Annotated in this window: 53 protein-coding genes and 8 pseudogenes (1 of these 61 cut by a window edge); 24 read left to right on the top strand and 37 right to left on the bottom strand. The window is 69.9% G+C overall.

Going from position 1 to position 56116, the window contains the following annotated elements:
* Nucleotides 1-205 precede the first annotated feature (205 nt).
* Nucleotides 206-697: a hypothetical protein gene (locus ACRX5W_RS20665; protein ID WP_436789710.1), complete on the top strand. Its 492-nt coding sequence runs from the start codon at nt 206-208 to the stop codon at nt 695-697.
* 16 nt (nt 698-713) lie between these two features.
* Here the strand turns inward: ACRX5W_RS20665 and ACRX5W_RS20670 are convergent, their stop codons facing one another.
* The 7 genes from ACRX5W_RS20670 to ACRX5W_RS20700 all read right to left on the bottom strand — a co-directional run bounded on the left by ACRX5W_RS20670 (nt 714) and on the right by ACRX5W_RS20700 (nt 5687).
* Complete coding sequence (locus ACRX5W_RS20670) at nt 714-1076, bottom strand: hypothetical protein (RefSeq protein WP_436789711.1); 363 nt, start codon at nt 1074-1076, stop codon at nt 714-716.
* A gap of 22 nt (nt 1077-1098) precedes the next feature.
* Nucleotides 1099-1248 carry a hypothetical protein gene (locus ACRX5W_RS20675; protein WP_436789712.1) on the bottom strand — a complete coding sequence of 50 codons (150 nt, stop codon included), beginning with the start codon at nt 1246-1248 and terminating at the stop codon, nt 1099-1101.
* A 309-nt stretch (nt 1249-1557) separates the two neighbouring features.
* Nucleotides 1558-2325: an ABC transporter permease subunit gene (locus tag ACRX5W_RS20680; RefSeq protein WP_436789713.1), complete on the bottom strand. Its 768-nt coding sequence runs from the start codon at nt 2323-2325 to the stop codon at nt 1558-1560.
* Entirely contained in the window at nt 2322-3284 is a 963-nt protein-coding gene (locus ACRX5W_RS20685) for an ABC transporter ATP-binding protein (RefSeq protein ID WP_436789714.1), read from the bottom strand. Before ACRX5W_RS20685 ends, ACRX5W_RS20680 begins: the two co-directional genes overlap by 4 nt.
* Before the next feature lie 106 nt (nt 3285-3390).
* Nucleotides 3391-4050 (bottom strand): response regulator transcription factor, encoded by a 660-nt coding sequence (locus ACRX5W_RS20690; protein ID WP_436789825.1) that lies wholly within the window; start codon nt 4048-4050, stop codon nt 3391-3393.
* The gene (locus ACRX5W_RS20695; RefSeq protein WP_436789715.1) at nt 4050-5273 is read right to left on the bottom strand and encodes a sensor histidine kinase; all 1224 of its coding nucleotides are present in this window, start codon (nt 5271-5273) and stop codon (nt 4050-4052) included. Before ACRX5W_RS20695 ends, ACRX5W_RS20690 begins: the two co-directional genes overlap by 1 nt.
* A gap of 243 nt (nt 5274-5516) precedes the next feature.
* The gene (locus ACRX5W_RS20700; RefSeq protein WP_436789716.1) at nt 5517-5687 is read right to left on the bottom strand and encodes a hypothetical protein; all 171 of its coding nucleotides are present in this window, start codon (nt 5685-5687) and stop codon (nt 5517-5519) included.
* A gap of 204 nt (nt 5688-5891) precedes the next feature.
* On the opposite strand from ACRX5W_RS20700, the pseudogene ACRX5W_RS20705 reads away from it, so the two are divergent.
* A pseudogene (locus ACRX5W_RS20705) lies at nt 5892-5996 on the top strand (TetR/AcrR family transcriptional regulator); the annotation flags it as partial.
* Nucleotides 5997-6160: 164 nt separating this feature from the next.
* Here ACRX5W_RS20705 and ACRX5W_RS20710 read toward each other — a convergent pair.
* From ACRX5W_RS20710 to ACRX5W_RS20720, 3 genes and pseudogenes are all read right to left on the bottom strand, one after another.
* Complete coding sequence (locus ACRX5W_RS20710) at nt 6161-6904, bottom strand: DUF2637 domain-containing protein (RefSeq protein WP_436789717.1); 744 nt, start codon at nt 6902-6904, stop codon at nt 6161-6163.
* Nucleotides 6905-7237: 333 nt separating this feature from the next.
* Nucleotides 7238-7675 (bottom strand): zinc ribbon domain-containing protein, encoded by a 438-nt coding sequence (locus ACRX5W_RS20715; RefSeq protein WP_436789718.1) that lies wholly within the window; start codon nt 7673-7675, stop codon nt 7238-7240.
* A gap of 32 nt (nt 7676-7707) precedes the next feature.
* A pseudogene (locus ACRX5W_RS20720) lies at nt 7708-8994 on the bottom strand (recombinase family protein); the annotation flags it as partial.
* 309 nt (nt 8995-9303) lie between these two features.
* Here ACRX5W_RS20720 and ACRX5W_RS20725 point away from each other — a divergent pair.
* Nucleotides 9304-10395 (top strand): annotated as a pseudogene (locus ACRX5W_RS20725) (IS256 family transposase); the annotation flags it as partial.
* 51 nt (nt 10396-10446) lie between these two features.
* Here the strand turns inward: ACRX5W_RS20725 and ACRX5W_RS20730 are convergent.
* Nucleotides 10447-10911 (bottom strand): transposase, encoded by a 465-nt coding sequence (locus tag ACRX5W_RS20730; protein WP_436789719.1) that lies wholly within the window; start codon nt 10909-10911, stop codon nt 10447-10449.
* A gap of 317 nt (nt 10912-11228) precedes the next feature.
* Between ACRX5W_RS20730 and ACRX5W_RS20735 the strand changes: the two genes are divergently transcribed.
* Complete coding sequence (locus ACRX5W_RS20735) at nt 11229-11423, top strand: hypothetical protein (protein WP_436789837.1); 195 nt, start codon at nt 11229-11231, stop codon at nt 11421-11423.
* Here the strand turns inward: ACRX5W_RS20735 and ACRX5W_RS20740 are convergent.
* Together ACRX5W_RS20740 and ACRX5W_RS20745 are read right to left on the bottom strand one after the other, a co-directional pair.
* Nucleotides 11360-11500, bottom strand: a pseudogene (locus ACRX5W_RS20740) (transposase); the annotation flags it as partial. The gene ACRX5W_RS20735 and the pseudogene ACRX5W_RS20740 overlap by 64 nt on opposite strands.
* A gap of 190 nt (nt 11501-11690) precedes the next feature.
* A pseudogene (locus ACRX5W_RS20745) lies at nt 11691-11930 on the bottom strand (transposase family protein); the annotation flags it as partial.
* 240 nt (nt 11931-12170) lie between these two features.
* Here ACRX5W_RS20745 and ACRX5W_RS20750 point away from each other — a divergent pair.
* The 3 genes from ACRX5W_RS20750 to ACRX5W_RS20760 all read left to right on the top strand — a co-directional run bounded on the left by ACRX5W_RS20750 (nt 12171) and on the right by ACRX5W_RS20760 (nt 15842).
* On the top strand, nt 12171-12848 hold the full coding sequence (locus ACRX5W_RS20750) for a response regulator transcription factor (protein ID WP_436789720.1): 678 nt from the start codon (nt 12171-12173) through the stop codon (nt 12846-12848).
* A gap of 80 nt (nt 12849-12928) precedes the next feature.
* Nucleotides 12929-14149, top strand: coding sequence for a sensor histidine kinase (locus ACRX5W_RS20755; RefSeq protein WP_436789721.1), 1221 nt, complete (start codon nt 12929-12931; stop codon nt 14147-14149).
* Between the two features lie 97 nt (nt 14150-14246).
* Complete coding sequence (locus tag ACRX5W_RS20760; RefSeq protein ID WP_436789722.1) at nt 14247-15842, top strand: S41 family peptidase; 1596 nt, start codon at nt 14247-14249, stop codon at nt 15840-15842.
* Nucleotides 15843-16064: 222 nt separating this feature from the next.
* On the opposite strand, the gene ACRX5W_RS20765 is transcribed toward ACRX5W_RS20760, so the two are convergent.
* Together ACRX5W_RS20765 and ACRX5W_RS20770 are read right to left on the bottom strand one after the other, a co-directional pair.
* Nucleotides 16065-16622, bottom strand: a complete 558-nt coding sequence (locus ACRX5W_RS20765; RefSeq protein WP_436789723.1) for a YceI family protein — start codon at nt 16620-16622, stop codon at nt 16065-16067.
* Nucleotides 16623-16723: 101 nt separating this feature from the next.
* Nucleotides 16724-17164, bottom strand: a complete 441-nt coding sequence (locus ACRX5W_RS20770; protein ID WP_436789724.1) for a YybH family protein — start codon at nt 17162-17164, stop codon at nt 16724-16726.
* A 117-nt stretch (nt 17165-17281) separates the two neighbouring features.
* Between ACRX5W_RS20770 and ACRX5W_RS20775 the strand changes: the two genes are divergently transcribed.
* Nucleotides 17282-18181 carry a LysR family transcriptional regulator gene (locus ACRX5W_RS20775; RefSeq protein ID WP_436789725.1) on the top strand — a complete coding sequence of 300 codons (900 nt, stop codon included), beginning with the start codon at nt 17282-17284 and terminating at the stop codon, nt 18179-18181.
* A 15-nt stretch (nt 18182-18196) separates the two neighbouring features.
* On the opposite strand, the gene ACRX5W_RS20780 is transcribed toward ACRX5W_RS20775, so the two are convergent.
* On the bottom strand, nt 18197-18610 hold the full coding sequence (locus ACRX5W_RS20780) for a MarR family transcriptional regulator (RefSeq protein WP_436789826.1): 414 nt from the start codon (nt 18608-18610) through the stop codon (nt 18197-18199).
* A gap of 98 nt (nt 18611-18708) precedes the next feature.
* Here ACRX5W_RS20780 and ACRX5W_RS20785 point away from each other — a divergent pair, with 98 nt between their 5' ends.
* Nucleotides 18709-19101, top strand: coding sequence for a tautomerase family protein (locus ACRX5W_RS20785; RefSeq protein WP_436789726.1), 393 nt, complete (start codon nt 18709-18711; stop codon nt 19099-19101).
* A gap of 256 nt (nt 19102-19357) precedes the next feature.
* Nucleotides 19358-19612: a hypothetical protein gene (locus tag ACRX5W_RS20790; RefSeq protein ID WP_436789727.1), complete on the top strand. Its 255-nt coding sequence runs from the start codon at nt 19358-19360 to the stop codon at nt 19610-19612.
* A 545-nt stretch (nt 19613-20157) separates the two neighbouring features.
* Here ACRX5W_RS20790 and ACRX5W_RS20795 read toward each other — a convergent pair.
* Nucleotides 20158-21243 (bottom strand): FUSC family protein, encoded by a 1086-nt coding sequence (locus ACRX5W_RS20795; protein ID WP_436789728.1) that lies wholly within the window; start codon nt 21241-21243, stop codon nt 20158-20160.
* A gap of 376 nt (nt 21244-21619) precedes the next feature.
* Here ACRX5W_RS20795 and ACRX5W_RS20800 point away from each other — a divergent pair, with 376 nt between their 5' ends.
* A complete protein-coding gene (locus tag ACRX5W_RS20800; protein WP_436789827.1) occupies nt 21620-21790 on the top strand; it encodes a transposase in 171 nt (56 codons plus the stop codon).
* 11 nt (nt 21791-21801) lie between these two features.
* On the opposite strand, the gene ACRX5W_RS20805 is transcribed toward ACRX5W_RS20800, so the two are convergent.
* Nucleotides 21802-21963: a hypothetical protein gene (locus ACRX5W_RS20805; protein ID WP_436789729.1), complete on the bottom strand. Its 162-nt coding sequence runs from the start codon at nt 21961-21963 to the stop codon at nt 21802-21804.
* Between the two features lie 152 nt (nt 21964-22115).
* Between ACRX5W_RS20805 and ACRX5W_RS20810 the strand changes: the two genes are divergently transcribed.
* A complete protein-coding gene (locus ACRX5W_RS20810) occupies nt 22116-22397 on the top strand; it encodes a hypothetical protein (RefSeq protein ID WP_436789730.1) in 282 nt (93 codons plus the stop codon).
* 4 nt (nt 22398-22401) lie between these two features.
* Here the strand turns inward: ACRX5W_RS20810 and ACRX5W_RS20815 are convergent, their stop codons facing one another.
* The 4 genes from ACRX5W_RS20815 to ACRX5W_RS20830 form a co-directional block, all read right to left on the bottom strand.
* Nucleotides 22402-23340, bottom strand: coding sequence for an ABC transporter ATP-binding protein (locus ACRX5W_RS20815; protein WP_436789731.1), 939 nt, complete (start codon nt 23338-23340; stop codon nt 22402-22404).
* 29 nt (nt 23341-23369) lie between these two features.
* Nucleotides 23370-24413: a FecCD family ABC transporter permease gene (locus tag ACRX5W_RS20820; protein ID WP_436789732.1), complete on the bottom strand. Its 1044-nt coding sequence runs from the start codon at nt 24411-24413 to the stop codon at nt 23370-23372.
* A complete protein-coding gene (locus ACRX5W_RS20825; RefSeq protein WP_436789828.1) occupies nt 24410-25411 on the bottom strand; it encodes a FecCD family ABC transporter permease in 1002 nt (333 codons plus the stop codon). The genes ACRX5W_RS20820 and ACRX5W_RS20825 overlap by 4 nt, the downstream gene beginning before the upstream one ends.
* Before the next feature lie 68 nt (nt 25412-25479).
* Entirely contained in the window at nt 25480-26442 is a 963-nt protein-coding gene (locus tag ACRX5W_RS20830) for an ABC transporter substrate-binding protein (protein ID WP_436789733.1), read from the bottom strand.
* Nucleotides 26443-27283: 841 nt separating this feature from the next.
* Between ACRX5W_RS20830 and ACRX5W_RS20835 the strand changes: the two genes are divergently transcribed.
* From ACRX5W_RS20835 to ACRX5W_RS20855, 5 genes are all read left to right on the top strand, one after another.
* The gene (locus tag ACRX5W_RS20835; RefSeq protein WP_436789734.1) at nt 27284-27487 is read left to right on the top strand and encodes a cold-shock protein; all 204 of its coding nucleotides are present in this window, start codon (nt 27284-27286) and stop codon (nt 27485-27487) included.
* Nucleotides 27488-27769: 282 nt separating this feature from the next.
* Nucleotides 27770-29293 (top strand): DEAD/DEAH box helicase, encoded by a 1524-nt coding sequence (locus tag ACRX5W_RS20840; RefSeq protein WP_436789735.1) that lies wholly within the window; start codon nt 27770-27772, stop codon nt 29291-29293.
* A gap of 67 nt (nt 29294-29360) precedes the next feature.
* Nucleotides 29361-29654, top strand: a complete 294-nt coding sequence (locus ACRX5W_RS20845) for a CBS domain-containing protein (RefSeq protein ID WP_436789736.1) — start codon at nt 29361-29363, stop codon at nt 29652-29654.
* Nucleotides 29655-29803: 149 nt separating this feature from the next.
* Complete coding sequence (locus tag ACRX5W_RS20850; protein ID WP_436789737.1) at nt 29804-30109, top strand: SCO5918 family protein; 306 nt, start codon at nt 29804-29806, stop codon at nt 30107-30109.
* 173 nt (nt 30110-30282) lie between these two features.
* On the top strand, nt 30283-30654 hold the full coding sequence (locus tag ACRX5W_RS20855; RefSeq protein WP_436789738.1) for a DUF6225 family protein: 372 nt from the start codon (nt 30283-30285) through the stop codon (nt 30652-30654).
* 96 nt (nt 30655-30750) lie between these two features.
* Here ACRX5W_RS20855 and ACRX5W_RS20860 read toward each other — a convergent pair.
* From ACRX5W_RS20860 to ACRX5W_RS20870, 3 genes and pseudogenes are all read right to left on the bottom strand, one after another.
* A pseudogene (locus ACRX5W_RS20860) lies at nt 30751-30913 on the bottom strand (hydroxyurea phosphotransferase); the annotation flags it as partial.
* Nucleotides 30914-31350: 437 nt separating this feature from the next.
* Nucleotides 31351-33705, bottom strand: coding sequence for a sulfatase-like hydrolase/transferase (locus ACRX5W_RS20865; protein WP_436789739.1), 2355 nt, complete (start codon nt 33703-33705; stop codon nt 31351-31353).
* 205 nt (nt 33706-33910) lie between these two features.
* Nucleotides 33911-34162, bottom strand: coding sequence for a carboxymuconolactone decarboxylase (locus tag ACRX5W_RS20870; RefSeq protein ID WP_436789740.1), 252 nt, complete (start codon nt 34160-34162; stop codon nt 33911-33913).
* 383 nt (nt 34163-34545) lie between these two features.
* Between ACRX5W_RS20870 and ACRX5W_RS20875 the strand changes: the two genes are divergently transcribed.
* Nucleotides 34546-35649 (top strand): SEC-C metal-binding domain-containing protein, encoded by a 1104-nt coding sequence (locus ACRX5W_RS20875; protein ID WP_436789741.1) that lies wholly within the window; start codon nt 34546-34548, stop codon nt 35647-35649.
* Between the two features lie 639 nt (nt 35650-36288).
* Here ACRX5W_RS20875 and ACRX5W_RS20880 read toward each other — a convergent pair.
* The 5 genes and pseudogenes from ACRX5W_RS20880 to ACRX5W_RS20900 form a co-directional block, all read right to left on the bottom strand.
* Nucleotides 36289-37485: a damage-control phosphatase ARMT1 family protein gene (locus tag ACRX5W_RS20880; RefSeq protein WP_436789742.1), complete on the bottom strand. Its 1197-nt coding sequence runs from the start codon at nt 37483-37485 to the stop codon at nt 36289-36291.
* 503 nt (nt 37486-37988) lie between these two features.
* Nucleotides 37989-38408: an STAS domain-containing protein gene (locus tag ACRX5W_RS20885; RefSeq protein ID WP_436789743.1), complete on the bottom strand. Its 420-nt coding sequence runs from the start codon at nt 38406-38408 to the stop codon at nt 37989-37991.
* Nucleotides 38405-39514, bottom strand: coding sequence for a cobalamin B12-binding domain-containing protein (locus ACRX5W_RS20890; protein ID WP_436789744.1), 1110 nt, complete (start codon nt 39512-39514; stop codon nt 38405-38407). Before ACRX5W_RS20890 ends, ACRX5W_RS20885 begins: the two co-directional genes overlap by 4 nt.
* Nucleotides 39511-41169, bottom strand: coding sequence for a PP2C family protein-serine/threonine phosphatase (locus ACRX5W_RS20895; RefSeq protein WP_436789829.1), 1659 nt, complete (start codon nt 41167-41169; stop codon nt 39511-39513). Before ACRX5W_RS20895 ends, ACRX5W_RS20890 begins: the two co-directional genes overlap by 4 nt.
* Nucleotides 41170-41421: 252 nt before the next feature.
* Nucleotides 41422-41778, bottom strand: a pseudogene (locus tag ACRX5W_RS20900) (zinc-binding dehydrogenase); the annotation flags it as partial.
* On the opposite strand from ACRX5W_RS20900, the gene ACRX5W_RS20905 reads away from it, so the two are divergent.
* A complete protein-coding gene (locus tag ACRX5W_RS20905) occupies nt 41680-41985 on the top strand; it encodes a hypothetical protein (protein WP_436789838.1) in 306 nt (101 codons plus the stop codon). The pseudogene ACRX5W_RS20900 and the gene ACRX5W_RS20905 overlap by 99 nt on opposite strands.
* Before the next feature lie 264 nt (nt 41986-42249).
* On the opposite strand, the gene ACRX5W_RS20910 is transcribed toward ACRX5W_RS20905, so the two are convergent.
* The 5 genes from ACRX5W_RS20910 to ACRX5W_RS20930 form a co-directional block, all read right to left on the bottom strand.
* Nucleotides 42250-42759, bottom strand: coding sequence for a GNAT family N-acetyltransferase (locus ACRX5W_RS20910; RefSeq protein ID WP_436789830.1), 510 nt, complete (start codon nt 42757-42759; stop codon nt 42250-42252).
* Nucleotides 42760-42953: 194 nt separating this feature from the next.
* The gene (gene rsgA / locus ACRX5W_RS20915) at nt 42954-43526 is read right to left on the bottom strand and encodes a ribosome small subunit-dependent GTPase A (RefSeq protein WP_436789745.1); all 573 of its coding nucleotides are present in this window, start codon (nt 43524-43526) and stop codon (nt 42954-42956) included.
* Nucleotides 43487-44173, bottom strand: coding sequence for a F510_1955 family glycosylhydrolase (locus ACRX5W_RS20920; RefSeq protein ID WP_436789746.1), 687 nt, complete (start codon nt 44171-44173; stop codon nt 43487-43489). The genes rsgA and ACRX5W_RS20920 overlap by 40 nt, the downstream gene beginning before the upstream one ends.
* A 207-nt stretch (nt 44174-44380) precedes the next feature.
* Nucleotides 44381-44731 (bottom strand): hypothetical protein, encoded by a 351-nt coding sequence (locus ACRX5W_RS20925; RefSeq protein ID WP_436789747.1) that lies wholly within the window; start codon nt 44729-44731, stop codon nt 44381-44383.
* An 864-nt stretch (nt 44732-45595) separates the two neighbouring features.
* Entirely contained in the window at nt 45596-46981 is a 1386-nt protein-coding gene (locus ACRX5W_RS20930; protein ID WP_436789748.1) for an MFS transporter, read from the bottom strand.
* Nucleotides 46982-47330: 349 nt separating this feature from the next.
* Between ACRX5W_RS20930 and ACRX5W_RS20935 the strand changes: the two genes are divergently transcribed.
* From ACRX5W_RS20935 to ACRX5W_RS20950, 4 genes are all read left to right on the top strand, one after another.
* Complete coding sequence (locus ACRX5W_RS20935; protein WP_436789749.1) at nt 47331-47510, top strand: hypothetical protein; 180 nt, start codon at nt 47331-47333, stop codon at nt 47508-47510.
* Nucleotides 47511-47682: 172 nt separating this feature from the next.
* Nucleotides 47683-50085, top strand: a complete 2403-nt coding sequence (locus ACRX5W_RS20940; protein ID WP_436789750.1) for a helix-turn-helix domain-containing protein — start codon at nt 47683-47685, stop codon at nt 50083-50085.
* 275 nt (nt 50086-50360) lie between these two features.
* Nucleotides 50361-51551 carry a serine hydrolase domain-containing protein gene (locus ACRX5W_RS20945; protein ID WP_436789831.1) on the top strand — a complete coding sequence of 397 codons (1191 nt, stop codon included), beginning with the start codon at nt 50361-50363 and terminating at the stop codon, nt 51549-51551.
* 539 nt (nt 51552-52090) lie between these two features.
* Nucleotides 52091-52312: a hypothetical protein gene (locus ACRX5W_RS20950; RefSeq protein WP_436789751.1), complete on the top strand. Its 222-nt coding sequence runs from the start codon at nt 52091-52093 to the stop codon at nt 52310-52312.
* Nucleotides 52313-52436: 124 nt separating this feature from the next.
* Here ACRX5W_RS20950 and katG read toward each other — a convergent pair whose 3' ends face one another.
* The gene (katG, locus tag ACRX5W_RS20955; RefSeq protein WP_436789752.1) at nt 52437-54626 is read right to left on the bottom strand and encodes a catalase/peroxidase HPI; all 2190 of its coding nucleotides are present in this window, start codon (nt 54624-54626) and stop codon (nt 52437-52439) included.
* 94 nt (nt 54627-54720) lie between these two features.
* On the bottom strand, nt 54721-55098 hold the full coding sequence (locus ACRX5W_RS20960; RefSeq protein ID WP_436789753.1) for a hypothetical protein: 378 nt from the start codon (nt 55096-55098) through the stop codon (nt 54721-54723).
* 230 nt (nt 55099-55328) lie between these two features.
* On the opposite strand from ACRX5W_RS20960, the pseudogene ACRX5W_RS20965 reads away from it, so the two are divergent.
* A pseudogene (locus ACRX5W_RS20965) lies at nt 55329-56116 on the top strand (hypothetical protein) (its annotated part continues 1264 nt past the right edge of the window); the annotation flags it as partial.

Consider the following 56116-nt stretch of genomic DNA (forward strand, 5'->3'; position numbering starts at 1 on the left):
GGTCGGGCCGCGGAATCCGCCGCCCGACCCGAAACCGAGTGTTTTGATGCCACGAGTTCCCCGCGTCCGCCGTCAGCCGGAATTCCGTTGCAGCGCTCGGTAGCCAGGCAAGCCACAAGCGGATCCTTCCGCCACCGCCGATGCAGGTTCGGCTCAGGCGGCTTCTGTCCCAACCATCCCAGGGGCCGGCACGCAGAGCGCCGGAATGTCGTTGGTGACGGCCGCCGGCAAGCCGTCTCCGGCCGTGTCGCTCGAACTGGTTGGGGTGCCGAAGTGCTTCCTGGCAGCCGTTGCCTGCGACGCCGCCATGCGAGCCCTGTCCCCGGCCCACCACACCCTGGGGTGGCGTGTGGAGATGCCGAACGGCCTCGCGCGCGTGGTCCGCAACGGAACGGTCACGGTGACTCTCGCAGTGGCTCCGCCATTGCTGGAGACAGTTCTTCTTCTGGCCGTGCCCACTGCAGCGGACACTCCGAGGACGAATGCGATGGAAACGACGGCGTTGCGGGTGCGGGACGTGGCAACCGGCCGCACAGGCTCCGTACAGGTCGAGCACTTCCTCATGCCGGAACCGGGAACCACCTCGCCTGTGGGCAAGATGCAACGCACGGCCACCGGATGGGCCTTGCACGAGGCCCCCGCATCACCCGTACCGCTTCGGCGGCTACGCGACCTGTTCGGCCTCTTGCTCGACTGACTGCGGGCGCCCGGGCTCAGGGACGCGGCGCGATGCCGTGCAGGATGGTGACGAGTCCGTCCACGAACCCGGTGGGGACCGCAATGTCGTTGCCGGGGACTCCGTGGAACAGGCGGGGCAGCGTCACGTCGTGGCAGGCTCCGACAACAAGGCTGGCGGTCGCTTCGGGATTCACATCCGATCGGACGCGCCCAAGCTCCTGCTCGCCGCCAAGGTAGGCGGCGAACGTAATCGGGAGGCCCCCGCCGCCGAGGACTCCTCCGCTGTGGCCGGCCAACTCGTGGAACCGCGCCAGCACCTTCGGGTGGCCAAACACGCCGGCGAACACGGGGAGAACCCTGTTCAAGGTGGCCAGCCCGTACTCGATCAAGGTCCGCACATTTTCCTACGCGGTTCCGTACTCAATTGGGCGTCCCGGACGAGGTGGCCAGCACCGCCTCCACACGGGCGCGCAGGGTAACGGCGATGACCTCTTCCTTGTCCTCGAAGTCCTCGCTGGCGACGACGGACGGACGCAGTGGTCCGCCGCCTCGGACGCCGCGAGCAAGCACACGTACCACCTTCGAGTCGACCGCAGGCGAAATCGCGCTGTTCGACGGCCCGTTGGTGCGACCGTCGCCCACCGGGAAGCGGCTGGAAGAAGCCACAGGATCGGCCCGTTCGGGTACGGGCCCGTTTGCGGGCACTCTGGTGGAGAACGCGAGTGGTGGCGAACTTGCGCGGACGAACCGCCGGACGCCGCAACGGGTCGGCACCTCCCGCTTGAGAGACCGGAGTTGCCGACCGGGTGGGGTGGAGGCCCAAGTCTTCGGCGGATGGATGTCGGGAAGCCCCGGAAATGCGCATGTCCGGGCGATCGGTCACGTGTCGCGGCGCTGCAGCCGCCACGCGGCGACCGCCGCGAGCGCCGAGGTGTACGCCGCCACCAGGGCCAGGGAAGGCCAGGCGCCGAGGCTGCCCAGGGCTTCAGGGTCGGCGTCGGATGTCTGGGTCAGCTTCTCCAGCGCGGCGGTCGGCGTCGCCCCCGCGACCCACGGCTCGGCGCCGCCCAACAGGGGTGCGAGCAGCGACGGCAGCAGCATCACGCCCACCACGGCGGCCACGGCCCCGGCCGCGTGCCGCAGGAGCACACCGACGGCCAGGCCCAAGACCCCCGCGACGGCGAAGACCCCGGCGATCCCGAACAGTGCGGGGAACGCGTCTCCCTGCGGGTGCCTCCCCTCGGGAAGCACCGCGTCGCCGACGAGGTACGCCCCTGCGCACGTGGCCAGCGCGAGCGGGTAGAGCACCCCCACCACAAGCGCCGCCTTGGCCGCCAGCACCCGCCCCCGGCGCGGAACGGCGGCGAGCGTCACCCCGATGCTGCCGCTGGAGTACTCGCCGCACACCGTGAGCGCGCCGACCACTCCCGCGATCATGAGGGACACGACGCTCAGGCTCAGGCTGCCCCCGAGCACCGTGTCGTCGTCCTGAAGGCTGCCCGTGGCACCGACGAAGACCGCACCCAGGACGGTCAGCAAGCCGATGGCGGCCGTGGTCCACATCGTCGAGCGCAGGCCGGTGAACTTCGTCCACTCGTATGCCAGCGCCTCCCGGAAACCGGGGGTCATCGTCGTCATCGTCGTCATCGGACAAACTCCTTCGCGATCTCGTCGGCATCCGCTGTGTCGTCGGCCGCGCCCACGCCCCGGTACTCGACCGCGCTCCGCGTCATCCGCGTGTAGACGTCCTCCAACGAGGAGAGAAGCGGCGTGAGTTCGTGTACCGCGATGTCCTGCGCGCGGGCCGTCTCGCCGATGCGTGCGGCGTCCACGCCGTCGACCCGCCAGCCACCGCGCGCGTGCAGGCGTACCGTCGCGCCCTGCGCCTCCAAGGCGCCGCGCAGACGGCCGGCGTCGGCGTCCGAGGTGCGGACGAACGTCGCGCCGCCGGAATGCGCCTCGATGAACGCGCGCATACTGGTGTCGGCGATCAGCCTGCCGCGACCGATCACGATCAAGTGGTCGGCGGTCAGCTCCATTTCACTCATCAGGTGGCTCGACAGGAGGACCGTCCGGCCTTCCGCCGCAAGGGACTTCAGAAGATCTCGAAGCCACCTGATGCCTTCGGTGTCGAGCCCGTTGACGGGTTCGTCGAGGATCAGCACCCGGGGGTTCCCGAGCAGCGCAGCCGCCAGACCGAGCCGCTGCGCCATCCCCAGCGACAGGCTCTTCGTGCGCTTGCCGGCGACTGTGGTCAGGCCGACGTCCGCCAGCACCGCATCCACGCGGCGGCGTCCCAGCGCGTTGCTGCGGGCGAGACCGAGCAGATGCCCGCGGACGGTACGGCCGCCGTGCACGGCCTTCGCGTCCAGCAGCGAGCCGACTTCGCGCAGCGGCGCGGCCAGCTCGCGGTACGGGCGTCCGCAGACGGTCGCCTCGCCCGCGCTCGGCTCGGCGAGGCCGAGGATCATGCGCATGGTGGTCGACTTGCCCGCGCCGTTCGGCCCGAGGAATCCCGTGACCTGGCCGGGCGGGACGGTGCAGGACAGCCCGTCGACGGCGGTGCGGTCCCCGTAGCGTTTCGTGAGGTCGTGTAGTTCGATCATGTGACCGACGCTACGGACGCGCGACGGTCCGGGAATCCGCCCTCGCGAGTCGGCGACTGCTCCGTTCGTCGTAGTGGCCCTACTCCGAGCCGCCGACCGACCGCCCTCAGCTTCCCGCGCGTACCAAGCCGGTCTCGTACGCGATCACCACAAGTTGCGCGCGGTCCCTCGCGCCGAGCTTCATCATCGCCCGGCTGACGTGCGTCTTCGCCGTCAACGGGCTCATGTGCAGCGCCGCGCCGATCTCGTCGTTGGACAGCCCCCGGCCCACTGCCGCCAGCACCTCGCGCTCGCGGTCGGTCAGGGGCGCCAGCCGCTCCGCAGCCGCCGCACCCGGGGAGCCGAGCCGCGCGAACTCCTCGATCACCCGCCGTGTCACCCCGGGTGCGAGCAGGCTCTGACCGGCCGCGACCGTGCGTACGGCCGTGCGCAATTCGTCCGGCTCGATGTCCTTCAGCACGAACCCGGCCGCCCCCGCACGCAGTGCCTCGAACACATACTCGTCGACCTCGTAGGTGGTCACCACCAGCACCCGCACATCCGCCAGCCCGGGATCCGCCGCGATCCGGCGGGTCGCCGCGAGACCGTCCTCGCGCGGCATCCGGACGTCCATCAGCACCACGTCCGGCCGTGTGCTGCGGGCGAGTTCGACCGCCTGGAGGCCGTCGGCCGCCTCGGCGACGACACTCATGTCGCCGGACAGCTCCATCAGCGCCCGGAAACCGGCCCGGACCACCGCCTGGTCATCCGCGAGCAGCACTCTGATCAAGGTGTGTTCCTTTCGTCTGTCAGCGGAATCGACGCGTGGACGCGCCAGCCACCGCCCGCGATCGGCCCGGCAGCCAGCGTGCCCCCCACAGCGGCGGCCCGCTCGCGCATGCCGAGCAGCCCGTACCCGTTCGCGTCGCCGACCGCCTCGCCGGCCGACACGCCGCCCGCCGAACCGCCGTCCCCGTCGTCGGCCACCTCGACATCGAGGCGGTCCCCGACGACCGCCACCGACACCGCGACGTGGCGCGCTCCCGCGTGCTTGATCACGTTCGTCATCGCCTCTTGCACGATCCGGTACGCAGCCGACTCCGTCAGATACGGCAACTCCCCGTCCACCGCGTCCACATGACACGACACCCGCAGCCCCGGGACAGCGATCCGGCGGACCAGCTCCGGCAATTCACCCAACCGCGGAGCCGGGGCGGTATCGGCCTCCCCCGAGCCGGTGGCGTCCGCAGGCCCGCGCAACACCCCCACCGTCGCCCGCAGCTCACGGACCGCCTCCTTGCCGGACGCCCGCACCTGCCGCAGCGCGTCGCGCGCGAGGTCGGGCCGCACATCGAGCGCGTCCAACGCGACGCCGGCCTGGACCGTCATCGCGGACACGGTGTGCGCGATCACGTCGTGCAACTCCCGCGCGATCCGCACCCTCTCCTCCTGCACGCGGCGCCGCGCCTCGCGTTCGCGCTCGGCCTCGGCACGCACCGCCCGCTGTGCGTACTCCTGCGTCAACTCCCGGTGATTGCGGACCACTTCGCCCAGCAGCAAGGGAACCAGCGGCCACAACATCTCCAGGACCGGCGCGCCGCGCGGCTGCGCCACATCAAGCCCCGCGATCAGCGACACCACGCCCGACACGGTCGCCGCGATCAGGGCCGTCCACATCGTCCGCCGCCGGTACCCCCGCACGGCCACGGCGTACAACGCGACCATGACCGGCAGGTTGAGCAGCTCTCCGATGTGCCCGTACAGCGCCCACCCGGCACCCGCCGCCCCGGTCACCACCGCGACCGCGACCGGCCACCGGCTCCGCACGGTCAACGCGGCGACCGACACCGCGAACAGCAGCCACGTCACCTCGTCAGCCTGCCGGTGGCCGTCGTCGTTGACCGCCGCGTCTGCGCCGGTGAGCACCCCGACCACCGCTGTCACCAGGAGGTCCGTGACCTGCGGCGACAGCGGCCGCGCAAGGCCGCCGAAGCGGAACGAACCGGTCACGCGGATCACCCTAGGGCGGCTGCGGGGCCGGAGCGTACGACGACGGGAGTACAGGCGCGCCGGGGACGGTCCGGGGCACGTGCCCCGGGCGGCCGGTGAGGTGCCCCCGCATGCTCGCCGCACAGCCGCTGGCGGGTCGAACAACTGCTCCATCGCTGTGGTCGGGACCGAACAACCCCCACCTGGCCGAGTCGCGCGTGCAGGTGAGGAAGACCGCACCGCTGCCCAGGACGGTGTGCTCGGTCAGCCGCCACGGGCGCGGATCGAACCTCGCGCCGCGGCCGAACAGCGGAATTCCGTGCCGATGGTCAGCGGGCCAACCTTAACGACGAGCCGGTCGATCTCCGAGTACAGGGCGCCGGCCAGTTCGCCGCCCCCGATCAGCCGGATGTCCTTGCCGCCCCGCCGCTTCAATTCCCAAACTTTGGCGATCGGGTCGCCGATGACCAGTTCGAAGGCCGGTCCGGGCTCTCGGCCAACGTGCAAAAGAACACCAGGTGGCGCAGGTGCGGGAAGGCGTCAGTGGCACCGGCGTCGACCCCGACCTGGTACGAGTCCCGCCCTTCGAGAACGGTGTCGAAGCGGGTGCCCTCGGTGGTGATTGCCGGCGCCTGCCGAACCTACGCCATGCTGATGCGTGAGCTTGTGGAGCGGGTCAGCGCCTTCCGCGCCGGATACCTGGCGCTGCTTGGACTGCGCCTGGAGGCCACCCGGCGCCCGGAGCCGTCGTGGTCATCAGCGGTCCACGATGGGGCCGTCACAGCCACTTTCTGGTTGTTGATCTGCTGGACCGGCGGGAATCTTGCGACGGCTTCGGCCGGGAGCTTCGGCCCGGCCGCGCCGGTCCCTTTGGGGGCCCGAGTCGCCACTGCGGCCGTTCGTCGAGGTCACCGACCGCTGGGAGCCGTCTCTCGACTCTGGGTTTCCCTCGATACGCGTACCTCGTTCGCCAACTCAACGCCCGTTGCTGTCCGGCTCCGAGAGGGCAACTGTCCTTCCCTGAGCATCGCCACCAGTTGCCGTGATCGATAGGCGCCGACACGAAGCTCCTTGCGCAGATTCTCGGCTGAGATCGGACGCCGGTGCACCTCCCAGTGCCGCTGATCAGCAGCCTTTGCAAGCGCAAGCAGTGTGTCCTCCGGGGAGTCGGCGTCAGCTTGCAGAACCGGTTGAAGAGGCACCGCAGCCGTCCGTTGCCCGTCCTTGCGTAGATCCTTGTCGTGATGCGCTTGATGCGCAGCGGTGCCGTTGCACGTCCATCCCTCGCGGTCTGGGTGGCGATTCAGCATTTCCAAGAGACCGGGGCCCACCTCGGCCCAGCCGATGAGCAGTAGTGGTCCGACGGCGTCGAACGCTGCGCGGCCGTAGTGCTGGGTGATCAGTGGCTCGGCGACGTTCAGCGCGAGAGTCATGACGCTGGAGAACACCAGCAGCCGTCGCGCCGGCCGGATCACCGTGGCGTCGGCGCCGTCGAGTACGAGCCGCCGGATCGCGAGCAGGAGCCCCAGGATCGACAGGTCCACGGCCGGGGCGACCAGGGGTGCGACCCAGGGAAGTACGCCGAGGCGTAGGGCGAGTGCCCAGACGTTGCCGAAACCGAACAGGAAGGTGAGGCCGGCGACGGCGCCCATGATCAGGGTGACGGCGCGAACTGCGGAGGCCCGGGGATCTCGGGTGTTACCAACTCGGCGCATCGGGGCTGCGCTTGCCGTCGACATCACAGCACCGCAATCTGCTGCGCGCCTTGCGACATGGCATGTGTGTAGTGTTCAAGTCCCCCCTCGGACACACAATTGCCCCATAACGGCATGATTCAGGGCAGCATCGATCGGCACCCGCGTTTGGCCTCGGCCAAGGCGGGTGTTCGTCGTTTCCCGGGTTGGTCTCTGCGATCCTCTCCTTCGATTGGGGTTGGTCGTCGGTCGCGCTCTGACCGGCCGTCCGGTGCCGGTCGCGCTGGGGGTTCATCGACCGATGGCGATCCTCTCTTTCTTCTCGGTGCCGGCGGTCACGGTGCGATTGGTCTGGTCGTAGATCAGCTCGATGCCGTCCGTGCGGAGCCGTGCGAGCGCACCCGCGGGATCCGGTGCGGTGTCTTCGCCGGTGAGCACCAGGTGAAGCGCTGGCAGGTGGGCGAGGATCGCGTCTTCGCGGACGTACGCGTTCGGCATCCGGTTCGCGTTGCGGGGCGTGGCGCTCGTGTGGCCGTGTCGGCAGCGGTAGGCGGCGTGGCCGTTGGACCAGCAGGACTCCATGCGGCGTCGGCAGCGCCCACAGCGCAGTATCCCGGCGAGCTGATAGCGGTGCTCGGGTGCGCTCTTGCCGACGCGGATGTTCTGCGCGGCGACGAAGTCGGCCTCACTGACCAGGGCCGGGGTGCGGGTTTCTCGGAGATCACCCACTCGTCGGGGGTGTTGCGTCGTTGGACGTCGCGGTGGCCGAGGGTGGTGTTGTCGGGGTCGATGAGGTCGTGGTCGGTGCGTTGCCGGTTCCAGACCTGGCGGCCGGTGTAGCGCGGGTTGCCCAGCACAGCGCGCACCGCGGGGAGCGTCCACGCTCCGGCGGTGCGGTGCGGGTTGCGTGCGCGGTCGGCAGCGGACGGGCACGGGACCTTCATGTCGTTGAGCGCGCGGGTGATGCGGGCCATGCTGCGGCCGGCGAGGCGCTGTTGGAACATCCAGGTGACGACCGGTCCGTTCGTCGGGTCGATGTCCAAACGCTGGAGGCGGACGCCGCGGCGGCCGAGGGCGCGGTTCGGGTGCGGCCCGGCGTCGACGAGGCGGTAGCCGTACGGAGGCCGGCCTCCCAAGTAGCGGCCGTGGTCCCGGGCTTGCACGGTCATCGATGTCCGCGCTCGCATGCGGGCTCGCGCGACCTCGCGTTTGGACAGGATACCGAGCAGGACCATGAGCTCGTCGTGGGCTGTCAGGCTCGGGTCGACCTCGCCGCCGAGTTCGGGCACCCACATGGCCACGCCGTAATGGGCGAAAAGGGGCGCCATCGTCGCGAACTGCTGTCCGTAGAAGGCTCGTTCGCTTGACCCGATGACGATCGCATCAAAACTGCGGTCGGGATCCGCAAGTGCCGCAATCAATGCCGCGGCGTCCGGTCTGCGGGCCCAGGGGAGTAAGCGGCTGTGCCCGACGTCGAAGAACTCCGCGACAACGCGGCCGTGGCCCGACGTCAGCGCCTGCGCGCGCAACAGCTGCCACGCCTTCGATGTCGCCGGGTCCTGGTGGTCCTCGGTGGAGACCCGCCCGTAGAAGGCGAATCGTGTACCTGCCGAACTCGGGTGCGCCGCAGACCTGTTGTTGGACTGCGTCGCCCAGGCTGCCAGCACGGTTCCCGGTGCGGGTGCTTCCCCCGAGGCGTCCATGCCAGTTCGGGTCTCCTTCGGGTCGAAGACCGATTGCGGATCCACGTCCTCCGATCGTCGCTCCGGGCTGGTTAGGTGGCCACAGCGCGTGGAGGCAATCTCGGCAACATGGCGCCTCTCACCACGCTGAGGCAAGCGACACGTGCGCCGCCCGCGAGTCGCGGGCGCCGGGAGCGTGCGCTGTCGCGCGGTCACGGTGAGGCCGTCATACGCCTCGACGCGGCGCTTCCTTCGGGGCGGAGATCCGGCTACGAGCAAACCTGGATCAACACTTGTGTTGTGGACGCGACCGTGTTTCGCGGACCTGAAGCGCGGCATCGCCCACGAAACCCTCGCGATCGGCATGCCGACCGAAACCTTAAGGACTGGCTCATCCGCGATCCTATGAGCGAGCACGCAGAACTCCCGGTTGCGGCAACTGGGTGGTGACCCGCCTTCGCGATGCCGTCGCCGTTATCGAGTCCGCCGCGGCACGGGACGGGCTGGCGATTCGGGATAGGTGCCGGTCCACCGCGGTCCTGCCGTTGGGGTCACAGGTGCCGGATCCACCAGGCCGTACCTGTCGCCGCGGCTGTGCCGACGGCTACGGCGGCTCCCTGAGCAACGCCGTGCACCCCGGTCGAGGCCAAGCGTCGTAGCCGAATGCGCCAAGGGCTCGGGGCGACCGCGGCGGCGGGCCGGTCGGCGCGCAAGGGCGGGAACGCCCGCAACGGGTACCGCCCCAAGACCGTCCTGACCGAGGCCGGCCCGGTCACCATCGACGTCCCGCGGGACCGCGCGGGCACCTTCAGGCCGAGCATCGTGCCGAAGCACCAGCGACGCACCGACGGCCTCGACGACCTGGTGATCTCGCTGACCGCGAAGGGCCTGACGACCGGCGAGGTCGTCGCGCACCTGGCCGAGGTCTACGGGGTGACCACCTCGAAGGAGACCGTGTCCACCATCACCGACCAGGCCTTGGACGGGATGGCCGACTGGCGCACGCGTCCCCTCGACCCGGTCTACCCGGTGCTGTTCGTCGACGCGGTGAACGTGAAGATCCGCGACGGCCAGGTCGCGAACCGGCCCGTCTACGTCGTCCTCGGCGTGACCGCCGACGGCTACCGCGACATCCTCGGTTTGTGGGCCGGCCCCGGCGGCGAGGGCGCCCGCTTCTGGCAGCAGGTCCTGACCGAGATCAAGAACCGCGGCGTCGCCGACTGCCTGATCCTGGTCTGCGACGGGTTGACCGGCCTGCCCGACGCGGTCGCGAACGTCTGGCCCCGCACCGTCGTCCAGACCTGCGTGGTCCACCTCCTGCGGAACTCCTTCCGCTACGCGTCCCGCAAGGACTGGGCGGCGTTGGCGAGAGACCTCAAGCCCGTCTACACCGCGGCGAACGAAACCGCCGCGCTGGAACGGCTCGTCGAGTTCACCGATATCTGGGGCACCCGCTATCCGGCCGTCGTCAAACTCTGGGAGAACGCCTGGGCCGAGTTCACCCCGTTCCTGGCCTTCGACCCCGAGATCCGCACCGTCATCTCCACCACCAACGCCATCGAGTCGCTCAACGCGCGCTACCGCCGCGTCGTCAACGCCTCCGGCCACTTCCCCAACGAGACCGCAGCCCTCAAACGCCTCTACCTCGCGACGCTCGCGCTCGACCCCACCGGGCGCGGCCGCAAACGCTGGAACAACCGCTGGAAAGGCGCGATGAACGCCTTCGACGTGGCATTCGACGGACGCCTGTCCGCCGGACGGCGGTAGGCCAACCAGCCCACCGCCACCCGCTAGACCAAACGAAGACCCGTACACCAACTACCTGATAGACCCCTGATTCCACATAACGATCTTGTTGTTGACGCCTTCGGTGCGGCCGTTGTGCCAGGGCAGGGTCAGGGCGGCGTCGACGGCCGCGCGGTCGCGTTCGAGGCCGGTGGCGTACGAATGCAGGAAGGGCAGGTCCGCTGCCCGGACTTGGGCCATCCAGTCGGTCAGTGCCTCGCTGTTGGCGTCGTCCGGGGTCAGCGGAACGGCGAAGTCGCGCACGGAGGCGGCCAGTGCGTTCATCTCCGGGCAGGATCCGGCGAGCTGGTCGCATAACACCTGGTTCGCTTCGCGCAGGTGGGCGGGGTGGGTGAGCAGGAGGCGGGCGGCCCGGCGCGGGGAGAGGGCCGCATGGTCGGCTTCGACGCGGCCCTGGTTGATGTAGCGGACCAGGAGGTTCGCGCTGCCGGTGTAGCCCAACTCGCGGATCTCGCGTAGGAGGTGGGTGACCGGCACCGCGGGGTTCTCGGCCCGGCGCCGGCGCAGGTGGTCGCGATAGGGGTCGACCAGGCAGGCCCGGTACTGCGGTGCCTGGACCAGCGCTCTGGTTGGCTGTGGCGGGCGTAGCGCTTGACGGTGTTGAGGGCGAGGCCCAGTCGGCGGGAGCATTCGAGCAGGCCGACGCCGGCGTCGAGCAGCCGGTGGACTTGCTGCCACCGCTCGTGGGTGGTCTGCGCGCGCGTGCCGTCGCGCAGGGGCGGGTCGGCCTTGGCCCAGCAGGTGCTGTGGGAGCCGACTTCCTTGCAGACCGCCTCGGCCAGGTCGTGCCACAGGTGCCAGCGGTCCATGACGTGCACGATCGCGGGGTCGGCGTCGGTGACGGCCTGGGCGAAGCCCCCGGCCCGTCCCGGCAGACGGCCTCGATGCCGGGGTGGGTCCTCAGCCAGGCGGTGACCGTCTGCATCCTGCGGTCCGGCAGTACCTCGATCGTCTCGCCGGGCTCGGCGTCGGTCAGGACGGTGGCGTAGCGGTGGCCCTTGCGCAGGGCGAACTCGTCGACGCCCAGCACTCCGGGGATTTGCCGGGCGGGTGGCGTGTTCCGCATCAGGCAGTTCAGCACGCTCGCCCGGGACAGCCAGCACACCGAGCAGGCGGGCTCCGGCCGACCCGGCCAGTGCCACGGCGACCGCGTCCACCACCTCCTGCAGGGCCGGTGTGCGGCGCTGGTAACGCTCGGTGAGTCCCGGGACCTGCTCGGCGAAGGTGGTCTTCGCGCAGGCGGGGTTCTCGCAGTACAGGCGGCGCACCGATAAGTCGATCACGACCGCGCGACCGCCCACCGCCTCGTCCGCGACGTGCCGCACGTAACGCGAGTGCACCCAGCCGGACACCTGCCCGCACGCCGGACACGCCGACGCAGTGTCATCCCTGGTCCGCGCCGTGATCCGCAGCAGGTCCCCGCCGGCCTCCAGACGCTCGACCTGCACCGCGGCCAGCTGCGGCAGCAGGTCCTCCACGACGGCAACACACACCACCAGCCTGACACCAACCAGCCCACAAAATAGGTGAGTTGAGGCGATCAGCGCCTACGAAAATGTTGGAAGAGCCGTTGGCTGGACAGACCCAGACAGCCGTTGAGTTGACACACCCCTTCAAGATGACGCTGGCATACCCATGTGGTGCGGCCAGGAAGGCTACGCGACCTGGCCCGGTGCGCATCGACGGCCCGGCTAAGCTGCGGGACGCGGGGTCGCCGAACGGGGTGGTGACGGGCGATGCGAGTGCTTGTGGTTGAGGACGATGAGGAGATGGCGCAGGTCGTGGCGGTGGGTCTGCGGCGTGCGCAGATGGCCGTCGATCTGGCGTTCGATGGAGAGGCGGCGCTGGAAAAGGTGTTGGGGCCCGACCGCGATGCGTACGACGTCGTGGTGCTGGACCGAGACCTGCCTGGCACACACGGTGACGATGTCTGTGCGGCGCTGATCGCTGCTGGTGGCCGCAGCCGTGTGCTGATGCTGACCGCCGCGGCCACGGCGGACGACATCGTGGACGGGCTGGGCCTCGGGGCAGACGACTACCTGCCGAAGCCCTTCGACTTCCCGGTGCTTGTCGCCCGAATCACCGCGCTGGCCCGCCGCTCCCATCCGGCCGTCCCGCCCTCGGTCCGGTACGGCGACTTGGTCGTCGACACCGCCCGGCGCACCGCTGTGCGGGCCGGGCGGCCGCTGGCGCTCACCCCCAAGGAGTTCGGCGTGCTCGAACTTCTCCTGGCCGCCGGGGGCCGCGCGGTCTCCGCCGAGGAACTGCTCGAACGTGTCTGGGACGAGACGGCTGACCCCTTCACCAGCGCGGTGAAGATCACCATGAGCCGGTTGCGGGCCAAGCTCGGGGCGCCGACGGTCATCGAAACCGTGGCCGGCCGGGGGTACCGGATGCTCGGAGAAGTCGCCTGAGCGGGGTGGCAGGGCGAGTCGTTCGGCTGATCCCCCGGACGGTTCTTCGGTGGGGGCCCGGTCGCCTCACCGCCCGGATCGTGCGCCCCGGGCGGCCTCGCCGCACCGTGCGGTTGCGGCTGACCGCCCTGTACGGCGGGCTGTTCCTGGTGTGCGGTGCGGCGCTGTTGGCGGTCACGTACGCGCTGGTGGCCGGCGCTCTTGACCGTCCGCCCGCTGTGGTCAAGCGTGCGGTGACAGTGGGCGCTCCTGCGCCCGGCGACGGGGCGCCGCCGAACGCCGGGCCCGGCGACCAGGCCGCCGTGGACTCCCTTCAGCAGGAGGTCCGGCGGAGCGTGGACCACCAGAAGTCCGCCATGCTGCACACCCTGCTTGTACAGTCCGGATTCGCGTTGGGGCTGATGGCGCTGACGTCCGTGCTGCTCGGCTGGGTGGTGGCCGGTCGCATCCTGCGCCCGCTGCGGACCATCACCTCCACCGCACGGGACATCTCGGCCACCAGCCTGCAACGGCGCCTTGCCCTGGACGGACCACGGGACGAACTGCGGGAGCTGGGCGACACGTTCGACGCCTTGCTGGCCCGGCTCGAAGGTTCCTTCCAGGCACAGCGGCAGTTCGTCGCCAACGCCTCCCACGAGCTGCGTACGCCGCTGGCCCGGCAACGCGCGCTGGGCCAGGTCGCGCTGGCCGATCCGGAGCCGAGTGTCGCGTCCCTGCGTGCCGCCCACGAGCGGATACTCGCTGCGGGGGAGCAGCAGGAACGGCTCATCGAAGCGCTGCTCACCCTCGCCCGCGGTCACGCGGGCATCGACGTGCGCCACCCCGTCGACCTGGCCAGGCTCGTCGAGGAGAGCATCACCGGGTGCGGCACGGACGCGGCGGAGCGGCACGTCACGGTGCGCCCGTCGACCGGCGCGGCCGTCACCACAGGTCATCGGGCACTCGTCGAACGGTTGGTCACCAACCTGCTCGACAACGCGATCCGCTACAACACGCCTGGCGGACACGTCGACATCGGCACCGCCACCGAGAGCGGTCGTGCCGTGGTCACCGTGGCCAACACCGGCCCGGTCGTACCCGCGGACGCCCTCGAACGGATCATCCAGCCGTTCCAACGCCTCGACGCGACCCGTCCGGCCCGCAACGTGCGCACCGCCGACTCCCCGGGCCTCGGCCTGGGTCTGTCCATCGTCGCGGCGATCGCCTCCGCCCACGACGCCACGCTTACCGCCGTCGCGCGGGCCGGCGGCGGCCTGGTGGTCACCGTCAGCTTCCCCACGGCGTCGACGAAACCGCCGTGAAACCGCCCGCTCGGTAGAACATCCGTCAGCGCGGCCGACGCACCGACAGCGGTGCCGCCGCGATCGCAGGACTGACGCGAGTTCGGGAGCAGCCCACATGAGCAACGACATGCCCACCACCGACGCACCGACCGAGGCCGACGCAGGAGCAACCACGGAAGCCGACGGCGGACCGCGCCAGGACCCGACGTCAGCGCCCGGGCCGATCAGCCGACGGCGCGGCGACCGCCGACGGGCACTGACTCGAAAGCGGCGCGTGCTGGCCGCAACAGGTGTGACCGTACTGGCCGGCGGCCTGGTCGCCGGGAGCATTGTCGTGCCGGACATCACCGCCTCGGCCGACTCGGCGGGCCGGCCCGCTGCCTGTGTCGCGCAGGACCCGAACCGGCCCCAGCCGCCCGCGCAGGCGCCGGTCCCGACGTCCGTCACCACCGTGCAGCAGGCGTACTACTGCCTGTTCGACAACTACTACGGCGGCTCCCGGCTCGACGACCGCACGCTGCTCCAGTACGCCTTCCAGGCCGTCGTCCGCGAACTGCGCAAGCGCGGTGTCGACCAGCCGAACGCCGTGCTGCCCGCCCTGACCGGCCACCGCGACAAGGACTGGGCGCGCTTCGCCAAGCGCCTCCAAGAGGTACTGGACGCGGTACCGGACGACCAGGCGCTGCGCTCGTCCCTCGCCGTCGTCGCGATCCAGGGCATGCTCGCCGCCCTCCACGACAACCACGCCGCCTACCAGGCGTCCGGCGTCGCCCCGGGGCAGGGCGCTCCCCGGTGGGGCCTCGGCGTCAGCCTGAACTACGCATTGCCGCGAGCCGAGACCGCGCCCGACTTCACCGGACCGCTGTTCGCCACCTCGGTCGCCCCGGGCGGCCCCGCCGCGGCGGCCGGACTCGCACCCGGCGATGTCATCGAGTCGGTGAACGGTGTCCCGGCCTTCACCAGCGGCAAGCTCAACCCGGGAGTCCTGGACCTGCTGCGTCCGCCTGCTCCGCAACGCACCCCGGTGACGCTGGCGATACGCCGTCCCGCGACCGGTGAGACGCGGCAACTGACGGTCCCCCCTGGGGAGTTGCCCGCACCGCCCCAGTCGCACGTCGACGCCACGGTGTTGGACGGCGGCATCGCCCGCATCCGCTTCGACGCCTTCTCCCCGGGCGTCGCCCAGGAGATCCTCAAGGCCATCACCGATCTCCAGGCGACCACGAAGCTCACTGGCGTGATCTTCGACGTGCGCGGCAACCGCGGCGGCGTCGCCGACGAAGGCAACGTACTGCTGGGTGCCTTCGTCCACGACGCGACGGTGCTCTCCTTCTGCGACGCCAACGGCCGCTGCGACCCCCAGCGCGTCGACGACAACACCCCGCTGCTGCACCTGCCCATGGTCACCCTCACCGACGACGGCTGCGCTTCGGCATGCGAGGCGTTCGCGACAGGCGTCAAGGACCTGCACCTGGGCACCCTGATCGGGACCCGCACCGCGGGCGTGAACTCCGGCCCCGCCCGGCTATACACGCTTAACGACAACACCAGCGCGATCCGCTTCCCTTCGCAACGCGCCATTGGCGCCAACGGCGAGATCGTCGACGGCATCGGCGTGCCCCCGGACATCTACGCGCCGCTGACCGCGACGGACGTCTCCACAGGCAAGGACCCGGCCCTCTCCCAGGCGGTATCGCTGCTCAAGCAGTAGTCCCTGGTCGCCACGACCGCGGAAGCCCCGGAGCCCCCCGAACGCGGCGCACGGCTGAGGCCTTGGCCGGCACGATATGCCGGGATCGACAGGCATGGCGGGGTTTTTTCGGTGGGCACGGTGTGAAGGGTGGCGGGGTGTCCCGATCCAGCTTGATCGAACGGCGGGACCGGAACACCACATGGTCGGTCGATGGGGCGGGGCGGCCGCCAGTCCCGGTGCTCACCTCTGCAGAACGGCCTGGATGTCGAGGGTGATCGACACCCTGTTGCTGATCGTGCGGCCGCCGGCGTCGATGCCGAAGTCGCGGCGTTTGATGGCTGCGGTCGCGGAGAAGCTTGCCCGCTGCGCACCTCGCCGGTCCGGTTGGGACCCGTTCACCTTGAGGGTGAGCGGTACCTGCCGTGTGACGCCGTGCAGGGTCAGCTCGCCGTCGACCGCCCAACCGTCGCCGGTCTGGCGGACCCCGGTCGAGCGGTAGTTCATCGTGGGGTGGTTGTCGACGTCGAGGTATTCGGCGGCGCGGAGGTGGTGGTCGCGCTTTTCGTTGCCGGTGTCGATGGACGCGAGGTCGATCGTCGCGGTGACCGACGAGCGCAGGGGGTCCTCGTCCGTGATGAGCGTGATGTCGTGGGCGGTGAAGCGCCCACGGGTCTTGCTGATCGTGAGGAGGCGCGCGGAGAAGGCGATCTCGGAGTGCACTGGGTCGGCCTTCCACGTGCCGGCCAGATAGCCCGGAATCGCGGCGAGTGCGGGGGCGGTACGGGTGGTTTCGTGCATGGCTTGCTCCATGGATGTGTTGCCGCGGGCGCGGCGAGGGGGGTGGTGGGTCGGGTGTCGGTCGCCTGGGACAGTTGCCTCGTGTCGGTCGAACTGCCGTGTCAAGGTTGGAGGTCGACCGCTCCTTTGCCGCCGGCGATGTCGAGCGGCACCGAGACTTGGTCGTGTGCGATCAGCCAGGCGTCGTCGATCTTCCGGAAGCAGTACGTGACCCTGACCCACATGCCACTTGTCGTGGTCCCGTTCTTCAGCGTGCCGCCGAGTCGGGCGAAGGCGTATCCGAAGGCGATGTTCGTGCCCACGGTGAGTGTCAGGTCGCGAACCTCATAGTTCACGGTTTCGAAGAGGGTGAAGGCGGGCGTCCAGTTCTGGAGCTTCGCCTCCAGGCCGACATGTTGGAGCGGCGGCTGGATATCGAAGGACACGACATCGGTCGCGTAGACGTGCCGCAGAGCCGCGAGGTCCTTGCTTTGCAGGCCTTCGACGATCATGTCGACCTGTCGGCGGATCCTGGCTTCGTCCTGCCGAAGTTGTGTGGTCATCGCTGACTCGGCCCTTTCTTCGCGGTGGAGTTTCTGCTCTGCTGCGCCTCCGAAGCTATGCTGATGGAGTTATCTTGTCCAAGGCGAATATTGCTATGTCGTTATGTCTTGAGGGTCATGATGGAGCTGAACTCGCTCAGGCAGTTCCTGGTGGTGGCACGGCTGGAGCACCTCAGCAGGGCCGCTGAAGAGCTGCGCATCGCCCAGCCGTCGCTGAGCCGCACCATCGCCCGGCTGGAGGGCGAACTGGGCGTACCGCTGTTCGACCGCAGCGGCCGGCTCCGGCTCAACGACACCGGCAGAATCTTCCGCGACCACGTCGAACGCGCCCTCGGCGAACTCGACGCGGGACGGCGCGCCGTCGCCGAGGCCACCAGCCAGGGCCTGGGCGCGGTACGACTGGCGTCGGAGACGTTCCTGACGCTCACCGGGCCGCTGGCCGCGTACAAGAAAGCCCACCCCGAGGTCGAGATCGAGCTCCACTGGTCGCCGCCCGAGGACATGGCCCGCCGCCTGCGCGCCCAGGAGGTCGATCTGTGCGTCGCCTCGCAACCGATCCACGCCGAGGGCCTGGATTCGATGCGGCTGTTCGAGGAGCCGGTGGGGGTGGGGCTGCCGCTCGGTCATCCGCTGGCAGGCCGGGCGTGTGTGACCATCGAGGAACTCGCCGGCGAGTCCTTTGTCACCGCGCGCGAGGGGCACTGGCTGCGTCGGCTGCTGGACCGGCTGTTCGCCGCCCACGACCTCACCCCGAAGATCGTCTGCGAAAGCGACGAGCACAGCGCGATCGCCGACCTCATCAGCGCCGGGCTGGGCATCGGCCTGGCTCCCGCCATCGCCCGCCGCAGCACCACGCGTGCCCCCGTCGCCTGGGTCCCGGTCGACAACCCCGACTGCCGCCGCACGCTCACCCTTTACTGGGGCGCCGACAGCCACCTGTCGAGTGCTTCGAGACTGATGCGCGCCACGATCACCAACTGGGACTGGAGTACAGGAGAACCCCGGCGCACAGTCTGACCGCGCCCGCCGGGGCTACGACGGCCCGGGGTGATCGGGTTCCAGGGCGTGCTCGTAGTCCCGCAGCGCCTGGACGACCGTGTGCCGTTGGTCGGCGGTCAAGCCGCTGAGTGCGGTGTCCCACGCCCGCGCGCTGGCGCCCAGCCAACCCTCGACCGCGGCGGCCATGTGGGGGGCGATCTCGACGATCCGCCGTCGCCGGTCGGCGTCGTCCTCCCGGCGGTGCAGGACGCCCCGGCGGGACAGGTCGGCCACCATCAGGCTCACCGTGGTCGGGGCTACTTCGAGCCGTTCGGCCAGTTCGCCGACGGTGAGCGGCCCGTCGTACTGGAGTTGCGCGAACAGCGAGAGATGGCGCGGCGCCAGGTCCAGCTCGCGCAACACATCGGGCATGGGCAGGCGCTTTGCCCGTCCCACCAGACGCGGCATCAACAGCAGCAGCGCGCGGACGGCCTCATTGGTGGACAGCTCAGACTCCACGAAGTACCTTTGCTTGCAAATATAATTTGTTGACGATTGGATCCATCATGCCTCACCTCACCGTCTACGCCGCGGAGTCCCAGCTGTCGGAGCGGGAGCCCGAGCTCGTCTCCGCCCTCACCGAAGCGGTCGTCGCTGTGTACGGCGAATGGGCGCGCCCGCTGGTGGTCGTGCGACTTGTCGGAATCCCGCCGCACCGATGGGCCGTCGGAGGCAGCTTCGACCACACGGCAATCCCCGAAGTCACATTTGGCATCCGCGCCGGCGCTCTCGCCCGACCAGACGGCCGCGACATCGCGGCCCAACTCGTCGCCGCTGTCACAGACGCCGTCGGGACCGTGCTCGGCGAAGAGCTCCGTGATTCGGTCCTGGTGGAACTCATCGCCCAGCCCGACGACCGTGTCGGCGTCGGCGGCACGCTGATCGCGGATCAGACCTGACGCGACCACCCGTCCACGCGCGGACCGCAGGGCACGAAGCGTCAGCCTGGCCCGGCGCGACCAAGGAAACGGCTCTGAGCCAGCCGGCGGTCGCGATGCCCCCGATACCTGCGGCACCACAAATGTCAGTGGAGGCACACCGCGATGAGCACGGACCGGCCGGAAGGCACACAGGCCAGGGACGCGACCAGGCACCCGCGGGTCGAACGAGCCGACGACGTCGGAGCGGGACACGTGGCGTCTCGACGAGGAGCAGTTGCGGCAGGACCATCTGGACCCCGAGGCGGTGGCCCAGGCACAGGCCCTGTACGACGCGGTCAAACGCATTCCTCAGGTGTCCGCTCCGATCGCGGCCGGCGGTCGGTACTTCTACACCGTGGTGCGCCCGGGTGCGACGCATCCGAGCCCGGTGGTCCGGGCAGCGGGCGGGTCGGCCCGGGTGGTGGTCGAGGAGCTGCGCACGGGGCCGATTCGATCGACGACGCCGACCGGCTGCGGCACGGCGCGATGAACGCCCTGTTCGGCGGGGTGCGTGTGCCGTCGACGCTGGGCACGTTCCTGCGCTCGTTTATCCACGGCCACAACCGCCAACTCCACTCGGTGCACCGGGACTTCCTCGCCCGCCTCGCCGCGCGAACGCCGCTGCTGCCCGGCGTCGGCAAGGTGGCGTTCGTCGACGTCGACCACACGCACCGGCGGGTGTTCGGACGTGCCAAGCAGGCTTCACCTCGGCCGAGCCGCCCCATACGCAGCCATGCGGGAAGCCGCGCGTGGAGAACCAGCACCCCGAGGGGCGTCGTGTTCGATGACTTCGACATGGCCGTACGCCTTTGTCCGGGCAGGCCCTTCACGCACGGGGCACCGCAGCCCGCCGCCCGCCGAGCGTCGCTCGTTCCCGAACTCGACGGCGCGCCGCCCGGCAGCGCCTGCGGGGACGGCAGGCTGGTGGCCTTCCTATGTATGCCGGGTGGTGGTAACGGGCCAGCCAGGCGAGATGGCCGCGTCGCATTGATGGAGAAGGCCTCCCGCCAGGGTCTGAGCCGGAGCGGAACAAGTTCAGGCCGGTTGTGGCGGTGCTTTGGCGGTGCGTTTGGCGAGCAGGCCGGCAAGCAGCATGCCGAGCAGGCCGGTTGCCACGCCGCATACCGTCCACAGGACCCGGTAGCCCTCGGTGGCATAGTCGGTCGGCTGCGGAAGGTCCACCAGGATGAGCACTCCTGCGGCGATGGCCGCGCTGTAGAGGGCGTAGTTCCAAAAACGGATCGCTGCCCCGTGCATCAACAGCACGAGTGCGACCACTTCGAGTCCGCGCTCTACCGCGAACAGCCTGAGTCCGTGCTCCCCGATGGGCAGCAACAGCAACAGCGCAGCCGCGACAGCGCCGATCAGCGCGCCGGCGACGCGCTGCGCGGATACGAGCGTGGCCTGCCTCAGGTCCGGCTTCATGGCGACGACGGCCGCGATCGGCATCCAGACCCCGTGCGAGAGGTCCAGCCCGAAGGCGAGCGCGGCGGTCCCGCCGATCGCCCCGGCCCGGATCATCGCGAACAGGATCAGCGGCCTGGTCAGCTTCTTCCGCGAGATGCCACCGGGGAGCTCCGAGACCGGCTGGGGCCGGTCCCCGCGCCCGCGGATCAGCCGCCCGATAAGTGTCGCCGCGATCCACAGCGCCGACCCCCCTGACCAGGCGAGCACCTGAGCCCAGGTGTGACTGGTGACACGGGGGTGCTGATGGAGGCTGGACGCCAACCCGAGGGCCACGATGAACCAAAGGTTCAGAAGCAGGGCGGCAACAAACCTGTGCACCCCGAACACGACCGCCATGCCGGCCACCAGCGTCACCGCGAAAACCGCCAGTACCAGCCAGCCCCAGGCCTGCCCCCCGATGCCGAACCCCAGCGCCGTCACCCCCGCGCCGGTCAGCGCGAACACGGCGATGCGCGACACGCGGTACCCGAAGCCGCCTCCCGGGTCGGCCAGCGCGGTTAACAGCAGGCCGAACAACGCGCTGAGAAGGTACTGTTCGTGCCCGATCACCCAAAAAACGACAAGCGGCACCAGCGCCACGTCCAGGAACACCACCCCGCGCGGCCAGTTGAGGCCGGCGGGGTTGAGCTCGAACACCTTCGACAGCCCGCTCATGACCGCCCCCGTGTGCACGGGACGTCCTGCTCCTCCGCTCGCACCGGCCATGGCCCGTCCTCGCTTGCCTAGTCGCCAGGTATGCCGTTCCCGTCCCGAATTCTCCGATTCCACCCGGGGCCACCGCGACGCGACTCGCAGGGGCCGGGGATGAACGCTTTGTCGGCGCGTGGCTCATCAAGGTTCCAGCCGGAGCGGGCATGCATCCGCACGCCGACAACGCGACGCGCCGCACCAATCGGGCTACTCGGCGCGCCGCGATCGAGCACGTGGGCCTGGTCGACGCGTGGCCGTGTCCTACGTGGCTGCGAACTCGATGGCATGTCATGGGCAGTTCGCGGTGGGGTTGGATCGTTCCTGAGGGGCTGTGGGGGTGGTGGAGCCGTTGCTGCCGCCGGCCAGGGTGCGTCCGCAGGGCGGCGGGACGGCGAACATCGACGACGAGGCGGTGCTCGCCGCGGTTGTGTACGTGCGGACGACCGGTTGCGTGTGGCGGCACCTCGCTGGATGTCAGTCGCGCGCTCGACCGGCTGTCCGGTGCCGGTAGGCGCTGGGGGTTCATAGGCCGATGGCGATCTTCCTCTTCTCGGTGTTCGCGGTCACGGTGCGGCTGGTCTGGTCGTAGATCAGCTCGATGTCGTCGGCGCGGAGCTGTGCGAGTGCACCTGCAGGGTTCGGAGCGGTGCCCTCACCGGTGCGCATCAGGTGCAGCGCCAGCAAGTGGGCGAGGATGTCGTTTTCGCGGACGTATGCGTTCGGGATACGGTTCGCATCGCGGGGTATGGCGCTGGAGCGGCCGTGCCGGCAGCGGTGGGTGGCGCGGCGGTTGGACCAGCTTGACTCCGTGCGGCGTGGGACGCCGGTGTCCGGCGGTGGAGTGGGGTCGTGCGAGCCGCGAATCAGGCCCTGGCGCCCTGGTCGCCGAGGCCGTCGTCGACTGCTGGGGCGAAGACGAGGAGCTGACCGGCCTGTTCGCGATGTTCGAGGAACATCTCCAGGTGCCTTTCGCCACGGAAGTGCTTGGTGTCCCGGTCACGGGCAAGGCGGTCGAGTTCGGGGCAGACGGTGGAATCGTCGCCATCTGTGCGACGGGTGCGCACCGGCAGGCGGTCGGGCTGCTGGACTTGCCGTTGCCCGAGCTGCCACCGGGGTGAAGCATCATGGGCGCGGCTCCGGAGCCTGTGCCCGGTGATCTGTTGTGTTCGTTGCCGGGGTGGCGTCTTGTGCGGGCGTGTCGTCCAGCGGCGAGTCCGGATAACAGATGGGCCAGCCGCGCTGCGGATCGAGTCCCACGCGCCCGGCCACGGCGAAGACGTCGCGCAGGAGAGCGGGCGTGACTATGTCGCCGGGTGGACCGTCCGCGACCACGCGCCCGGCACGCAGTGCGATGATGCGTTCCGCGTACCGCGCCGCGTGGCCGAGGTCGTGCAGGACCATCACCACGGTCAGTTTCCGGTCCCGCCGCAACGTGGCGACCAGTTCGAGTACTTCGAGCTGATGGCGCAGGTCGAGGTACGTTGTCGGCTCGTCGAGGAGCAGCACCGGGGTGTCCTGGGCCAGGACCAGGGCAAGGCGTACGCGCTGCCGCTCGCCGCCGGACAGGGCATCGACCGGATGGTCCGCCCAATGCGTGACGCCGGCGTCGGCCATCGCGCGAAGGCATATCTCGTCGTCTCCGTCGCGGAGCATGCCGAAGGGACCGCGCGTCGCGTAGCGCCCTTGCCGCACCAGGTGACGTACCGTCAGGCCTGGCACAGGCGGCGAGCTTTGGTGTAGCAAGGCGACTCGGCGTGCGGCTTCCCGACGGGACAGGCGGGTGATGGCCTTCCCCTGGAGCCATACGTTTCCCGACGCCGGTCGCAGAAGCCCTGCGGCGAGCTTGAGCAGGGTGCTTTTGCCGCACCCGTTCATCCCGACCAGCGCGACCAGTTCGCCGGGGGCGACGTCGAAGTACACACCGTCGACGATCGTGCGTTCGCCGTACGCGAAGCGCGTGTCGGCGAAGGAGAGCGCGGGCGTGTGGGCCGGAGCGGTCGCCGCGGAGGCGGTGTCCCCGACGTCGGTGCCGCGGTTGTCCGATCTGTGGTTTCTCCGCATGTCCTTGTTCCCTCAACGGAGTCGGCGGGTCACTGGTCTTCGTTTGGCGCGTACCGGCGTGCCACGGCGAGCAGAACCAAAGCACCGACGCCCGTGGTGATCGCCCCCGTCGGCAACAGGAACCGATCGGAGCCGAACAGTTCGGCCAGGGGCGGGGAGAGTGCCTGGGCGGCGGAGTCCGAGCCGCCCACGATCACCGCCCCGACGAGGGCCGCGCCGGGCAGAGCCGCGCGCAGGTCGGCGCCGAGGAGTGCGGTGGCCACGTGCGGGGCGAGCAGTCCCACGAAACCGAGTGCGCCGACGGCCGCGACTGCTCCCGCGGTCAGCGCGACGGCGCAGACGAGGGCGTACGCGCGGGTGCGCGCCGGGGCGAGGCCGACGGCCGCGGCGTGTTCGTCGCCCGAGCGCAGCACCCCGAGTGCTCCCGCACAAGCGAACGCCGCCGCGCCCCAGGCGAGCGCCCAGGGGCCGAGCATGTGCCAGTGCTCCCACACACGGCCCTCGGTGCTGCCGACGAGCCACTGCACGACGCTGCCCAGTTCACCGGGAGCCGCGACCAGCACCACGGCGGTCAGTCCGGACAGCAGCGCGGAGACCAGCACGCCGTAGACGGCCGTCATCAGCGGGTCGGTCCGCCGGCCCCCGGTAAGCAGCCACAGCAGGCCCGCACCGAGGAAGCCGCCCGCACACGCCGCCGCGGCCACCGACCCGGGTGAGGACCAACTGGCAAGCCCCGCACCGGAAGCGGCCACCGCACCGAGGACGGCGCCGGGTGCGACGCCGGTCACCTCGGGGCCGGCCAGGGGATTGCGCAGGGACGCTTGCAGCAGGAGGCCCGCGGTGCCCAGGCACGCTCCGGCCGTGAGCGCGACCAGCGTTCTCGGCATGCGCAGGCGCATCACCACGTGGTGGGCCAGCGGGTCGTCGTTCGCCCCGGTGACCACCGCCCAAACCTCATGAGGCGCCACCATCCGCCCCGCGAACAGGCCGGCCGCACCGACCGCGATCGCGGCGGCCAACAACGCCACCAGCACCGTCACCCGCGCCCGCCGGGACGCCCACCCCGCGTTCATCGGCCGCCCCCGGCTCCGGCCGCGTCCACGCCTGCCACCGCATTCCGGCGCTCCGCTCTGCCGCTGCGTTTCAGGAGGACAGTGCCGATCGGCACGCCCACCAATGCGGTCCACGCGCCGACCGGTGTCTCCACCGGGGCGAACGCCAGGCGAGCCGCCTGATCGGCGCCAACCGTGCAGACGGCACCCCACAGCATCGTGGGGGCGAGCCGTTGTACGGCGTCGGCACGCGGATGCAAGGCGCGCGCCACATGGGGGGCCAGGAAACCGATCCACGCAATGGGGCCGCATATCGCGATGATCGGAGCGATCAGCAAAATGGCCGCCGCCAGTGCACCCAGGCGCGCACGATGGACATGCAGCCCCAACGTCTGCGCCGCACCATCGCCGAGGCGCAGAACGCCGAGGACCGGCACACACGCCACGAGCGCCGGCAGCGACGCCAGCAGCCACGGCCAGACCGCGTCCAGGTGACTCCAGGTCCGCCCCGACAAACTGCCCATCAGGAAGCGGTAGATCAGTTGCAGATCGAGCTGATCGGCCATCACCAACGCCATGAGCAGCGCCGACTGAAACGCCGCCGCGACCGCCGCACCCACCAGCAACACCGCCGCGGGGCTGCGTCCGAAACCGGCGGCGACCACGGTCGCCAACCCGCCCGCCACCGCACCCGCGATCGCCAGCAGCGGATGCGCGACAGCCGGCACGGCCGTCGAGGCCACCAGGGGAACCGCGACGCCCAGCGCTGCGCCCGAGGAAACCCCAAGCATCTCGGGCACCGCGAGCGGATTGCGGAGCGCTTCCTGCAACACGAGGCCGGCTGCGGCCAGGCAGGCACCGGCGAGCACCCCGAGCAGCACACGCGGCAGGCGCAGGTCGCGGATGATCACGGACTCCACGTCCTGGTCGCCGCCGAGCGCCTCGAACACGCGACCCGGGCCCACCGCTGGCGTTCCCAGGCACAGTCCGACGGCGACCGCCCCCAGCAGCAGGACGATTCCCGCCCATGCCCCCGCCCTGCCTCGCCGATGCGTGCCGACCGACGTCGGTACGGCGTCAACAGTGTTCATCGCAGCGCGGCAGTCGCCTCGTCGATCACGATGCCCAGCGACCGGGTGCCGCGCCCCTTGGCCCACACCTCCGCGTCGACTTCCACGACCCTGTTGTCGCGCACCGCCGGGATTCGCTGCCACAGAGGGTTGGCCGCGAGCTTCTCCGACAACTTGGCCTCGCCTGCCCCGCCGAATGACAGGGTCTCGACGAACAGCACGTCGACGTCACGGGTGAGGATCTCCTCCAAGCTGTACGTTCCCTCGATCCCGCGCGACGGCCACGGGTAGTCCGCGAACTCGGCGATCATGCTGCCTGCGATGTCCTGTCCGTCCATGGCCACGCCGAAGTTCTCGTCACTGCCGAAGATCACCAGTGCCGTGTCGGCTCTTTTCGCCGCCTTGGCCGCGTCGAGCTTGGCGCGGAAGCGCTGCTCCGCGGCGGCGGCCTGCGCCTGACGGCCGGTCAGCCGCCCCAGGTCGTGCAGGTACGCGACGCTGTCCTGCCACGACGCGGGCTGCAACGCCCAAAACGCCGTCGCTCCCTTCAGCGCGGGCGCGAGCTTCCCGTGGGTGTCCTCCAGACCGATGACCAGGTCAGGGCGGAACGACAGAATCGATTCCACCTCGGGACTGACGAACCCTCCTGGCACTGTGGCGACTTCCTTGACCTTCTCCGGACCGAGGAATTGCGGATGGGCCAGAAGCTTGGAGTTGGTCGCCACCGGGACGATGTCCAATTCGGTGAGCATGTCGTCGCACAACGCCACCAGGCACACCACGCGCTCGGGCGTGCGTGCCGGCGCGACTTCCTTGCCCTTGGCATCGGTGATCCGCGACTCGGCGCCAGCAGCCGCAGTGCCTGCCGCGCCCGCCTTACCGGCGTTCCCGTCATCGCCGCTGGAGCAGCCGCCCGCCAGAACGGCTGCCACGGTGGCCGCCACCATCCATCTGACGGGCCGGCAGAGGGTGCGTGACATAAACGTTTCTCGCTTTCGAGCAGCAGTGGTCAGGGGAACGGCACAACCGCAGCGGAACGCACGGATGCCCCCAACAAATGATAATGGGAACCATATTCGTTTTCATCTGGGGTGTCTGTTCCGGCGCCAGGAGGGCTCCTGCGGAGAACGGCTCACCCCGCAATCGCAATGTCGTTGGCGCCCCCGTGCGTGTGGCCGGCTTTCGCGAGGGGCGGTCCGCGTCATGCACCAGGCGGTGAATTCGATTGCTGCGCAAGGGCGTTCGCCCCAGCCGGCGATCCACGGCCGTCCCGGCCAGGCCCATGCCCCGGTCGGCTCTGAGCTTGTGCGCGCCCGGCCGACCAGCGGGGCCGCAGTCGCCGGTGTGCAGCGCGGCAGGATCGGCTCGATCGTCGGCGAGCTCGGAGGCGCGTCAGGCACGGGCGTGCAACGGCAGGCGTACGGTCAGGACGACCGGAACAGCGGGACGGCACACCCCACTGCCACTGACGCGCAGCGCGATGGCGCGGCACCGCCGGCAGATGTGCTCGAACGGAGACCCTGTGCTCGACGGGAGGCAAAATATGTGGTCGGGGAGTGAGAAATCGCCGTGATGTGCGACGAGAATTTCTTTCCCGAAAAACCGAGCGAGTTCACCTGGTGCAGGAAATCGGCAACAACGTGCTACTGTCGGTCTCAGTTGCAGTTATGGTTCCCAAAATCTTCGGGTGCTTGCGCCGTGTCTTCCCCGGCGCGACGTGCTTTTGTGGGTCCGGCATATTTCCGGTGGGGCGATCATCGCGGCGACGCGGGGTCCGCATGGTGCGGGCTCCGGGCCCTGCCCCCTTTGAGGAGATCTGACATGGCTGCCGGAACTGTGAAGTGGTTCAACGCGGAAAAAGGCTTCGGCTTCATCGAGCAGGACGGCGGCGGACCGGACGTCTTCGCCCACTTCTCGAACATCGCCGCCCAGGGCTTCCGTGAGCTTCAGGAAGGCCAGAAGGTGACTTTCGACATCGCGCAGGGCCAGAAGGGCCCGAGCGCCGAGAACATCGTTCCCGCCTGACGCCGTCACGTACTTCGCAGCTGGGGCCCGCACCTCGGGGTGTGGGCCCCAGCTCGCTTCTGTTCGCGCTCCGCCGGGGTTTCGCGTCCTTCACGCCCTCCCCGACCTGAATTCCCGGGCCCGCCCCGGCTGCGCCATCGTCCCGATTCTCCAGATCCGCCGACCGGCCGCCTTGTTCGTCCCCGGCTCCGGCGAAATTCCCTCGGCTCGTCCCTGCAATTCCCCTTCCGGTTTTCTGCCGCGGGAATTCCTTGGCGCGCGCCGCATCAAGGAAGGTTCCGCATGAACCGCACACGTACCAACGACCGCCTCACCCGCACCGGCCATCCGGGCTCCGGACAACGCGGTGGCCGCTTCGGATCCGCCCTCTCCGACCGTTCCGGCGCCCAAGGGCGCTCGGGAGGCCACGGACGCCGACAGCTCGCACCGCAGGGCGAGTTCGCGCCGCCGAAGACGGTCACCCCCGCACTTCCCGCCGTTGCGGCCTTCTCCGAGCTCGCCATGCCGACGCCGCTGTTGGCGGCGCTCGGCCGCCAAGGCCTGACCGTGCCCTTCCCGATCCAGGCTGCGACTTTGCCGAACACCCTCGCGGGGCGTGACGTATTGGGCCGCGGCCGTACCGGATCGGGCAAGACCCTCGCGTTCGGCCTCGCCTTGCTGGCCCGTACGGCCGGGATGCGCGCCGAACCGCGACAGCCGCTGTCCTTGATCCTGGTCCCCACACGCGAGCTGGCCCAGCAGGTCACCGAGGCGCTCGCTCCGTACGCCCGCGCCCTTCAGCTGCGGCTGGCCACAGTGGTCGGCGGGATGCCGATCAACAGGCAGGCCAACGCACTTCGCACCGGGGCTGAAGTCGTCGTCGCGACTCCGGGCCGACTCACGGACCTCATCGAGCGGGGCCACTGCCGCCTGAACCAGGTCGGCATCACCGTCCTCGACGAGGCCGACCAGATGACCGACATGGGATTCATGCCGCAGGTCACCGCGCTACTGGACCAAGTACGGCCGGAGGGACAGCGGATGCTGTTCTCGGCCACGCTGGACCGCAACGTCGACCGGCTGGTGCGCCGCTACCTGACCGACCCGGTGGTGCACACCGTCGACCCCTCGGCGGACGCGGTCACCACGATGGAACACCACGTCCTCCATGTGCACGGCACGGAAAAGCACCGAGCGACCACCGAGATCGCGGCGCGCGACGGCCGGGTGATCATGTTCCTGGACACCAAGCACGCCGTCGACCGGCTGACCCGACACCTGCTGACCAGCGGGGTACGCGCCGCCGCACTGCACGGCGGCAAGTCCCAACCGCAACGCACCCGAACCCTCGCCCAGTTCAAGTCCGGCCACGTGACGGTGCTGGTGGCCACCAACGTCGCCGCGCGCGGAATCCACGTCGACGACCTCGACCTGGTCGTGAACGTGGACCCGCCCACCGACCACAAGGACTACCTCCACCGCGGCGGCCGCACGGCCCGCGCCGGCGAGTCCGGCAGCGTCGTCACCCTGGTCACACCCGACCAACGCCGCAGCATGAGCCGACTGATGGCAGCCGCAGGTGTCACCGCGCAAACCACCCAGGTACGTTCCGGCGACGCGGAACTGAGCCGCATCACCGGCGCGCAGGCTCCCTCGGGCATCCCGGTCACCATCTCCTCGCCCGCAGCGGACCGCCCTCGTGAACGCGCCCGGGGCGGCGCTTCCCCGAGCCGGGGCCGACGGAGCCGTCCCGGGCAGGACCGGACCACCGGCCAGGCCCCGCGTCGCGCCTCCTCGTGGCAATCCACCTCCGGCGCGGCGGCCTGAGGCCCTGATGCCCGGAAGACTCGCTCTGCTGCCCGACCCCAACGCGGCACCCTCGACATCGGTTCAGATGACACACCCCCAGACATGGCCGGCGGCGGCCTGCAGCCACACCCCCACAGCCCCGGCTGACGTCTCCTACGCGTCCGGGCCGCGGGTCGGCGTCGACATGACCGTCGAGGTGGCGCTGTCCGTGATGTCCGGCGCCCTTGCCGATCATCTGTTCCTGTGCGACGAGGACGACCAGTGCACGGGCGTGGTCACGCGGGCCCAGCTGGCCGCCGTACGCGACAGCCCCTCGTACACGGACCTCGTCCGCCTCCGGGACGTCATCGACGCGAATGAGGTTTCGCCGTGCCCATGACGGCGACTCGCTGCCCGGAACTCGCCGTGGGACACACAGGTTCGGCGGTGCGTCTCCCGCCGACAGGGTGACGGCACCCAGGGCGTTTCCGGCCCCCGCCGTCGATTCCCTGGCTTCGATCGGCTCTCTTCCACCTTCTGTGAGGCACCATGCGCTGCGTCATCGCCGGTTTCGCATTCGATCTCTCCAAGCACGGAGTGCTGGAATCCATGAAGGGCATCAAGCCCGAGCCCGTCACGAGCGGGTCCGTGATCATCGGCCGCCGTCGGTACCCGGTCAAGCAGGTCGGGGGTATTCTCACCCGGCAGGACCGCCGTGACTTCACCGCGGACGAAGTCACGCGAGCCATGGCCCGCCTCGGCTTCACCTGCCGCGTCTCCGAAGGCGCACCGCCGCGCGGACTGACACCACTCCAGAACGCCTCGGCGCTGTTCGGCACCGCTGCCCCCGCGTAGCGCCCTGCGGACGGGTGGTCGTGTCGGGGAACCAACGCGTGCATGGGCCTGGTGCCAATTGACACCAGTCCCGGCTTCGCGGGCCCGCGTGTGCCGACGTGCCGGACCACGGCCGACGCCGGTGCGGCGGGAAGATTGGCCCATATGGGTCAGATCTTTGACAGGATGGCGGAATGACCACAGATCCGAAGTCCGCCGCAGATTCCGTTCCCCGTGCCTCCGACGCCGCCGACTTCCCCACCGCGCCGCCCGCCGGGCAGCCTTCGCCCACGGGGATGGTGCGTCACGAGGCGGCCGCGATGACGGTGGGTGACCTGCGTGCCGCACTGGCGGAGTTGGACGACGGCACGCCGATCAAGGTCGCCGTGCCCGACGGCCGGGTACCAGGCGAAGGTGTCGGCGTCGACGACGGCTACACCATCGTCAGCGTCGGCTTCGGCCGCTCCGAGTGGGGCGACGGGCGGGTGGAGACCGAGTCGGCGCTGACCATCGAGTGCGACTTCGTATCCGCCGACTACGACGCCGACGGCAGGGACAGCCGCTGAGCGGACGGCTCGCGGCGCTTGCCCCTGCCCGCGTGCTCTGGGGCTCTGCGGGCTAAGCGCCGCCGTCTGTGGGGTCCTCCATGTGATGTCGTGGCTCGGCGCCGGGACGGAGTGCAGCCGGGCCATAAATAAGTTGGGCCAAGACGCTCATGGCCACGTCGTCGTCCTCGACGCAAGCCAGGGTGCGTGAGCCGTCCAGGCGTTCCAGCAGCACGGCGCTGCTCTCCGGGTCGTGGTCGAGCAGCCGCACGATGCCGTTGCACGTTCCACACCGACCCCGATGCCCTGGTCGTACATCAGGTTTTGAGCCGCGCGGAGCAACCGTTCGCGGGGGCCGGCCAGGTGCTGGTGGCGGTGCGGGCGACGTCGCTGGGCTTCCGCGAACTCATGGTCCTCGACGGCACGTACGTACTCCCGGCCAAACCGGACGTCGTCCCAGTCTCGGACGGCGCGGGCGAAGCCGTCGCGGTCGGCCCCGATATCGATGCGATCCGTGTGGCGACCGTGTCGCGGCCACGCCCTTCCCCTCCCGGCAGGACGGCTCCTTCGCAGCCGGGCACCTCGCGCGTCCGGGGCGCTCGGATGAGACCGGCGAACGCCTGTCGCGGTGTATGTGTGGGCAGAGGCCGGCGCGGCAAGCTGCGGCATCGCGCCTTCAGATCCGCCCGGGTCGGTCGACTGTTCGCCCTCTTGCGGTCAATCGATCGCGAACCAGCCGCGGACTTGGGCTTCGTGGTTGACGAAGCGTTCGCCGGAGACGTCGACGACGACCTTGTCGATGGTGCCGCCGGTGAACCTGAACGGGGCCTGGTAGTCGGGGGTGACAGGTGAGGCGTCGTCGCGGCCGACGCAGATCCCGTCGCCGACGACACAGAAGTACCCGGGCTGGGTGACGATGTTGCTGCTGCCGACCGGCTGGTCGTCGATGTAGAGGGTGAGAGTTCCGGCGGTTCCGGGCATCGCGGGGTCGCCGCTGCGGCCTTTCGCCGCGAAGTCGGCGGTGAACACATGTGCGCCGGTAGGGATTTCGCGGTCGGAGTGCACCGTCTGCAAGTGGGTCCCCACCCAGTTGAAGACGTAGTGCAGGCGCCCGTCCTTGAGATAGAGGCTGTGCCCGCCGGCCACCCCGCCGTGGGCGTACAGGACACCCTCGGCGTCGGCCGAGTCGATGTCGACGCCGGCGGCGACCGTGTACGACCTGCCGCTGATGACCACGCCGGACTGCTCGGGGACGGAGGCGCAGTCGGGGTAGTAGATGTACCGATCGCGCGGCGGTGTGCCGTGGGGGCGTTCGGCCAGGGCCTGTTGGAGGGCGGTGCGGTCGTCCAGCGGCAGCCCGTTGTACCGGCCCGCGTAGTAGTACCACAGGCTCTTGAGGGTCTCCAGCCGCTCGGGCTCGCGCGCGGCGATGTCCCGGGACTGAGCGCGGTCGGCCGCCAGGTTGTACAGCTCCCACCGGTCGTGGGCGTAGTCGCCCCATCCGCTCAGCGGCGGGTGCACGGTGCAGGCCAGCCAACCGTCGTGGTAGATCGAGCGCTGGCCGAGCATCGCGTAGAACTGGGTCTGTTTGCCCGGCGCCGCCGGGTCGGTGATCGAGGCGGCGAAGCTCTCGCCCTCGATCGGGTTCTGCGGATGGCCCTTGAGTGTCTCGGGCGGCTCGACGTCCAGGAGTTCGTAGAGGGTGGGCACGACGTCGACGGCGTGGATGTACTGCCCGCGCACCTCGCCGCGGGCCTCGATGCCCGCGGGCCAGGCGAGCAGGCACATGTCGGCGACGCCGCCTTCGAAGCCGGCCCAGCGCTTCCAGTACGGGAACGGGGTGTCGAACGCCCAAGCCCAGCCGGTGTTGTAGTGGTTGTACGACTGCGGGCCACCGAGCTCGTCGATGTGTTCCAAGGACAGCTCGGTCGGGGTGGGCAGGTCGCTGAAGAACCGCCATTCGTTGAACGTCCCGTCCGGTCCGCCTTCGCCGCTGCCGCCGTTGTCGGAAACCGCCACGATGATGGTGTTGTCCAGTTCCCCGGCCGCGTCCAGGAAGTCGATGACCCGGCCGAGTTGATCGTCTGTGTAGGAGACGTAGCCGGCGAAGACCTCGGCCATCCGGACGAAAAGTCGCTGCTCGTCGTTGCTGAGGCTGTCCCACGGGCGCACGACGTCGAGTCCGGGCCACGGTTGCCCGTCAGGCCCGGTGACCTGCGGCTCGCCGTGCGGGTTGATCGGCGACAGCTCGGTGTCCTCCGGCAGCAGACCGATCTCCTTCTGGCGCCGCAGAATCCCGTGCCGGATCGCCTCGTAGCCCTCGTCGAACACGCCCTTGTAGCGGTCCGCCCATTCCTTGAACACGTGGTGCGGTGCGTGGGCGGCGTCGAGCGAGTAGTACATGTAGAACGGTTTGTCGGGAGCCACGGCCTTGGCGTCGCGGATGAACGCGATGGCCTTGTCGGAGAAGTCCTTCGCGATGTGGTACCCCTCGGCGGGCGTGGCCGGCGGGTCGACGGGGTGGTTGTCGTGGATCAGGTCCGGGTACCAGCAGCTGGATTCGCCGCCGAGGAAGCCGTAAAAACGCTCGAACCCGCGGCCCAGCGGCCAGCGCCCCTTGTACGCCGCCATGCTGGTCTCCTCACCCGGGGTGAGGTGCCACTTCCCTACGCAGTAGGTGTTGTAGCCGCGCTCGGCCAGGACCTCGGAGACGAACCCGTTCTCGAACGGTATGCGCGTGGAGATCCCGGGGAAGCCCGCGCTGAACTCGGCGATCGTCGCCATCCCGTTCGACGTGGCGTTGCGCCCGGTCAACAGGGACGCGCGGCTGGGGGAACACAACGCGGTGGTATGGAAGTTCGCGTACCGCAACCCCAAGTCGGCGATGCGCTTCATGGTCGGCGCCTGCACCGGCCCGCCAAAGCAGTCCATCGTCCCGTACCCCACGTCATCCCACACGATCACCAGCACATTCGGGGCGCCCGGCGGTGCCTCCGGGGCGAGAAACGGCGCCCAGTCCGGCTCCGAATCCCGGACGTCGAGGGCGATCTTCCCGGTGAAGTGCTTCGCCATGGCAATGCTCCTGCTTCATGAGATGCTTGACGGCTGTTTCCGGCGCGGAGGGCGCGCACGGGCCCAGGTTCCAGGCCAACACCGAAGTGCCCAACGTCCGCGAAGCGGTCGAACTACACACTCGCGGTCAGGACCCGAGCCGGGCTCGGAGGGTTTCGCGTTTCGGCCCGATGCGCGTCGCGCCGTCGCGCACGCCATGAGTACGTCAGCCCGCGGACTCCGGTTCGGCGGCGGTGATGTCGATGTCCGGGACCTCGGCGATGTGGGTGCCCGCCGCCATGACGCGGGCGCTGCCGACGATCGGTGCGATGGCGTCTTGAAGCTGCTCCGGCGTCATGGCCAGAGCCTCGCCGGCCATGAGGTCGGCCTGGTAGGACATCACGGGGGTGTCCATGGCGACGAACGCGGCGATCCGGGTGAGGAGGAGGACATCCGGGGCCAGGCCGCAGCGTCCCAAGGAGTCGAGGTCATGGCGGCCAGGGTGTCCAGAACGGGGGTATCGGCCGAGGCGGTCATGGAGTGCTTCCTTGCGGTTCTCGTGCCCGCCGGGTGCCGCACGGCTCGCAGGAGTCCGCAACGGACTTCCCGGCCTCACTATCGACTTTAGGACCGCCTGCGGGAAGGGGCACATCGGTGGCGGGCCGCGACGCCCGAGCCGAGTCGCGCAGCCACGGCGACGGAGTCAGTGTGGAATCAACGGAACGCCCGCACGCTGACCTTCGTTGAGAGGTCCATCATATGGCCACGCTCAAGAACGATGCAGGTGGGCCGGGCCTGGCGTCCCTTGGCGCATGCCGAGGGGCGGTCTTCGCCCGCTCGTGCGGTGGCTACGGTGGTTCCATGTCACGCAAGCGCCGTCGTGCCCGTTCTTCCGCTCCTTCGCAGGCTGTTCCGCTGTCCCGTGCCGAGGAGGCCGCTGCCGCGGCGCCGGGCTTGGAGAAGCTCGCCGCGGAGTATCCGGACGAGCGCGAGGAACTGCTGGTTGATGCGGCCTCGGCCTGGTCGGAAGCCGGCGAGCACGAGCGCGCTGTGGCACTGTACGACCGGTTGCTCGCCGACGAGGACGCCTGCGATGCTCCTGACGTCATCCGCGCCGTCCGGGTTTCCGCTCTGTGGTCCGCCGGGCTCGTCGACCAGGCCCGAGAAGCCGCAGACGCCTTGCGGGCCCGGCATCCGCGTGACGGCGACGTCTGGTGCCTGGTCGCCGAGCAGTTCGAGGACGCCGACGAACTCGACACCGCGTCCGAGTGGTTCACGGCCGGGCTGACCCACGCCCTGGGGCCGACGACCCCCGTCACAGCGGACACTGTGCTGGGCGCTTCTCATGACGTGTCCGGCCTGGTCGTCGGCCGCCATCGGGTCCGCCGCAAGCTGCGCGTACCTCACGATCACATCGATGAGGTCGCCCACGACGTTCACGAAGCCGTCAACCGCGTGTTCGGCGGCACCCCGCGCGCGCTCGACGAACTACACGACCCGGACCGCCCGGTGGCAGCGCACGTCGAGGTGTTGCGGGAGGCCAACGCCCGCCTCGGCGAGGAAGTCGCGGAGCGGCGGGCGAATCTCCATGTCCCGGACACTGCGTCCGTTCTCTACTGGCCCGGCGGCGAGTTCACCGAGGTGCTGCGGCGCTGGCCCGGTCACGCCGAGTTTTACGGTGCGGACTCGGCGTCCCATATTCGGAACGTCGAGCAGCTGCTGGTCGCGAAGTCGGAACAGGGCGAGTCCCGGCTCGCGGTGGCGCGCGGGACGGTCGCGGGCCTGATCGCCTTCGCCGCCGACGAAAACGCTGACCCGGCGCGGACGCAGGTGCACGCCGACTACGCCGCCGACCTCACCGCCCGTGGCCGGTTCACCCTGTGGCCGCCGCCACGCAACGGGCCCTGCTGGTGCGGCTCCGACCGCAAGTACAAGAAGTGCTGCGGTAACGCGGCCGTCCGTTGACCGACCACGCCACACGGACCACGCAGGCGCACTGGCGTCGCCCATGGCCCTTCGACTGACGCCTCCTCGCGAATGTCCGAAGATAAACAGCGAATTCGACGGAACCCGCTTCATCGACTGCCGGCACACACGCGGCATAACTCTTTTGGAGTACTTCCCCCCAAGTCTGCTGCGGGAATCTCTCATTCATGAAACGAGGGTGGCGGACAGGGCATCGAACCTTACGGGCAAAGGGAGTTAGGCACCCCCGATCGGAAACATGATTTCCCCGCGAACTTCGGTTTTAGGGCAGCACCCGTCGGCACCCGTGCTTGGCCTCGACCAAGGCGGGTGTTTGTCGATTCCGGGGCTGTGTTCGGGGCGATCGTCTCCTTGTGCTGGGATTCGGTGTCGGTCGCGCTCGGGTCGGCTGTCCGGTACCGGTCGGCGCTGGGAGTCATCGCTCAATCGTCGCTCCGGGCCGGTGGGTGGCCTCAGCGTGTGGAGGCGATTCCGGCGACCCGGCGTCTGTCGCCACGCTGAGGCAAGCGACGTGTGCGCCGCCCGCGAGTCGCAGGCGCCGAGAGTGTGCGCTGCTGCGCAGACACAACGAGCCGTCGTACGCCTCGACGGGCCTTGTTGTCAGGGTGAAACATGCGGCTATGCGCAAACCTGGATCAGCGCGTGTGTGCCCGATGTTCGCCACTTCGCATCAGTTGCAGCCAGTCCGTCGAGCGTGGTTCGGCTGAGACCGACGACCACGTCGGACTTGAGGGTGCGCAGAGCGGCGACGGGTCCTGGGAAGTGCGCGACTGTGTCGGAGAATGGCGTGTTCGCGGGCCAGTGGAGGTCGCCGACGAGGCGGCGGTAGTTGAGGTCGCCTTTGAGGATCGTGAGCCGCGCGGTGGCGAGGTCGGCGCGCAGGTCGTCAGGCATCTCCGCGTAGGGGAGTGGGGCGCAGGCGAACGGGTGCGTCCTCATGCTGAGTCGCCCGGACTGCATGGCCTGCCTGAGGCGCCGACCGATCCGTTGCGCTTCTCCGCCTGCGGCGGTGAGGCGGCGGAGGCATGCGAGTGTGTCGCTGGGAGTGGCGTCGGAAACGTAGTACGGGTGCGGTTTGACGTGCAGAACGACGCTGTTGGCGTATCCGGCGTGCAGCAGGTGGTCGATGAGGACGAGGTCCGGGAGGAGTTCGCGTCCGGCGTTGTCGGCGATCAAGCAGACCCGGCCTGTCGGGTCTTCGGTGAGATGGTTCCAGAACGCGCCGCTGTCGTCCGCGACCAGAGCTGACTCCGCATGTTCCACGACGGCGTCGTTCGCAGTGATCTGGAAGCCGAGATCGGCGCGGTTGCCCCACAGCGACGAGCTGATCAGCGCGTGGCGGCGCTGCTCGTCGGTGAGTTCGGCGACGGAGTCGAGTCCGGCGAGTTCCTCGTCGACGGCGGTCCCGGTCAGATCGGTGTTCTTGGCGACGGCGAACGGGTCGATGCCCTGCCAGGGGCCGGCGGCGAAGTAGCCGACCGCCTCAAGGAGCCGGCGGTAGAAATAACTCTCGGCCCAGAGGAACGGGGCATCCCTCCACGGCGTTCCGTACCATCGTTGCCCCCACTCTTCCCACCGCGCGGCATCGTGAGCGGTGGCGTCGAGCGGCTTGATCGTGCCGTTCAGGGTCTCGTCGAGCAGGTCGTCCAGGGCCCGGCGTTGACCGGTGTCGTACGGGAAGGCCTCGCACAGCTGCCGAAGCAGTCGGGGATGCCGATCATGGAAGACGCCCCAGGCGAAGGAGCCGGGTTCGCTGCAAACGATCGGTGCGGTGCGGGAGCTGTTGTCAGCCGCTGAGGGTTGTGCCTGCGTCATGCTCTGAGTCTCCAACGTCGGATTCGGGCGGCCCACGACCTGCAGTGGGTGGTACCGACAGCGCCGGCGGCGAAGACGCATTCGGTTGTCCGGGACAAACTCGGCGCAGCGGAGCGAGGCATCGACGCGCACTTCGGCTACCTGCTGCTGCCTGCTCAGGGACCAGACGCAGGCTGTAGGTACCGTCGGAGACGACAGACATCAGGGCGGGTATTGACGGCGCCTTCCAACTTCTCGGCGTTCTCCGGTGGTTGGGCCTTCCCATCCGAACTCTTCAGCAGAATCCCTGGGCCCGCCCTCATAGTCGGTCCTCACTCGTCACCCCGGCGGCGAAGGCCGAGGCGTCGGACGACGCGCCTGGCGGCGGCCCGTTCGAGTCCGTTCACGTTGGCGGTCCGCATCAAGCCGACATGCTCCGGTTGCTCGTCGGCCATTCAGCGCCTGGTCGACGGGCGCAGTCGATATGCCGGGCAGCCGCCGCACCGCCGCGCTGTCTTTGCGGCTCACCGGCCGGGGGGCGCCTGCGCCGGTGCGGGGCCGCCGTCCGCGGTATGCCGCTCTCGACCTCCGACGCGGGCGTCGCCGGGGTCCGCGCCGCCGAACAGGTGGGTGGTGCCGGTGACACTCAGCAGACGCTTCAGGACCGGCGGCTGATCGTCCAGGTACAAGTCGGTGTCCGCCGCGGTGGCTTCGCGGCGGATCGTCAGCAGAGCCGTCAACCCCGTGGAGTCGCACGTGGTCAGCCCCGCGCAACATAGCCGGAGCGTGCCGGGTGCCGGAGCGGTGTGCAGGAAGGTGCGTGCCGCTTCGACGAGTTCGTCGGCGCTCTCCCAGTCCAGGTCGCCGGTGACGCGGATGTGCGCGTCACCGGCGGGGTCACGTGTGGCCTCCAGGTCGAAGGCGTCGTCGGAATGGGCTGTCATGCGGTGGAAACTCCGCCGGGGGCCGGGGGTGTGTCGCCGCGCACGAAGGCGCGGCCGACGGCGAGGACACCCAAAGCCCGGGGGAAGTCCTTGAGTTCCTCCTCAAGGACGGCCAGACACGGGTCGAGGACCCGGGCGGGTACGCCGCGCGCCGACAGGATGTCACCGGTCCAGCCGACGAAACCGACGAACAGGTCCGCATCGTCGGTGTACAGCGCGGCGGCCAGGAAATCGACGATGTGGCCGACGTCTTCGGCGGTGCGCTCGCGCTGCGTGTCGCTGTAGGACCGCATCGCGGGCAGCCGGGTGTTCAGTCCGGTCAACGTGTTGCGCACCAACTGCCGCTTGCGGCGCACGATCAGGGTGTACTCCTGGTCGGCGAGGTGGGGCAGATCCTCGACGGTCTGCCGGACGGCGCCGGTCCGGGGCCGCGGCAAGCCGCGGTCGAGTACGGCGGCGGCGGTACGGGCGTCGGGAGCCCACGCGTCCGCGCCCAGCCGACGGGCGTGGCGGCCGTCCGCCCCGAAGGCCGCACCTCCGGCGAGGACGGGGACGCCCACGGCCTGCGCGGCGGTGATCGCCTTGTGCGCGTCCGGCAGCCGGGTGGGCAGCGACGACGACAACGCCAGGGCGACGGGTGCCGTCTGGTGAAGGTGCGTGATCAGGCGGGCAGTCGGAACTTGGGCACCCAGGAAATCGATTCGGTAGCCCCGCTGCTGTAGAACTTCGGCGACGATCCGCGCGGGGAGGGCGTGCCACTCACCCTCCACGCAGGACACCGCGACCGTACCGGCGGTACCGTCAGGCCCGGTCTCCCCGTTGCGGTGTGCCAAGGCGGCGATCACCCGCTCGTGGATGGCGGTTGCGGCATGCTCCTGGGCGACGGTGAGCCGGTCGGCGGCCCATTCGGCACCGACTTTGCGCTGCACCGGGGCGACGACGTCCAGCAGGATGTCCTCGACACTCACTCCGACGTCCCGAAGGGCGAAGACGACGTGGCGGGCGGCGTATTCGTCGCGGCCGGAAACGGCCTGCCAGAGTGCTTCGCGGGCCTGCCCCAGCACCCGGCTGTCGTGCGCTGTATCGGCGGTAACGGGTTCGGTCATGAAGTGAACCTGCCCGCTGTCCGCCCCTCCACCGCGGTCAAATGCGCCGTATGCGACGCTGTGATGGCCATCACGGCGATGTCGTCGTGCCGGTTTCCGCCGAGCCAATCGGCGACGAGCATCTGGATCCGCTCGGTGACGGCCTCGGCGGGCATACCCGCGCACTCGGCCAACGCGGCCCGGAGGCGCTCCTCGCCGAACATGACGTCGCCGAGGGGGCCGCCCTTGGCCTCCGTGACACCGTCGGTGAACAGCAGGCAGGTCTCCCCCGGCCGCAAAACGACCCCGGCGGTGGTGGACGTGATCTCCGGCAGTACGCCGATCAGTGTGCCGGTCGTCTCAGCCTCGTCGACTGTGCCGTCCTGACGTACGATCAGCGGGGCGGGATGGCCCGCGCAGGTGAGCCGCAGGTGCGCATCCGCACCCTGCCTGCGCACCGAGGCGAGCACCAGCGTCGCGAAACGCGTATGAAGGCCGGTGAGCAAGGCGCCATTGAGCAACCGCAGCAGATTCCCGTGGTCGTCGGCCAAGGGGAGCAGCGCCTGCAATGTGTTCCGTATCTTGCCGGTCAGGACGGCCGCGTCGAGCCCTTTGCCGGCCACGTCCCCCAGGACCGCCAAAGTCTCCCGGCCGACGTCCGTGCCGGGGTGGACGTCGTAGAAGTCACCGCCGACGCGCTCGGTGTCCTGGGAAGCGCGGTAGCCTCCCGCGAATTCCACCCCGTGTACGTGTGTCAGCACCGGCGGTAGCAATTCGGCCATGAGCGTGGCCGTGACACGGCTCTGCTCCTGGTACAGCCGGGCTGCGGACAACGCCACACCGGCGCGGGCGGCGAACACGCGGGCGAACAGCTCCTCGGACGCGTCGAATGCGGCATGGTCGCTGCGGCGCAGCAGGATCAGCGCGCCGGCGGGAATGCCGTGCCCCGGCAAGGGCGTGACCACGACCGATCCGACCGGGCCGGTGAAGCCCTCCGGGAAAGCCCAGTCGGGCACTGCCGAAGGGTCGATCCACCGCGAGGGAACGGGCGGATAGCCCTGGAGGGCCTCCGCCAGCCCCGGTACCGCCTGCGGATCGATCCGTACCGACCCGTGGGCCGGACGGCCGCCGCCGGCGGCGGTGGCGATCGGATGCCGCCGTCCCGCCGACGGAGCCACCAGGACGGCGGCGTCGGCAAGGAACTCGACCGCCAGCTCGACCGCGACTTCCATGCAGCGTTCGGTGTTCAGCGAGGCCAGCAGACGCGAGGACGCCTCGGCGAGGAACGCGGTGCGCTCCTGCTCGCTCTTGAGAGCCGTCTCGGCGCGATGCCGGTCGGTGTCGTCGACCAGCCACCACACCACTTCGCCGTCGGACCCCCCGGTCGCGTGCGCCTCCAGCACCCGCTGCCCGTGCCGACCGCGCACCGGACCGGCCGAGTCCCCGGCACCGCCCGCAACGTGCCGATGCGCCTGCGCGAGCCAGCGCGGCACCGCGCCTTCGATCGGGGCGCCGGTGACCGCCGCAGGGAACAACCGCGCGGCCCGTTCGTTGGCGGCCACGAGGAAACCCGCCGCGTCGGCGACCAACGCCGGGTAGGGCGCCCGTAGCCACGAGGACCCAACGGACGACATCAAGCTCCGCGTTACGCGTGGAAATCTCTCGGTACTCGTCATGATCCGGGCCCGCACTCCGCCGCGGGCCTGACCACCCTCCTTGGAGACATTTCCCTCAACACTCTCACACCCCGGAAAACACGCCGCTGGGCCGAAGGGCCCCGGCGGCGGTGAGCGTGGCGGGTACGGGATCGCGCGCCGCGCCGTTTTCGTCGCGGTCGGCGTGCGGCCGCGCCCGAGCGTCCCGCCGCCGAACGCGGCGAACGCCTCGTCGGCCTGCTCCAGGGGGTAGGTTGCGGTGACCGGGACGCGCAGCGACGCGCCGGATGCGGCGTCGGCGGCGAGCGCGGTCAGGGTCGGGGTGTCGGGGTCGGCCATGATCGAGTGGACGGTGACGTCCGCGCCCTTCACGGCGTCCTGGGTCAGGCCCAGGGTGGAAGCCGGGCGTCCGCCTGGCCGTACCAGCCCGGCGAGCTGCGCGCCGTCGCCCGCCAGGTGCAGGACGGCGTCCACGCCGTTCGGGGCGAGCGCGCGGACTTGGGCTTCCAAGTCACTTGTGTAGTCGACCAGTTGAACGTCGGTGTCAGTCAGGTCGGCGACGAGGTCCGCCTCCTCGCCGGGCCGGGCGGTTGCGATGACGCGGGCGCCGCAGGCGGCGGCGAGCTGCACGGCCCCGCCGCCGTCACCGAAGCCCTCGCCCACCCCGACCCCTGGCAGGGCTTCACCGGCTATATCCACGCCATCTGCGCCATGCAAGCCGCCGACCGCGGCTTCGCCGACGTGCTCACCATGACCTCTCCCGCCGCCGCCAAAGCCTTGGAGGCCCGCCGCGCCGAGGCGTACCACGGCCTCGTCGAGCTCATCGCCCGCGCCTAGGCCGGCGGACACCTGCGCGACGACTTCACCGACCGCGCCGTCGTCATCCTGCTCATGGCCAACGCCGGCGTCCTCAACGCCACCGGCGACGCCGCCCCCGACATCAGACCGCGAGAACAGGGCGATTGTCGCGGTCGCTCATCGGCGTCCGCAGGTCCATGACGCCGCTCGCTTATCCGCCGAAGGCACTCTCACCTGCGGGGATGGGTTATCGGCACCCGCAGTGCCCCGAGGAGACGAGTCCTCGGGGCACTGCGGGGGTTGTCAGACGCCGAAAGCGGCGGGGTATTGGATGGTGCCGGCCGGGACCGGGCGAGTGTCGTCCAAGGCCATGGCCATCATGGCTTCGTCAGGTGCCTCGAAGGGCGCCTGAATGCCGAAGCGGGAAGCCGGGGTGAAGCCGAACTTCGGGTAGTAGTCGGCGTGTCCGAGGACGAGGACGAGGTTCTCGCCCATCGCTCGGGCTGCGTCCAGACCGGTGCGGATGGCGGCCGATCCGGCGCCTGTGCGCTGGGCCGCGGGAAGTACGGCGCACGGGGCCAGGGCGAGCGCGGGTTCGCCGTCGACGTGGCAGCGGGTGAGCAGTGCGTACCCGGTCAGGGAGCCGTCGGAGGCCTCGGTGACCATGGACAGCCCGTCGATCCACGCCTTCGGGTCCGCGCGCAGGGCGTCGACGATGTCGGCTTCCAGGGCGGTGGGGAAGGCGGCGAGGAGGATGTCGCGGATGGCGGGGATGTCGTCAGCGGTCTCGGGGCGCACGGTCCACGTGGTCATAAGAGTTCCGTTCTTGCGGGTGCCGGGGGTGTTGTCGTGGGGGAGGGGGTGTGCGAGGTGGGCGGTGCGGCCGTTGTCGCCGACGTGTTCGCGTTGTGTGGCGATCTCTGGTCGTGCCGCGGCACGTGCCTCCGTTGTGTCGGGCGGAGTCGGGGTCGTATGCCCTGCCTCGCCGACCGGGTGGTCGTGGTGGTTCACCGCTGGCGCTCCCGGAACTGGTACGTCGCGCGCAGGTGGCGGGTGATGTCCTTCTTGACCGCTCCCCGGTCGGCGCGCAGGCGGGCGTCGGTGCGCGAGGCGGCGTACGCGTTCTCCCGCAGCAGTTTTTGGTAACTGTCCAGCCGGCGTTGCGTGATCTCGCCTGTCTCGACGGCGGCCAGGACCGCGCAACCGGGTTCGCTCTCGTGGGTGCAATCGGCGAACCGGCATGCCTGGGTGAGGTGTTCGATCTCGGCGAAGGTCTGCTCCAGACCGTCCCGGGCGTCGTACAGGCCGATAGCGCGCAGGCCAGGGGTGTCCAGCAGGACCCTTCCGCCAGGCAGGGGGAGCAGTTCCCGCCACGCGGTGGTGTGCCGGCCCTTGCCGTCCTGCTCGCGCACGGTGCCGGTGGCGAGCCGTTCTTCGCCGAGCAGTTGGTTGCCCAGGGTGGACTTGCCGGCCCCGGAGGGGCCGAGCAGCACGATGGTGCCGTTCAGGACCGCGGTCATGGTGTCCAGGCCCTGCCCGGTCACGGCGCTGGTGAGCAGTACGTCCGCGCCGGTTGCCACCGCGGACAGGTGGCTGCGGCGAACGTGCGGCCGGCATCGGTGCTGCGGCGGACGCCGTCCGCGGTGGCGGCGAAGAGGACGTCGGCGTCGGACGGGTGGATCGCCAGGTCGGTCGCCTCCAGGCCGGCGCGGTCGTCCCAGGAGAGCCTGTCGGCGCTCACGCGGATGCGTTCGCTGGTGCTGTCGTATCCGTAGACGGTGCCATGCGCATGCTCCAGGGCATGGAAGTCGGCTTGCCCGGTCAGGGAGAGCGCGGTCCAGGTGCTTCCGCTGTCGGTGCTTTCCAGCAGGCCGAAGTGGTGGTCGCGTGAGCTGCCCGGGGCGGGGTGGCCGGAGGCCAGGAAGGTGCCCGGGCCGGTGACGGTGAAGCCCATGAAGTCGCCGCGGTTCTGCCCGACGGGAACGGCGCCGTCGCCGGTCAGGGCGAAGACGCCGTGGTGTGTGGCGGCGTACACGGTGCCGTCGGCGGGGTCGATTCCGAGACCGTGGACATGGCCGAACTGCGGTGCAGCCGTTGCGGCCTCGCCAGTCGAGTCAGGCGGCGCGTCGGTGCCTGAGCATGCTGCCGCGTTTGCGAGGACGATGGCGGCCAAGGCGGCGGGGATGAGGCGGCGGCGGTTCCTGGGAGCTTGTGTTGCGCGGGTCACGGGGAAACCCTTCGGGGTCGGGCCGGGCAGAGATGCAGGCAGCGGGGAGGGCCGGGCCGGAGGTGGCGGTGCGGGTGCCCGGTATGGCTGCACGGCGGTTCGCCTCAGGTGCCGTCCGAGTCGTGCTCGGACGGCACCTGAGGTGGGGTTGGCGCGTGTGTTCGTGCGCCTCGATGTGACGGGATGTCAGTGGTGCATGCCGCTTCCCTAGCGGCCACCGCCACCGTCTTCGATGCCCGGCAATGGGGCTGGTACGTTGCCGCCTGCGGGATGATCGCCGCCACCTACGCCCTGCTCGGCGTCGTCATCGGCCCCGTCTTCGGCCGCGTCGGCGGCGTCCTGATCGCCTTTCTGATCCCCTTTCTCGACCTGGGCATCGAACAGAGCCCCATGCTCCGCCCCACCCCGCCCGGCTGGGCCCACGCCCTCCCCGGCTACGGCGCAACCCGCGTCCTCATCGACGCCGCCCTCACCCAAGACTTCGACGAAACCCGCGCCCTTCTCGCCGCGCTGGCCTGGATCGCCGGCCTCACCCTCGCCGCCGCAGCGGTCTTCCACACGTCCGCCCCCCAACCGGCAGCGCAGCGCAACGAGAAACGCAGGTGGCGTGGTTCGGGGATGCCATCTTCTCGAGCGACGCCTGGTTCGACGAGGCGGTGTTCTCGAGGACCGCCGGCTATGAAGGCGCGGAGTTCGCCGACCGGGCGAGCTTCCGAAGCGCGAGGTTCGCTGGCGACGCCTGGTTCGAAGGACGACGCCATGGCACCCGTTCCTGGCCTCGGCCGAGCCGGGTGTTCGTCGTTTCCCGGGGCTCTGGCTGCGATCCCCTCCTTTGCGCCCGCAGCGCCTGCGGCAACACTCGGGCCGACCCCGACAGCAGCGCGCGGCCCGGCGACGACAGCCGCGCCTTCGGGGTTCGCCCTGCGCAACACCGCAATCTCATGCCGGAGTGCGAGTATCTCCGCAACCTTGGACAAGTGCGCGCGCGCGTGACGAGAGCGAGTTACGAGAACACGTGCACCACGAGCCGTTACACCAGATTGACGGCCATGCCCGGTGATCATCGGATCAGTTGAACGTGCAGGTCAAACCGAGTGTCCCCGTTTTCGGGGTTCAAGGGGCGCCGCAGTGTTCGCCCGTCATGAGCTCGGTGACCGGGGCGATGGCGAACCTTGGTCATTACCGGCCGCCGGCCTGGAAGATCCCGGTATTTCGGGCAGGGCAAAGCGCGGTGCGCGGACAAGGGGCCGGCACGACTTCGTGCCGTTCGTTCCCGCTCGACTTGTTGGGGTGCGCCGGGCCGCGGCCATGTCCGGAAACACCGTGGGCGGTCGGAGTCCGGTGCGTCGAGACCTGCGTGTCATTAAGTACACGCAGGTCACATCGCGAGCCTTCCGTGGTCGATCCGGTTCCGGCGCGACGTCACGACGTTTCCTGCGGGCTTGGCGGCGCCAGAGCAGCCACGCGGTCGCGGAGGAGCACTGTGATCGCGCCGGCGGTGCCAATGGTCGCAGCGGCGGTTGCGGCCGTCACGGACCAGCCGATCCATTCGACTGCGGCAGCGCCGAAGGCGGTTCCCAGGCTTCCGCCCACGAAGTAGACGAGCATGTAGCCGCTGTTGAAGCGTGCCGGTGCGGCCGGGTCGATCGCGAGGACGGTGCTTTGGTTGGCGACCTGGGTGGCGAAGAGGCCGGCGTCGAAGAGGGCGAGGCAGGCGACGGTGACGAGGGTGTTCCCGAGGGAGAAACCGAGGATGCCCGCCGAAACTGCGGCCAGGGCGAGGCCCACCAGGATCACCCGCCGGGCACCCACACGGTCGGTCCAGGTGCCCGAGACCTGTGTCGCCGCGATGCCCGACAGACCGGCAAGCGCGTACAAGCCGATTCGCTCCGATGAGTAGGAGTACGGGGGTTCGGACAAAGTTGCCGCCAAGCCTGCCCACACCGCGCAGAACGCGAAGAACCACAGGGCGCCGCAGATTGCCGCAAGACGGAGCGTTGCGTATCGGGCGAACAGTCCGGGGAGTGACCGCAACGTCGCAAGGCAGCCGCGCTCGGCCGCTCCTCCGGCGGCAGGGAGCACCGCCGACGAACAGACTGCGACGACCGCGCAGGCGGCGGCGAACACCAGGAGCATGCCACGCCAGCCGATCTCGTCGGCAAGCCATCCGCCGACGATTCTGCCCGCGAGGATTCCGGCCGAGATCCCGGCGGTGACGATGCCCAGCACGGTCGCGCGCCGATGCGGAGGCGCGAGCCGGCCCGCCACCGAACTGAGGCCCGCCCCGACCGCCGAGCATGCTCCGACGACGCTGATCACGGGCCCCAGGACCCACACGCTGTCGGCAGCGGCACTCAGGGCCATTACGGCCGCCAAGGCGCCGAATTGAATTGCGAGTACCCGCGCAGGTGGGAAACGGTCGACCAGGGGGACGAGAAGGGCGAGGCCGAGCATGTATCCAACCGGCCCGCATGCAAGCGCGAAACCGACGGCGCTGGTTCGGGCGCCGAAGGAGTCCGCGACATCGGCGATCGCGGGCTGAAGCAGGTAAATCGTCGAGGTCCCCAGCGCGGCTGCAAGGGACATGAACCAGACAATGGGACGGCGAAGTTGCGTGCTCTGAGGAGTTTCAGCGGCAGGTTCGGCATTCACGTCGCCCAACCGTAGGCAGCAGCAACGTCCAACGCTGGCGGAAAACAGACGCAGCCGTCGGCGGGAGGCACGCCTCGGAGATACCGGCTCGTTCAGTGCGGGCCGCCGCGTGACGCACGCGAAGAAGCCGCAAGCCCAACCGACGAACAACACCACGCGGAGGGCCGACACCCGCGTTGTGCGGGTGTCGGGTCACGGGCCCGGTGTGATGTCGCAGGCCGGGGGGCGGTGCTGCTGGTCGAGACCGTCCGCAAGACCGGTCTGGCAGCGTGTTGTCGGCGGCGCTGGGGACGGTAACGCCGATTGCTGCCGCGGGCGCATACACGCCGAACACACCACCGCGGTGCGCAACTCCTGCCGGTGCAACGCGGCTTTGGACGTGTTCGCCGCCCACCGGGACGATGGCCGTGTGCACGGCGACAATTGTGCCGTTCCTCGACCTACTGCCCGGCTTCGTGACCGCCTGAAGCAGCAACGCAGGGTTCAGGAAGAGGCAACCGACGTCATGCACGCCACCACGGAAGTCACCGAAGCGGCGCGAGTGTTCGGTCCCCATCCGGACGAGCTCGCCCTCGTCCGCGACTTCCACGACCACCAGCGGCGTCTGACCCGAGAACACGGCGTCCACAAGCTTGCTCGCGGGCAACACCCATACGTGATCACGGACTCGACCACCGAAACGTGAGACCGAGCCGTCCGATTCGCAGGCCCCTTGTCGACGGCCGCCCACGGACGAAGCCGCGCTTTGGTCGTCCTTCTTTGCCTCTTGCTTGCTTCCTGGTAGAGGGCTTGAGCATCATGAACGCCCGATCTCGATGCGGCACTATATGGGGCCGAATGCGTACCTGGGAGCGGTGATGACGGGCGCCGGTGACGCGAATCCTTGGGTCGAGGCCGGTGCTCGCGCCCGGACAGCCCGCGCGGCGGCGCCGGGTGACTCCTCAGCGGCCGCAAACACGACATCGAAGGAAGCAGCGGCGCCGTCATCGCCAGGTTCCTCTCACCGAGGGCGTCCCGACCTGGTCGCGCGGCGTGAGGCAGTCGATGCCAGGCAGGAAGACGTCGCGGCGCTGGCCGGTATTTCGTACATGACCCTGGGCAAGATCGAGACCGGCTGGACGCGGAATCCCAGGCCTGAGACGTTGGCCGTCATCGAGGACGCGTTGCAGCGGCTTGAGGCGCAGGTGGGCGTCGGACCGCCTGCTCAGCCGAGAGTGGGCCTCAAGAGATGGCGGAGCCGGAGGGGAACCCCCGACGCCCCCGCGGTGTCGGATCAGGCGCAGCCGGATCAGGCCCAGTTCGAGATCGCCGAGTACTTCGGCGTATCGCTCTCCGAGGCAAAGCAGTTGCTGGGCGCTGACAACCGGGCGAACGCGGATGAGGCAGCCACCGGCGGCGGTACCGACCGGGATTCCCAGGCCACCGTTTTGGAGTTCGATCTGAACGCGGAGATCAGCGCGACCGGGCTGTCGAAGGCGGAATTCGCCGAGAAGGCAGGCGTCTCCGTAACGTCGCTTTGGCGGTTGGGATCCGGGAAGGGCAAAGCGAAACCCGGTACCGAGCAGAAGGTGCGCCAAACCCTTCAAGAGCTCGCCGCGGAACGCGGCGAACCCCGCGATTTCGGTGTCGTCGCAGAACCGCATGTGTCACCGGATCTCGACGTCAGGTCGAAGCGTCGCGGTCTTGGTACGTCGCAGGAGGAACTGTCCGAAAAGGCGGGGGTATCCGTCAAACGCATAGCCGCAATGGAGGAAAGCGGCGTGGACAGCGCCGATCCACACGATGTCGCAGCTGTGAATGACGCACTGGCGAGGATCGAGGAAGCCCGCCGCGAGGAGCCGCTTTCCCACATCCGAGAGGAGCGAGAGGCGCTCGGCCTGTCCGTGGCAGGGCTTGCCGAGATGGCAGGGGTGTCCAAGAAGACGGTCGCGCGTCTGGAGGAGGAGGCCACGCTGCGCCCGAATCGCGAGACGCGGAGGGCGATCCGCGCGGCGCTCGACCAGGCGGCGGCCGAGCGGGAGTTGCAACAGCCGATGGATCTGCGGACCGAGCGGGAGTCCCTCGGCGTGCAGCTGAACGAGGTTGCGGAACGGGCGGACGTGCATCCTAATACGCTCAGTCTCGCGGAGCGTGGACTGCGGGAGTTGAGGCCGGACAAGAGGGCCGCGGTGGAGGCCGTACTGACCGATATCGCAGCCGAGCGGGCCGAGGAATCCAGTCGCGACCTGAAAGCCGAGATGTCGGCACTCGGGATCGAGAAGAGCGAAGTGGCGGTACGAGCGGGCGTAGCCGAGAAGACGGTCGCGAGGTTCCTGAACGGCGGCCGTCCGCTCGGTTCCACGCAGGCCGCCATGGAAACAGCGATATCGGAAATGGCCGCGGAACGAGCAGAATCCGGAACTCGGCGGTTGGCAGTCGGAAACCGGCCGGTCCCGGTCGGCGAGCTGTCGGTGCGCATTCCCAACGCGCCTCGCGACCTCGACCTGCCGGCTGCCCCTGCCATGCCCCCGCATCTGAACCGGCTCGGGCCGCAGGCGGCCTATCTCGACGCGACCATGCGCGGCTTCGCCGAAGGACGCAGGCACGGGGTCGAGGCCGCGCAGCAGGCCGAAGTCGCGTGGACGGAAGGAGGCACGGACGCAGGGGCCGTCGTCCAGGTCGATGCCGCGGCGGCGCAGCTCGCAGAAGCACGCCAAGTCGCGTCTCGGAACGACATCGGAGCACAGCAGGCAACCGGGGTGGACTGGGAGCGTGACGCGCCGTACCGACCGCCGCCGGGCACCGCCGAAGCGGCACGGCAGGCGGAGGCGCTCCGCGACGCCGTCTTCCCCCACAGCCGGGCCGGCGCGGCTCCGGCACAGATGACGACCGCCGAGGTCCATGGGCAGCGTTTCACGCAAGCAGCCTGGAACGGCTACCAGCACGGCTGGGCCGCCACGATGGCGCAACGCGCCCTCCAAGCCGCCGACGACCAACCCGATCTCAGTGCGCCCGACGTCACGCCCGAGATGCGTGCCGCCGCCACGTTGCCGCCCTCGGCCCCCGGCCCCCCATCCACGCCCACGACACAACAGAGACCCGACAACGCCTCGAACGTGCCCAGAGCCGCGGCCACCGGACTGGACGCGCCCTCCGCGACACGCCAAGCCGCCCCCACTCCGCCGGCACAGAACACCGCGCGGTCGGCTCCCACCCCGGCGCAGAGCATGGGCCCGAAGCCCGGTATCGAACTGAAACTGCACAAGGGCATGGGCGCCTGATCCCCGCAGAGCCATCGCGGCCGTCCCTGTGGTGGTGGCGTATCCCCTGTGGGGTGTGGTCTGCGGCGGGGACGGCGGCCGGGTCGGTCCCCCTTGTCGGGGACGGAGAGATTGGCTCGTGTGCGTGACGATCCGAGGGGATCGGGTCCCTAGCGTCTTCGACAAGGCGCGGAAGGGCCGCGTCGGAACTCGGGGACCCAATGGTGCACTTCAGGAAGGACGCGGGGCAGCGTGCGCCCCGGCGGTTGGCGGTCACGGCAGCGGCGTTGGCGGTGATGTTGTCGGGGTGCGGCGAGACGGACAAGCAGTCCTCGGGCCCGGCGTCGATCACCCCGTCCGGGACGCCTTCGAGCGGCGTACCGACAGCCGCCGCGGGGGGTGCCTCGACCGGCCCCGGCTCGCCGACACCCTCCTCCACGTTTGGCGAACAGGCGGAGGCTGTGGCGAAGTTGCTCGGCGATACGTGGCCGAGGGGCGCCGGTGGAACGGTCGTGACCGCCAGGGACGGGGAACTGGTGGGCTGCCAGGGCATGGGGCCGGCCGACCAGGGCGCCGGCCGTGCGGCCGACTGCGACACCGTGTACGACATCGGCTCGATCACCAAGTCGTTCACCGCCGCCGCCGTGCTCAAGCTGGAGATGAGCGGCACGTTGCGGGTCACCGACGCGATCGGCGCCCACCTCGACCCAGTGCCGGCCGACAAGCGCGGGATCACCATCCATCATCTGCTCACCCACACCTCGGGTCTCCCGGAGGGCATCGGCGACGACTACGACCCGGTGTCGCGGGACGCGATGATCGCCACGGCGATGGCCACGCCGCTTGAGTCGACACCAGGGCGGGAGTACGCGTATTCCAACGTGGGCTACTCGCTGCTGGCGGCGATCGTCGAGAGGGTTTCGGGGGTCGCGTACGACGACTACCTCACCCGCCACGTCTTCCATCCGGCGGGAATGACCCGGACCGGCTACGCGCTGCCCGATCCGCGCCGAGGTGACGTCGCGGTCGAGTACGACGAGCAAGGGGCCTCCCAGGGACGGCCGTTCGAGCATCCCTGGGCACCGGACGGACGTCCGTACTGGAATCTGCGCGGCAACGGCGGCCTGCTGTCCACTGCACGGGACATGTACCTGTGGTACCGGGCGTTGGAGGGCGAGTCCGTCCTCAACGCCGCCGCCAAGGCCAAGATGTTCACTCCGCACGTGGCCGAGGGCGGCGGCTCCTCCGGCTCGTACGGCTACGGCTGGACGATCCTGCCGACCGACCACGGCCCCATCGCCACCCACGACGGCGGCAACGACTGGTCCTTCGCCCGCGTCCTGATCCGCCCCGGCGACCGGACGCTGGTGTTCTGGGCCACGAACACCGCCGTGCGTGAAGGCGGTTGGGACCTGGAGGAGCAGGACGAGGAGCTGACCCTCGGCCTCCTTGCCGCACTCTCCACCGGCTCGGGCAGGGGCGCGTGAGGAGGGGCGCAGGGTCAGGTACGCCGGGTCCCGACCGCCTCCCCACAACCAGCGCGCCGTTGGTCACCCTCCGCCGGCGCCAGACGCGTTCGTCGGCTCCGAGGCCCCCAGCAGGCGAAGGACGCTGGTGCGCAGCGCCTTCGCCGCCTGATCGGGCGGCATCCGGCCGGCAGCGACCTCTTCGCCCGCGGCGTGGGTACGAAGTCGACGACCGGTGAAAGCTCTTGCCTCGGACCGGGCGACCGTGCACGTCCGACTTCTCACCGGGATCGCCCTGCTCTCCACCGGCATCCTCGCCGGTGCGTTCGGCTACGGCGCGGTCAACCTCGCCCCCACCTTCGACGCCGTCCCGCTCGACACACGGCTGTCCTTCCACGCCGAGCTCATGAAGATGAACGGGCTGACCATGCAAACCGCGATGGGTCTGGCGATGCTCAGTTCGCCGGCGCTCGCCGTCCTGTCCCGCGGCTCCGCGCGCCGGTCCGCCGGTGCCGCAGCCCTTCTGGCGCTGGCGTCGTTCCTGATCGCGGTTCGGCAACGTGCCGATCAACGGCCGGATCAAGAAGTGGGCGGCAACGTCGCCCCCACCCGACTACTCGGAGATCCTGCAACGCTGGGACATCTACAACACCCTGCGGACCTCGACAGCTTTCGTCGCCTTCATCCTGCTCATCCTCCTGACCACCCGGCCCCCGGACTCGGCTGCCCTCCGCGCCGAACGTGCGAATGACGGCGAGGAAACGGTACGCGGCGCCGGGTGACGTCGATCCTCTGCGCACGTCGAGACGACGGGCGAGAGGTTCGGCGACGTCAAGGGACGGCGTCGTGATGACGGCGAGGAGCCGGAGCCCGGCGCCGTTGACGGCGCCGGGCCCGTGGGCGGGATCAGCGCAGTTCGAACCGGTCGAGGTTCATCACCTTGTCCCAGGCGGCGATGAAGTCGCGCACGAAGCGTGCGCCGCCGTCCTCGCAGGCGTAGACCTCCGAGATTGCGCGGAGTTGGGAGTGCGAACCGAAGACGAGGTCGACCGCCGTGGCAGTCCAAGTGACGGCACCCGTGTCGCGGTCGCGGCCCTCGTAGACGTTTTCGTCCGTGCTTGAGGGCTTCCACTCTGTGCGCATGTCGAGCAGGTTGACGAAGAAGTCGTTCGTCAGCGTCCCCGGGCGGTCGGTGAGCATCCCGTGCGGGGACTGCCGGAAGCCGGTGCCCAGGGCCCGCATGCCACCGACCAGGGCCGTCATTTCGGGCGCGGTGAGCGTCAACAGGTTGGCGCGGTCCAGCAGCAGCGTCTCGGGCGAGAGCTTCTCGCCCTGCCGCAGGTAGTTGCGGAACCCGTCCGCCGGGGGTTCGAGGACGGAGAACGGCTCCACGTCCGTCTGCTCCTGCGAGGCGTCGGTACGCCCGGGCGCGAACGGGACCGTGACCGCATGCCCCGCGTTCTTCGCGGCGCGCTCGACGGCGGCGCATCCGCCAAGGACGATCAGGTCGGCGAGCGAGACCTTCTTCCCGTCGTGTCTCGCGTCGTTGAACTCCTGCCGGATGCCGTCGAGCGTTCGTACGGTCTCGGCGATCTCGGGCACGTCGTTGGCTTCCCAGTCCTTCTGCGGGGCAAGCCGGATGCGCGCGCCGTTGGCCCCGCCGCGCTTGTCGGTGCCGCGGAAGCTCGCCGCCGACGCCCAGGCGGTGGTGACGAGTTGGGGGATCGAGAGGCCCGAGTCGAGAATCCGGGACTTGAGGGCGGCGATGTCGGCGTCCTCGACCAGCTCGTGGTCGACCGCGGGGACGGGGTCCTGCCACAGTTGCGGCTCCGCGACCCAGGGACCGAGGTAGCGCGAGATGGGGCCCATGTCGCGGTGCAGCAGCTTGTACCAGGCCTTGGCGAACGCCTCCGCGAGCTTGGCCGGGTTCTCGTGGAAGGACTTCGTGATCGGCCCGTAGACCGGGTCCAGTTTCAGCGCCAGGTCCGTCGTCAGCATCATCGGTGCGTGCCGCTTCGACGGGTCGTGGGCGTCGGGCACTGTGCCCTGGGCCGACGGGTCCGTGGGGGTCCACTGATGCGCGCCGGCGGGGCTCGTCGTGAGTTCCCAGTCGTAGCGGTACAGGTTGTCCAGGTAGCCGTTGTCCCACTTCGTCGGTTCGGAGGTCCAGGCGCCCTCCAGCCCGCTGGTGACCGTGCTCGCCCCGCTGCCGGTGCCGTACGTGTTACGCCAGCCCAGTCCCTGCTGTTCGAGCGGGGCGGCTTCGGGTTCCGGGCCGACGTACGAGGGGTCGACGGCGCCGTGGCATTTGCCGAAGGTGTGGCCGCCGACGATGAGCGCGACCGTCTCCTCGTCGTTCATTGCCATGCGTGCGAAGGTCTCGCGAATGTCCCGTGCTGCGGCCATCGGATCAGGATTTCCGTTGGGCCCCTCCGGATTGACGTAGATCAATCCCATCTGGACGGCTCCGAACGGGCCGGCGAGTTCCCGGTCGCCGCTGTAACGCTCGTCTCCGAGCCAGGTGTCCTCGGGACCCCAGAAGATTTCTTCAGGCTCCCAAACGTCCGGGCGGCCGAAGCCGAAGCCGAACGTCTTGAATCCCATCGATTCCATGGCACAGTTGCCGGCGAAGACCAGAAGGTCGGCCCACGAAATCTTCTGGCCGTACTTTTGTTTCACCGGCCAGAGAAGACGGCGGGCCTTGTCCAGGCTCGCGTTGTCCGGCCAGCTGTTGAGGGGCGCGAAGCGCTGCGCGCCGCCGCCTGCGCCGCCTCGGCCGTCGGCGATCCGGTACGTTCCCGCAGCGTGCCAGCTCATGCGGATGAAGAGCGGTCCGTAGTGGCCGTAGTCCGCGGGCCACCAGTCCTGGGACGTCGTCATCACCGCGAAAACGTCCCGCTTCAGCGCGTCGACGTCGAGGTCCGCGAACGCCCGTGCGTAGCTGAAATCCCCGCCCAATGGCTCGGACTGGGGCGAATGCTGGCGGAGAACCTGAAGATCCAGCTGTTGCGGCCACCAATCCCGGTTCGTTCTGGGCCGGGTCGGCGTGATGGTCGGGGAGGGGATCGCCGGATTTTCGCTTTCGCTGTTGGACACGTCCGCCTTCTTCCTGTCTCGGTTTTTCCGTCGCGGGAGGGGCGCCCGCGTCCGCGGGGAATTCCCGTTCCGGGCGGGGGCCGACACATGCCTTTCAGTGTTCTGATGTTCGCGCACCGCAGCTCGCGGTCCCCGGGACGACACGCAGGGGTGCGCCGACCTCCGGCCACTGCTCTTGTGACATCACCGGCTCCTCGACACACGTGGAACCCGTACGGCCGCCAGGGCCCACGTCCGCGACGGGCAGGAAGAGCAGTCCGGTGCGCAGGGCGCCGTAGGTGCGGGCGTGCTGGAGGTAGAAGGTGCCGAGGAAGAACACCGCGATCATCAAAGCGGTGGCCATCGCGATGAGGAAGGCGCCGGTGGCGACGGGGCGGCGGGCGAGCAGGCGGACGTCCATCAGCGGGGAGCCGGTGTTGCGCTGCCAGGCGACGAAGGCGGTGTAGCCGACGGCGGCGGCGAGAACGAGCACCCCGGTCGCAAGGGTGAGCCAACCGTCTTCGCCGGCGTAGATCAGTACGGCAGTGCGTACGCCGCCCCGCGCCCGATCGCGAACGCAGCCTCGTTGACCGGACCTTGGGAGGGACCGCGGAACCGTCGCGTTCGGCGGGCAGTCCTCCTGGGGAGCGGCGGTCGCCGTTGGTGGCGTGGTGTGGCTCGATACGGTGCGTGGCTTTGCGAGATCGGAGCGGGGACGGGACGTTGGACAAGATCCAGGCGGCGACGGGAGCTGCGGGCGAGGAACTGGGGCGCGTGGTCGGCAAGGCGGCGGGGCGTCGCCTCACCCGGGCGGTACGCGACGAACTGGCGCGCCTCGCCGGGCCGTTGCGCGACGGCGGCGGTGTCGCGGATGTGGTCGAGGCGGCGGTGGTGAACCGCACGCACAACGGTCTCGGACCGGTGTGGGAGCTGGACTTCGACCTGCTCGACGCGGCGCTCGACGCGGGGGTCCCGGTTGCCGATCCGCCGCCCGGTGGCGCGTGCGACCTGGGCGCGTGGATGCGCCGTGCCCGGCGCGGCGGGCTCGCCGTGCTCGCGGCTGATCCGCGCTTCCGGCCGCTGCTGCGGGACGCCGTGCTCGACCGCCGCTGCGACCTGCTGGCCCTGGGACGCCCCGACATCGTGCTGCGCGACGCCCCTGACACGGTCGAGGCGATTCTCGGCGCTGCGGGGTTCGTCGACATTCTGCGCGAGGCGGTCACGACGTGGGCCGGGGCTGTTGCCGCGGGCAGCCTGCCCGTACTGCACGAGGCCGTTCACTACCTCGACCTGGTCGGCCCGGCCCGGTTCGCGGCGGCGTGTCCGCCGGCCCGTGAGGCGATCGGCGCCTTGCTGGGGGCGGACGTGGCGGAGCTGCTGGCGGAGACCTGGCGTACCGGTCTCGTCGACGAGCTGGGATCGGAGGCGCTCGACGCGCTGCCGGTCCACTCGCACAGCCTCGACGCCTTCCGCATCGAGCCGGACGACGGCGAGCCCGAGGACGCCTTCGT

Origin of the sequence: Yinghuangia sp. YIM S10712 (assembly GCF_051388935.1) — a bacterium.
Classification (GTDB): Bacteria; Actinomycetota; Actinomycetes; order Streptomycetales; family Streptomycetaceae; genus Yinghuangia.

Excerpts from the sequence above, each read along its gene's own strand:
- ACRX5W_RS20780 (WP_436789826.1), bottom strand. The coding sequence starts at position 18,610 with ATGCCGCGTCTGGTGGGACGGGCAAAGCGCCTGCCCATGCCCGATGTG.
- ACRX5W_RS20945 (WP_436789831.1), top strand. The coding sequence starts at position 50,361 with ATGTTGTCGGGGTGCGGCGAGACGGACAAGCAGTCCTCGGGCCCGGCG.
- ACRX5W_RS20815 (WP_436789731.1), bottom strand. The coding sequence starts at position 23,340 with ATGCGGAGAAACCACAGATCGGACAACCGCGGCACCGACGTCGGGGAC.
- ACRX5W_RS20875 (WP_436789741.1), top strand. The coding sequence starts at position 34,546 with ATGTCACGCAAGCGCCGTCGTGCCCGTTCTTCCGCTCCTTCGCAGGCT.
- ACRX5W_RS20840 (WP_436789735.1), top strand. The coding sequence starts at position 27,770 with ATGAACCGCACACGTACCAACGACCGCCTCACCCGCACCGGCCATCCG.
- ACRX5W_RS20885 (WP_436789743.1), bottom strand. The coding sequence starts at position 38,408 with ATGACAGCCCATTCCGACGACGCCTTCGACCTGGAGGCCACACGTGAC.
- ACRX5W_RS20850 (WP_436789737.1), top strand. The coding sequence starts at position 29,804 with ATGCGCTGCGTCATCGCCGGTTTCGCATTCGATCTCTCCAAGCACGGA.
- ACRX5W_RS20760 (WP_436789722.1), top strand. The coding sequence starts at position 14,247 with ATGAGCAACGACATGCCCACCACCGACGCACCGACCGAGGCCGACGCA.
- ACRX5W_RS20750 (WP_436789720.1), top strand. The coding sequence starts at position 12,171 with ATGCGAGTGCTTGTGGTTGAGGACGATGAGGAGATGGCGCAGGTCGTG.
- ACRX5W_RS20710 (WP_436789717.1), bottom strand. The coding sequence starts at position 6,904 with ATGGGCGCCGTCGCCGGCCTCACCTTCCTGTTCGGTTTCGGCAACGTC.
- ACRX5W_RS20830 (WP_436789733.1), bottom strand. The coding sequence starts at position 26,442 with ATGTCACGCACCCTCTGCCGGCCCGTCAGATGGATGGTGGCGGCCACC.
- ACRX5W_RS20685 (WP_436789714.1), bottom strand. The coding sequence starts at position 3,284 with ATGATCGAACTACACGACCTCACGAAACGCTACGGGGACCGCACCGCC.
- ACRX5W_RS20935 (WP_436789749.1), top strand. The coding sequence starts at position 47,331 with ATGCACGCCACCACGGAAGTCACCGAAGCGGCGCGAGTGTTCGGTCCC.
- ACRX5W_RS20775 (WP_436789725.1), top strand. The coding sequence starts at position 17,282 with ATGATGGAGCTGAACTCGCTCAGGCAGTTCCTGGTGGTGGCACGGCTG.
- ACRX5W_RS20855 (WP_436789738.1), top strand. The coding sequence starts at position 30,283 with ATGACCACAGATCCGAAGTCCGCCGCAGATTCCGTTCCCCGTGCCTCC.
- ACRX5W_RS20865 (WP_436789739.1), bottom strand. The coding sequence starts at position 33,705 with ATGGCGAAGCACTTCACCGGGAAGATCGCCCTCGACGTCCGGGATTCG.
- ACRX5W_RS20765 (WP_436789723.1), bottom strand. The coding sequence starts at position 16,622 with ATGCACGAAACCACCCGTACCGCCCCCGCACTCGCCGCGATTCCGGGC.
- ACRX5W_RS20665 (WP_436789710.1), top strand. The coding sequence starts at position 206 with ATGTCGTTGGTGACGGCCGCCGGCAAGCCGTCTCCGGCCGTGTCGCTC.
- ACRX5W_RS20680 (WP_436789713.1), bottom strand. The coding sequence starts at position 2,325 with ATGACGACGATGACGACGATGACCCCCGGTTTCCGGGAGGCGCTGGCA.
- ACRX5W_RS20910 (WP_436789830.1), bottom strand. The coding sequence starts at position 42,759 with ATGACCACGTGGACCGTGCGCCCCGAGACCGCTGACGACATCCCCGCC.
- ACRX5W_RS20820 (WP_436789732.1), bottom strand. The coding sequence starts at position 24,413 with ATGAACGCGGGGTGGGCGTCCCGGCGGGCGCGGGTGACGGTGCTGGTG.
- ACRX5W_RS20880 (WP_436789742.1), bottom strand. The coding sequence starts at position 37,485 with ATGACGCAGGCACAACCCTCAGCGGCTGACAACAGCTCCCGCACCGCA.
- ACRX5W_RS20835 (WP_436789734.1), top strand. The coding sequence starts at position 27,284 with ATGGCTGCCGGAACTGTGAAGTGGTTCAACGCGGAAAAAGGCTTCGGC.
- ACRX5W_RS20795 (WP_436789728.1), bottom strand. The coding sequence starts at position 21,243 with ATGAGCGGGCTGTCGAAGGTGTTCGAGCTCAACCCCGCCGGCCTCAAC.
- ACRX5W_RS20770 (WP_436789724.1), bottom strand. The coding sequence starts at position 17,164 with ATGACCACACAACTTCGGCAGGACGAAGCCAGGATCCGCCGACAGGTC.
- ACRX5W_RS20845 (WP_436789736.1), top strand. The coding sequence starts at position 29,361 with ATGACACACCCCCAGACATGGCCGGCGGCGGCCTGCAGCCACACCCCC.
- ACRX5W_RS20785 (WP_436789726.1), top strand. The coding sequence starts at position 18,709 with ATGCCTCACCTCACCGTCTACGCCGCGGAGTCCCAGCTGTCGGAGCGG.
- ACRX5W_RS20940 (WP_436789750.1), top strand. The coding sequence starts at position 47,683 with ATGACGGGCGCCGGTGACGCGAATCCTTGGGTCGAGGCCGGTGCTCGC.
- ACRX5W_RS20895 (WP_436789829.1), bottom strand. The coding sequence starts at position 41,169 with ATGACGAGTACCGAGAGATTTCCACGCGTAACGCGGAGCTTGATGTCG.
- ACRX5W_RS20890 (WP_436789744.1), bottom strand. The coding sequence starts at position 39,514 with ATGACCGAACCCGTTACCGCCGATACAGCGCACGACAGCCGGGTGCTG.